This window comes from Agathobaculum sp. LCP25S3_E8, from assembly GCF_052117165.1.
Lineage (GTDB): Bacteria > Bacillota > Clostridia > Oscillospirales > Butyricicoccaceae > Agathobaculum.
Genome location: NZ_JBQKJR010000008.1, coordinates 1 through 57,671 on the forward strand (window position 1 = coordinate 1; position 57,671 = coordinate 57,671).

Below are 57,671 nucleotides of genomic sequence, written 5' to 3' on the forward strand. Positions count from 1 at the left end.
TTTGATTCGATTCCATTCACTTTCTGTGAGTTCATATCGTTTCGTTCCCATATCAATAGTTTACTAAATCATATCCGTTTGTGCAACTTTTGTTTTTCAAACATGGCCTAATCGTCGTTGTTATAGTTTTAATCACAGTTGTGCTTGGTACAAAACAATATAAACAAACCAAAGAAGCTCTGAACGATGGCAGCATCATCAAACGCGATGCAGATTTTATTGAAACAACAGAGAAGTTTACACTGCAAAAGGTGGACTTCCCAGCAGTTATTTGCGCATTGAAAGAAACGGATTTCAGCAAGGCTGGCGTGTCAGTTAAGGGTTCTACGCAGGAGGGCGCAGTCAATTTCAGCGGCAGTAATTGGGCTGCACGGCTGGTTCCACTACAGAGTGAGGCAGATACATATTCTTACTCGTTCAGCTTTACCAAATGGCAGACTTACCGGGGAATGCCACAGAACATTACCGCTATGAACATGACCCTTACCGCTCTGGAGAAAATGTTCCTCAAGCTTGACCCTAACACGAAGGTAGAGAGTTGGAAGAACAAGACGAAAACCAAACCCAGCTTTTTAAGCTGAAACTGATTATAGGGAGGGAAAAGTTATGCCACAATGGATTTTAGTAGTTGCTGGATTTACTATCGTGCTTCTTTTGATCCGCTATGTCATCAAGCGGGTGCTTTACAAGGGCTTCGATGTGGTTGAAAACGCGATTAAGGACAAGAAAAACAGAGCAGAGTCACATGAGCCGGAAAACCTTGCGGATCGATACAAAAAATGAGAAGCGAGGTGGCGAGAGCGATATGAAAAGATGTTTAGCGCATTTACTTGTACTGGTGTTGCTATTAACGGCGCTCGTCGGATGTGGCGGCGTGAATGATGACGATAGACAAAGCGGCGGAGATATTAATACGCAGATAACTGCGAAAAAAGTAACGCCAACGCTATCCAATCATTCCGGACTTGAGCACTATTTGCAGGCCCAATACGGAGACGACTCTCTTTCTAACTATGTCTTTTGTGATTTTGATATTGATAACGAGGAGCGATTAATCCTATCATATAACACGGAACAGGTGAATGATGACGGACAAGAATTTGTCGTACAGATTATGTTTGCTGATCCAAGGTTGTGGTATACGGAGATGTCGACGCCGCAAGTACAGATGCCAGTGATCGTAAATGCAGTCGCGGAAACGGTAGAAGTATTTAATCACTCAAATTATGATAGTGTGATTAAGAAACTGACATTCACTACTTCAAATAGTTCGTATACCCTTTATGTTTCAATTATTGACAATAACATTCTTGGCCCGAGTGAAAATGGTATGGTGCAAGCCATTTTCATGCCATGGGGAGATGATCGGGCGAGAGGAACTGTCTCCCAATATTATTATGTTTTTGCCGACGAAAAAAACGAAGTCATTGTGCCTGGAACGGTAGACTGCTATATGTATGCCACCGTGCAGGACTACAAAGATGCTCTGCTCAACTTCAGCGCAAGCGAACAAGGATCATTGTGTGAATGGTATGAAACGAAGTATGAATACGATGCCAATGGCTATCTCCAAAAAGTGTCGGAATCATGCAGTATGGATGGTAACTCAATTGGGCCAGATGATCTTGAAACCACGTATCAGTATGAATATGAAGATATGCACTGCATACGACTGACGATTGATAGCGTCTATTGGAACAACTGCGAATATCAATACATATATAGTGCCGACGGACTATTGAGTGAAATTGTTTTGACCTCGGATGACAATGGATCTCACGCAATTTCGGTCACTTATAACGCTGATGATTCATTTAGTTATACGAATTAGGCCACAATAATAGAATGGTAAACATTTTGACCCGGATAATTTGAGAATTGGTGCAAAACGTGTCATAATTATGACGGCCTAAAATGAACCTCCACAGTGACGTCTTAACACATGACGAGTGTTCTTATAGCATTTGAAAAGCTGTAAGAACACTCGTTTTTTGTTTTGTTTTTTACCCGATACTTTCGGCTAGAACGTAGTTCTAGCATACACATCCTTTCCGGTATTGACGGTCACACCGAGAATTGGCAGGAACTGCATTTGGGAGCTCGTGATTTCTCCCACACGCTTATACGCTTCCAATTGTAAACCTCGTTCTTCTCAACCAATTCACCCAGCATCCGAGGCGCGCCTTCCGTACACGGGTGTATTGGCGCACCAAAAAGGTAAACATACCGGATTTTCCTGATTAAAAAAAGATTTCATCCTTTCGAAAACTCGTCATCCAGAAAATACCCACTTCCCTTCGCCACTTTGGTCAGCAGTTTTTCCGGTTGCCGATGCTACAATATGTTTTCCCTCAAGAACAACGTTGCATAGAGGATTGGTTCAACGGTTCAACCCCAAGCCACAACGAAGAGGTAATCGGCTCTACAGGGCATTATTTGAGCCACCCTCGCCTATTTGTGCAACAGGAGCGCATAAAAAAGCCAGCAACTTCGGTGCTTCAACCGTCCGAATCCCTTGTCGCTCAGCCAATGTATTCCCAATTCACAGCTTTAGCGCTCAAGTAGATGCGCCGGAAATTGCAAACGAAAGTCTTACATTCTAGATGGATCTAAGGGAGCATTCTGCAGAAGATGAAACACAGCAAATGCCGAAAATCCAAAACCGTCTTTATGAACAGACAACTACCATTGCAATCATGTTGAAAAACGGTATGATTTCGCTTCCGGATCAGATATTTCCCGGTGCCAATAAACCTTTCCAAATAAAGCAGAAACTCAAAGAGCTAGGTTAAATAGGTAGATTTCGCAATTTGTTTTGATAAAAAGTGTGTGGTAGCTTTATCCCTACATACTTTTCTCCGAATCATGTTCAAACACTTCAACAAGCACTTTTTGCTCCTGAATTGTAACTACATGACTACTTCGAACTTAATAATACAACTGCTGCCGGAAAGCGCGTAATGTTAGCAGAATCAATTAAAAACAACAAAAACCGCCCTTTTTAGGACGGTTTTGGATGGTGGACATTGACGGGTTCGAACCGCCGACCTTCCGCACGTCAAGCGGATGCTCTTCCAGCTGAGCTAAATGTCCATAACTCGGACGATGGAAAATCATCGTCCGGATAAATTGTCTTACTTCTTGCAACGCTCCAGATATTCACCGGTACGAGTGTCAATCTTGATGCGCTCACCCTGCTCAATGAACAGCGGAACCTGAACGGTTGCGCCGGTCTCAACGGTCGCAGGCTTAAGCGTGTTAGTCGCAGTATTGCCCTTGAAACCAGGATCGGTCTCGGTAATCTCCAACTCTACGAAGAGCGGTGCCTCAACCGCATAGACATTGCCCTTGTAAGAGCAAACCTTGCAGTTTTCATTTTCCTTCACGAAGCGGAAATCATCACCAAGCGTATCCTTGCTGATCGGAATCTGCTCATAGGTTTCGTTGTCCATGAAGTAGTACAGATCACCTTCGTTGTAAAGGTACTGCATGTCACGGCGCTCTACATAAGCTGCCTCATATTTATCGGTCGGATTGAAGGAACGCTCCGTTACCGCGCCAGTGATGACATTCTTCATCTTTACGCGAACGAACGCCGCACCCTTGCCCGGCTTTACGTGCTGAAACTCAATGACCTGCAGCACCTGACCGTCCATTTCAAAAGTTGTGCCGTTACGAAATTCGCCTGCCAGCATATCGGTATTCCTCCATAGTGATTTATCCTCATTTTGACTGTCTCTCGAACAGTGCTTGTTTATTCTACCGCAAATTTCTTCTTTTTGCAAGAGGTAATTATAATTTTCTTGAAATTTTTTTGCGGGCACGGAAAAAGGCGGCGCAGCCGCAGGCCGCGCCGCCTTCACATCCGCTTTGGGAATATGTGGCTTAATCAGCAGCAGCAATTGTTGCCGCAAGTGCAGCAGCCGTTATCCGAACCGCAGCCACAGCCGTTGCCCTGCTCACAGCAGATCCAGATCAGGATGATAACAACGATGATCCACCACCAGTTATTCTCGCCAAAAATAGAGTTAGAAGAGCACATAAGGAATTTCCTCCTATTAAAGATTTCACTTCATACTATGGAGCAACTCCTCATGTGGTGACAGATGCGCTAAAGGATTTTTCCGCGCAGGCCGTCACGATGCAATTCTTCCAATCGCACCTCGACCGGTTCGTTCTTTTTTACCCGCTCTTCCTCTTCTATATATATAGGAAAACCATATGTGCCGTGCGCCGCCCAAAAACCGTCTGTGCGATGCTCGGGCAGTACGGTCAATTCTCTTCCGACAAAGCCGTGACGATATGCTTCACTCAGCCGCAGCGCCACTGCTTTGGCTCGCTCTGCGCGCGCCGCCTTCTCCTGCTGAGCAAGCTGTCCCGGCAGCTTTGCCGCGCGCGTGCCCTCCCGCACGGAAAACGGGAACACATGCACCGCCGCAAACGCGCAGCGTTCGAGAAACGCCAGCGTTTCTGCGAACTCCTCCTCGGTTTCTCCCGGAAAGCCTACAATTAAATCGGTGGTGATGGAGGCGTCCGGAATCACCGCGCGAATCCGTTCCACCGCCTGATAATATTCCTCTGCCGTATATTTACGCCCCATGCGCTGCAGCACACTGTCGCAGCCGCTTTGCAAGGAAAGATGGAAATGCCGAGCGAGGTTAGGCAAACCTGACAACCGACTGCAAAAATCCGCATCAACCACGCGCGGGTCAAGGGAGCCAAGTCGGAACCGCATCTCCGGGTGTGCCGGCAATAAATCGCACAGCAGGTCTGTCAGCGAAACAACGGGCTGCAAATCCCGCCCATATGACGCAATCTCGATTCCTGTCAGGACAACTTCGTGCACACCCTGCTCTTCCAAACGTGCCGTTTCCTGCTCTGCCAGCACGGGCGGCAACGAGCGCACCCGCCCTCGCGCATATGGAATAATACAATAGGTGCAGAAATTGTTGCACCCATCCTCTATTTTCAGCAGCGCGCGCGTCCGGCCTCTTGGAACCCCGGCCGGCAGCACTTCATATCTTTCCTCCTCCGATGCGCAGCAAGATGCCGTCTCTCCTTGCACCGCAGCTTCGCACAGCGCAATCACCTCCGCACGATTGCCCGTTCCGCAGATGAGGTCGACCTCGCCCGTCGCGCGCACGCGCTCCGGATCGGTCTGCGCAAAACAGCCGCAGGCCGCAATCACCGCCCGTGGATTGTCCTTGCGCAGCCGATGGAGCGCACGGATGTTCTTATGGTCGGACACCGATGTAACCGTGCAGGTGTTGATAATAACCGCATCCGCATCCTTGTCCACAATTTCATGCCCGCGCGCCTGTGCCAGCTGCTCAAGCGCCTGCGTTTCAAACAGATTGACCTTGCATCCCAAGGTGAAAAAAGCAAACTTCATGAAAGCCCCTACCAAATTGTTGTATTTGCTGCCCTATTGTATCACAAAATAGCGGTTTTTCCAACCGATTTTTAATTCGCATTTGACAAACGGCGGCAGCCATGCTATACTGTTTCCATAATGTAACTTTAACTTGTAACCGTTTTGTAACTATAAGGAGTGCACAAAATGCCTACCACCGCCAAGAAGAAAGAACTTCTGGAATATAAAGGACACCCGCTGATGCGCAAGGAAAACATCATTTATTATGGTTCCATGAGTGATTCCCACATTATTATGATGCAGATTCTGGATGCCGGCGAGGTCAAAGGCCTGCCGGTCGCCAAGCGCGTTTCCGTTCAATTGCAGCAGACGAACCCCAATGTGCGAATCAAGGATCGCATCGTAAAAAAGACTGAGAAAAACAGCCTGTGGGCCGCCATGGACATCGCCTCCATCTGGCTCGGCCGAGCACTGAACAACAAGTAAACCACACTTTGCTTTGACAAACGGAGGCTTATCCATGAAATCCACAAAGAAATTATTCCGCATCGCCGTCACCGGCATGCTTGCCGTATCCATGCTTCTTCCTAATTCGCTGGCTATGTATCAGGCGAAAGTAAAAGCGGATGCGCTGTATCTGCGTGAGTCCCCCGGCGGTGAGGTGATCGCCACCCTGTCGCAGAACACCGTTGTTGCTGTCCTGAACAACAGCAGCAGCTGGTATAAGGTCGTTGCCAACGGCAAGGAAGGCTATGTCAGCGGCGAATATCTGACCGGCACCACCGCTACTGATTTTTCGCTTGGCAAGGCAAAAATCGTCTGCGACACCACGGTAAACTTCCGTTCTCAGCCGAGCACCTCTTCCAGTGTGCTTGCGTCTTTGAAAAACGGCACGGTTGTCGACGTGACCGGTGTGCAGAGCAACTGGTATAAGGTTACATATAACGGCAAAACCGGCTATGTACATCCGGACTATATCAGCTTCTCCGGCGTACAGAGCACAAGCGCGAATTCCGGCAGCACTGCTACCAATAATTCCGGCACTTCCGAAACCATCGTGCCTTCCACCAATGTAGTTTCCTATACCGGCACCAGCGAGAAGCGCGCAGAGGTTTTGGATTATGCCGCACAGTTCCTCGGAACCCCGTATGTATACGGCGGCAGCACACCGAGCGGATTTGACTGCTCCGGCTTTACCTCGTATGTCTTTGCCAACACAGTCGGCTCTATTCCGCGTGTTGCCCAGTCCCAGTTTGACGCAACCACGCGCGTAGCGCTCGAGGATCTTGAGCCGGGTGATCTGGTATTCTTCGGCAGCAGCCCCTCTTCCATCAGCCATGTGGGCATCTATGTCGGCGATGATACGTTTATCCACTCCCCGCATACTGGTGAAGTGGTCAAGTATGAGCCGCTTTCCGGCAGCTATCTGACCCGTTTCCAGGGCGGTGGCCGTGTTATTTTTGATTAAAAAGGACAACCCTATGCTTTAAAACGGCATGGCCAATTTGGTCATGCCGTTTTTCGTTCTGTAATTTTCAATCTCCTGCCCAAGGCTTTGCCTCGTTTGCTACGCTGTTAACTGCAATGCGCCGTCTGTCCATTCCAGTTTTTCCGGCTTAAATCCCGCTTTTTCCAAATGCTCATTGATGGACGTCGCTACCTGATCGGTTAACGCCGTAATCAGTTCCGCCGGTACGGCAATTCCACCAATTTCCGCATTTTCACATTGCAGCACAATCTTCCTTTCCGCCACGGAAGCCGTCCATACCCCATACATGCGACATTCATCCGGCAGAAACAACAGCGCAGTGCGCAGTCCTCCCGACACCAACCCACTCTCCTGCAAATCCTGCTTACGCACCAATACCACAACGGAAATCGTTTCATCCGCTCCAATCTGCGCGGTGATTTCCCGCACCGGTATTGGTAGGGCCTGCTTTATCAACTCGCATAAATCCGTTTCACGCAATTCCATTCCCGTCTCCTCCTGCTCCGGTAAAGTCGGAGCGCCCGCTTCCGGCGAAGCACCCTGCTCCGGATGACCCAGCAGCATCCTGCCAATCATCAGCAGGCACAACAGCATGCACACGCCCAGAATAATGGTATAGACAGGGCTTCTTTCTTCCTGCATCCCAGCGCCGCCCCCTTCCTACACGCTCATTCTATGCGTCGGCAGCCACGCTTATGTATCCGTGTACCCTTCGGCTCTGTGCGGTGTGCATGAACCAACACGGCCGTACTTCTCTTCCGTATTCTACAAATAATAGAAAAACAATTGACCTCTCTTTTTTTCCATGCTATGTTATAATTTAGTAGTTTTCTCCTTCTATTCGACATACTCTGCGCTGCTGCACCACGTTGCGGCAGACCGAAGTATCCCTGTTTTCCTCATTTTCCATGGAGGTTACGTATGAAGATTTTTCCTATTACCGAGGAACTCCTCCCCGCTTTTTCCCCCTTGCTGCCCGACCGCTTTTCCATACGCTCAACTGTCTTGCTGGGCGCCAACTGCGACGGTGTAAATTGTGGCGTCATTGCCTTGAACATCATGGGGGAACGCGCCAGCATCTGCTGGTTCTGGGTTGCACCGGCTCACCGTCGGCATGGCGTGGGGGAAGGACTTCTCCATCAGGCATGTGTGCGCATTTTCGAAAAGATACGCCAGCCCATTGCCAGCATCACCGTCAGTTATCCGTTTGACGCCGACTGGACACCGGTGATGGAGCTGATGTTATCCCGAGAAGGTTTTTTGACCAAGGCCCTTGCCTTCCCACACTTTCGCTTGACCCGTGAAGAGCTGGAATCCGCTCCCGTTCTGTCCCCTAACGCCCATGTTGACTGGCACGACAGTGTCCTTCCCCTATCCGACCTTTCAACGGCACAATGGAACGAAATCCGCGCGCACTATGAACGAGAGGGCAACTATCAGGCCAGCCGGGCGGAATACCATCTTGCCGACCCTGCAACCAGTCATGTGCTTCTGATGGAAAACCGCCCCGCTGGTTTGACTTTGGTACAGCAAACCGCCCCCGGCATGTTCCATTTAAATGTATTCAGCATCCGCACAGGCTGTGTGACCGGCGGGCTTGCCATACTGCGCAGCACCGCACAAGCTATGCTGGAGCATGGCCTGACTGAGCTTTCGTTTGACTGCGTGGAGGAATCCGCCAGCCGTTTGGCTTACCGCCTGCTGCAACAGCACGGAAAACGCATCTTTCTCTGTCAGGGGCAACTGATGCGAGGCTTTTACAGAAAGGACGGGATGAACCATGGGTAAGACACTCCATGCGAACCGACAACAGCAGCAACACATCGAAACCACGCACACCGTCCAGCAGGAGATGAAGCAGTTCGATCCTGTTTCTCCGCAAATGGCGGCGCATCTGCGCGCCACCACGGAGGCGGAACTGCAAGAGGCGCAGAAAAATATTAAAAAACTGAGCAAAAACGAGCGTCGGAAATTACAGGATAAGAAAAAGGCTCTCGATGCTGCGCTCTCCCCGCAGGCGACGCAGGCTTTTTATCAGCCCGGCCAACAGATGCAGGATAACATGCTGCAAGCACTCAAATCCGTCGAAGAAAATGCCTCCACACAGGTTTACGCACAGGTGCTGACGCAAACGGTGGGTGACCCCCTGTCGCTGGACCAACTGACCACACAGGAGCAAACGCCTGCATTTACCACACTGTGTCATCTGCTAACCCTGCTGCAGCGCTGCACCCCCTCTACGATGGATGAAACACAGCTGTCCGGTCTGGTGGAAGTCTACCATTCGCTAGAACTGGGCGCCACCGCACCCAGCCACCGCTACCTGAACGAAATGGCAGGGCTTGACACTGAAAGCCGTTTTGTACTGCTGTATCACTGTGTCTCCGTCGCGCTCGAGCATATGGTAGAGCATCTGCCACCCGAACAGGTCAATCAGGCGGTTTTTGCTAAACTGTACGGCGTCGCGTCCGCTTCCGGCATGGCGGCAAGCAAACTATGCTGCAGTCAGGCCTTCCAGCAGCAATGGGCCAAGCATATTGCAGAGCAAAGTCAAGCCGAACAGGAAAAGAGAGAGAGCCCCGAAATCCTGCGCGCCAAGCGGGCTTATCTGCGTACGGGCGTTTCCTCCGATGGAAGCATTCCGCAGAAGTGGCTGCTCGGTCCCTATGCCGAATTGGCGGAACAGGTGCTCGGTCCGGAAAAAATGCAGCAGCCCTGGCGGGAGTTTGCCGTTTCTGTACAACGGTTGCATGAAGCGCTAGAGCGTAATCTGCCCGCTCTGGATCGCGCACTGGACGCCTACCAGACCCGCGAACCAGCGCTGCAGCTGCTGCGTGATTCGGTGGCGCAGACACTGAGGACCAACCTCGGCACACGCCTGCTCACCGATACTCTGGAAGAACAGTCTCAGGAATTGGAGCAGGCCATCACCGCTGCACTGGAAAGCCAGACCGAGCATATCAAACTCTATCACGAGCGGCTGGAGATTCTGCGCAACCATCCCAAGCTCAAGCTGCTGCAAGGCGCAATGGACAGCTGGCTGATACAAAATCTGCTTCTCGAGCAGAGCGATGAAACGCTCTTTCAGCAGCAGCTCGAGCATTTGTCCCAGCAGGCGGAGGAAAATCTCGCTGATGTGCAGAAAATCCTTGAGGATTCTCTGTCCACTGCCAGCCGGGAGATTGTAATGAACAAGCTGATTGAAAAAGAAAGCTATCTGTTTCTAACCGGCTCCCCCGGCGCAATTTCCGCCACAGTATACCACTATCTGCGCAATTTACAGGCAGCTATACCGGAAGCGGCCCATATTGAAGCCACCTTCCGCGTTGCCATGCGCCAAGCCGGATTGCAAAACCGCTGGGGCAAGCTGGCTGACCGCCGGGTCGTACAGGCGAAGGCGGATAATCTGGACAAAATGAAAGCGGCGCTTACAGGACTGAAAAAGCGGATCGACGATAATCTGAACATTCTGGACGCGCAGCAGGCTGATCTCACCATGTCCCCGGCAGCATGGAAAGAGCTGGACGCATGGGCCATGGACCAACTCGACCAAGAGGCTGAAGCTTTTAAAACCGCTCTGGACAACAAGCTGAAAACACTTGAGCGCGGCGCTTCGGAAACCCATGTAGACCACGCGCACGCCCTATATGGCACAAAGGGCGATTTCCTGCAGCCTACCAATCATGCGCAGAAGGGCATCATCCGGCAACAGTTGGAAGGCGAAGCCCTTTGCCGTTGGTCCGGCTTTGGCGGGCTGTTTGACAGCTACTCCGAACCAATCCTGCAAGCACTCGACCAGCTCCTGTCTCAGCAGGTCTTCGGGCCGGTTCGCAGTCTGCACGATTTGGACAACCTCCCCCGCAGCGAAAGTGCCACGCTCATTCGTCAATGGCGCAGCACGTTGGCGCAGGTGGCCGAGCCGTGGAGTTCGCTTTCCTTCCCACAGACACGGCAAATTCTCATCCGTATGCTGCCCGGTATCCTAAAGGGAGACATCACAACCGAGAACTTCCGTCCAATGGCCGAGCAGATACAGCATCGTCTGATACAGGAAACCACTTCTGTAGAACTTCGGTTCCTGACACAGGTCGGCCAGGAAAAGGCCGAGACAGGACAGGTGCAGTACCGCTATCTGGATGCACGCCGCGGCGGACATTTCTTCACCAAGGGCAGCCGTCCAGGACGCCGTGTGGAACGTTTCCAGCAAGCCGAACAGATTTTGAGCGAACTGCAGGAAAAGAATTTGGATGACAGAGCCATCCGCCTGTGCCATGCGCAAGTACAGCAACATGCACTTGTCGAACCTTCCACGAAAGACCCCATCCGCGTCTATTGGGACCGCATCAGCAAGTCGGAGTGCGCACACGAAATGCTGTTATCCGGCTATGAGGATGTTATTTTGTCCGCACCGGATATGGCTCGCGCCCTTACCCATGATGAGCGCGACGCTTATGAGAAAAAGCTGCGCGCTATGGACAGAAGAATTCAAGCGCACCGGAACGAGCTGGAGCAAAAGCTGCAAACGGCTAATCTCCCTGCCGAACAGGCGCAACAACTGACCGATAACTTCCGTCAGATGATTGTCAGACTGGATGAGCAGGAGCGGGAGGAAAACCTCACCCGCTTTGGCGTCGCCAGCTGGGCAGACGCCATGAAGAAGCTGGACGCACTCCTTGCCAAACCGGAGCAGCTGACGCAGGCGCAATCACTTTCTCAAGCAATCGACGCGCGTGTCCATGAACTGCGCACCGCAGGCAACGGCGTACTCCAGCCCATTCTGAACCGTCTTATGCAGCAGCCGAGCGTCTGGACCACCCTGTCCACCGGCAGCAATGTGGATATGGAGCAGCTGACGAAGACGCTGCTGGCTCAATACGAAGCGCCGCTGCGTCATTTGAAGGAAAGATACTTTAACGACCCCTTCCTCATCGGCCAGATGGTGGAGGAGTGCTGGCAAAAGCTCTCCACCCTAAAACCCAACGACTGGCCGTGGGAACAGGAATTTTACACCCTTTACGGACAAATCACCCAGCACAAGGCCGGACAACCGACCATCGATGATAAAATCCATAAAATCGTCAACGCCAAAGAGGGGATTCGCCGCACCATGGCGCCCTATCTTTATGATTTGATTCAGGAGGAAGGTTCTGCTTTCCTGCTTCACTCCAGTAAAACAATCGACCAGTTTCTGACCGACCACTCCGAGCCGCTGCTGACCAATATGGAAGCGCTCAACACCTTCCTGAGCAGCCATCCGCATGAGCAGCGCATGAAAGAGGGTTTTCGTCAGTATCTGCGCACCAAGCTGTTCTATACCCCGGCGGATCAGTTTGCCGGTGATTTGGACCGGCTCTTCCGGCAGTATCAGCAGCTGGACTCAGATGAAATGGACAACGTGCAGCGGAGCAAGCAAATCATGAGCCAGCGCGCATCCGTCATGACGCAGATCGAACAGCGGAAGGCTGCAGGCCGGCAGGCTGATACCGATGCTGCCCGTCTGCAAGAGCTGAGTGGGATTTCGTCGCCCATTCTGGCGATGACAAACATCCAAAACCCGCAGATGCGCACCATTCAGCAAACAACAGAGCGCATCAAGACGCAGTATCCTGACGCTTCCCCCTTTGTGCAGGGCTGTCTAATCGAGCGCGCCATCGCGCAAGATGACGCCGCAGCGCTGGACGCACTCAATACCGAATTGACCGAGCTGATAACTGTACTTTGCGAACAGGGCGTAAATGGCGAAAAGCTCGAGCACTCCGAAGCAGATGCATTCACGACCTACCTGTTGACACACCGGAATGGTGCACTCAATCAGGACCTGCCCGACCGACTGTCCACCTTCCGCAACGCCCGCAGCCTGATTACAGCAGTCACAGCGCTGGAAATCAAAAATCCCGCACTGGACGCAGAACGACAGCAAGTAGCCGACGGTCTGGCTGCGGGGCTGTATACTCTGCCGCCGGAGGAATTCCAGTCGATGGCCGAAAAGCGGCTGTCTTATCTGCGTGCTGTCATTCAGATAGAAAGCGTGTGGACCGCGCTACTTGCGCCCTACAAAGAGGATGAGCGGCAAACGCTGTACATGGGTCTGCGCGACTACTTCCATACCGAATTACTGGAGGGCACCGCCAAGCTGGATATCGAGTCAATTCGTACGCAGACGCAGACGCTGCTGTCTGACGAGCTGTCGCGACAATATCTCATCAACTCCTCCTCTTTGCTGGGGAATATCTCCTATGATGGCCTGACCAGCTCGGAGGTCACCCCCTGCACTATGGTGGACCGTAATGGCTTTGAAGCCTATCTGGCCGAGCATGCTGACAAATCCCTGCTAAATGAATACAACGCACTGGATAAAAACCAGCGGCAAATCTTTGCACTGACGCTGACGGCGCCCGGCAAGTTTGGTCTTGCGCTGCCCAGTAATCAACTGCTGCAAAGCGAACAGGCAAACCGCAGCCGCCAAATCTTCATCCAGAACACACTGCAAACCTACGTGGAAACGGGCGAATTTTCGGCGCCGATCAACTATACTATTGCGCTCAACCGGCTGAAAGACAGTAACGGCACCTTTGGCCCTGCCTCGTTCCGACAGGCGATGGACTTTACCCTACTCTGCATCAGCCGTCGGCAGGAAAACCAGCCCCTTGATCTGGACCGTCTGACAGACAGCTACGAAACTCGCACAGAAGCACGGCGTCTGCGCACCAGCAATGTCCCCGAACCGATTCAGCCCGAAACGCTCACCACCTTCCACGATTTGTCCGATGTGCTTCAAAAGCAAGGCGGCGAGTCCCATACCGCTTTGATGGACAAGCTCGGAGCACTCAGCCCCATGCAGCAAAATCTGCTCATCTGGATATTGCAGGATCGCACCGTGTTGGACTATACCCAGCGGGTCAGCCTGTGGGCAGTCGGCGGCGGCGCCGTCCGCGGCGTTGTCCATGAGGAAAAGCGCCTGGATATGCTCACCGGCTATGCCGACAGCAGCCAGTGCCCACAGTTTACGGCCGAAAGCCTTGCACATGCGCTGGACACGCTGTACAGCTATCAACTGCGTGATGATGTGGACTTGAACCACCGCCTGCGGAAGGAAGACTTTGTCGGCCTCAATCGCAAAAGCCCGGTAGACTGGGATCTGCTCGATCGCGCGATGGACTTCCTACAGGAGATGGAACATGAGCAAACGCGCCTGACCGCTGTGAAAAATGCTAAGGACGCCGTTATGATAAGCAACAATGAAACGGTCAAAGCGCAATATGCAAAGCAAAGCAGTCTGCCCGAAACATTCGACACGCCGGAGCATGTGGATGCATTCCTGCGGGAGCAAGCGGAGCTCGACGGCCAGCAGGCCGTATACGCCGGCTGGCTGAATCTGGATGAATCGCAGCGTACCCTGTTCATCAAGGCGCTGGGGCAGCGCGATATTCTGGACGTATCCAAACAGGACGCACTGTTCAGCCTCTTTGGTATCCAGGGACGGGATTATGTCAACCCGCGCGCCCGTTTCTCGCTCATCGACGAGCATCTGCATCATGCGCAAGGTACACAGGGTTTGCAACTTAAAGCAATGGACTGCCGCAACGCCATCCTGACCGCTCTATCCTTCCAGATCAACGACAGTGTAGATTTTACCGACCGCACCATTCGTGTCGGCGCGAAACACCTGCTTTCCAAACGCGACACCGCGGTCGACTGGAAACTGGTCAGTCGTGCACTGCAATTGGTTTACCGCACCACCAACGAACGCAATATTTTTCTGGAGGACCGAGAGCTTTATGTTTCCGAAGGCGATTTGAGCCAGACTGGCGCATTCCATTTTGACGGCGGTTTTCTGCGCCAGAACCTGCATAATTCCGGCAACCGCTTCACCCGCTTTATGGGACGGCGCGTGCGTGCCCGCATAGAGGAACAGATTCCGGGTCCGGCCAAGCGCTTGGCACTGATGTTGCTGCCGACCAAGGTCTCCAACCGCATCAATCGAGTGCTGGGGGCCGAAGAGAGCGGTGGCCTGTCCTTTGATAAGGTGCGTGCCGGCGCCGAGAGCTTCACCAATACGGTTAAGGATTTCCATGAAAATTATGAGGACAAAATCAGCAGCGTAATCGGAGAAAAAGCCTCCACGGTGCTGGGCGAAAAGCTGGAAAAAGCCAGCTCGCATCTGGGATATCTGAATGCAGGCATCTCGGTCGGAAAAAACCTCTCCAAAATAGGCGATCTGAATGACGCCCAAGAAGAGGCGGAACGCGCCAAACGCCGAGAGCAGGCTGCACCGGCCGAGACCGCGCCCCAGACCGAAGAGCAAAAAGCGCGCAGCGACCGCGCCCGTAACCGCAACCAGCATCTGCAGAAACAAGGCGCAAGCAAAGCCGAAAGCCGCCAAATCGACGAGATAGTCCAAACCATGAGCAGTCTGGTTGGCGGTCTCATTGGCGACGCAGTGGGCGACGAGAGCGGACTGATTGCAAAAGTGGTTGAAGAAGCTGGAGAACTGGTCAATTTCCTGCGCAATTGGTTTCAGGACAAGAAAAGTGTACAGCAGTATTATGCGCATCGCGACGAAGGCGCGCAGCTGCGTGAAACGCTGGAGAAGGCCGGTTTGACACTGTCACCGAAGATGGACGACCTGTCGCTGATTCGTCAGGCAAGAGGCTTTGAAGATACTACAGAGATGGCTTCTTTTGTTGGTTTGAATATTGTCCGTTCGCTTCTGTTCTGTGCTGGTCCCTACAATCCGCAAGGCTCGACGCGGATTTTGGCGCTTGCCACGTTGACCGTATTGGGACAGACGCAAGCCATCGGGCAATATGACAGCGAAACCGCACAAAGCGTATACGACGCTCTGATGGGCGGTCAGTACCGATAAGAATTCCGGCATGCCGTACAATCCATGACACACGAAAAAGGGGCGCTCCTTTCGGAGCGTCCCTTTTTTTGTTTGGTGCTGTCGCCGTTCGACTCAGCCGCCGCACTTGCTGCCGCAGCCGCAGCCACCCGAATTGCTGTTGCCGCTGCCGCAGCCACAGCCGTTCGAGCCGCCGCTCAGCGTGCCGCACAGATTCTCGCCGCATTCCTGCTTGGGCGGGAAGAATTCATCAATCGGGAATTCAAAGTTTGCGAAAATCTCGCAGGGGTCCTGTTCTCCGCCTACGCCGCTGTTCGAGCAGTCGCGACGCGGCAGGCAGATATCATACGCCGGCATGAGCAACTGGATATCGCGCTCCAGGCGGATGATGGCAAACTGGCCGAGCGTAACGAACAGCTGATAGCCGTCGTTATCCAGAACCAAATTGTCACCGCCGAAGCAGGAGCAAATCGGGCGCGGTACCTCGTGCAGTGCGCAGCAGCAGCAGTTGCACGAAGTCTCCGGTGCAACCACGCGCGCATCCAGCACGATGGGGTCAACCACCTCGACCACAGCGGTCGGCTTGTTGCTGTCGGGCGCAAGCTGAACATCCATGCCGTCCTCCACATAACGGGAGGAGAAGATACGGGCGCCGCCTTCGCCGCCGAACAGTACCACGCGCTTGTCAAATACGGCCAAGCCGTCAATGATGCGCGGACGGCCGACTACACAGCTCACCTCGCACTCGATGCGATAGAAGAAGCGGATATCAACCGTATAGCAGCCACGGTTAAACGGCTGCAGAGGTTACCACATTTGTTTTTTCTCTTTTTTCGAGAAGATTCCACGCCAATTCCTGTCACTGCACAACAAAAGCCGCCCGATTGGGCGGCTTTTCTGCTGTGATTGTAACTTGTCAGGCAGCGTAGGACTGCCCCGGCAATTTATTATTCATCGTCCTGCAAGGCATCAAAGCCCTCTGCGCCCGTGCGCACCTTGATGACGTTCTCCACGTCGTAAACGAAGATTTTGCCGTCGCCGATGTGACCAGTGTACAGTACCTTCTTGACCGTTTCAACCACGGTTTCCACCGGAACCTTGGATACAACGACTTCCATCTTGATTTTAGGCAGCAATGTCATATCCACCTCTGCGCCGCGGTAATACTCCGCCGCACCCTTCTGGACGCCGCAACCAATGACATTGGTCACCGTCATGCCGGATACACCGATTGCACCCAGCGCATCCTTAAGCACTTCAAACTTGGACTGCTTGGTAACGATAACAATTTTGGTCAGCTTGTGTTCGCTGCCCTCGGTAGTAATCTTGGTGACCGGAACCGCCTTCTCTACAGCAACCGGAATGGTATCCAGCATGGATGCTGCCTTTTCGGCCGCCTTGGTGCCCAGTACGTTCGGCACCACCGGCATAAAGTCTGCATACGCCGAGGACAGGCCGTGTTCGGGCTTGTCGAGACCCATAATTTCTTCTGCCTCCGAAACACGCAGGCCGATGGTATGCTTGATGATCTGGAATACAATCGTCATCGCAATGGCAACCCACGCAATGACCGCTACCATACCGAGCGCCTGAATAGCAAGCGCATGCACGCCACCGCCATAGAACAGGCCGACCGGTGCAATCTCAGTGCTGCCATACGCATAGTAACCAAACAGGCCAACCATCAGCGTACCGGTCGCACCGCACAGACCATGTACGCCAACCGCGCCGACCGGATCGTCTACCTTGAGCTTCTGGTCGACAAATTCAATACCAAATACCACAACAAAGCCTGCGATGATGCCAATGACCGCCGCGCCAAAAGGCGTAACCGTGTCGCAGCCCGCCGTGATGGCAACCAGACCCGCCAGAGAACCGTTGAGCGTCATAGAAACATCCGGCTTCTTGTAACGAATCCAAGTGATGCACATCACCGTCACGGTCGCAACCGCAGCTGCCATGTTGGTGGTCACAAAAACACGGGCCGCAACCTCTGCGCCCTCACCGGACAGAGCAACCGTGGAGCCGCCATTGAAACCAAACCAGCAGAACCACAGGATGAATACGCCCAGCGCACCCAGCGTCAACGAATGGCCGGGAATTGCGCGTGCCTTGCCATCCTTGGTATACTTGCCGATACGGGATCCGAGGATAGCCGCGCCAATAAACGCCGCCACGCCGCCAACCATGTGCACCGCCGTAGAACCGGCGAAATCATGGAAGCCCAGCTCAGCAAGCCAGCCACCGCCCCAGATCCAGTGACCGGAGATCGGATAAATGATGGCCGAAATAATCATGGAGTAAATGCAGTAGGCCGAGAACTTGGTGCGCTCCGCCATCGAACCGGAAACAATTGTCGCTGCTGTTGCGCAGAACACAGTCTGGAAAATGAGCGTAGTCCAGTTGTATCCTTCGCCTACGACGCCGTCGGCCAGAAAATCAAAGCCACCGAAAAAGCCGTTCATCGAACCGAACATGATGCCAAAGCCCACCAGCCAGAAAATCGGCGTACCAAGACTGAAGTCCATCAAGTTCTTCATGATGATATTACCTGCGTTTTTCGCACGGGTAAAACCGGTTTCGACCATCGCAAAGCCCGCCTGCATGAAAAATACGAGCGCTGCGGCGATCAGTGTCCAGCCGACATCCATCGAGGTCGCAAGTGCATTGAAATCCATTGTTAAAACCCCCTAAAAATTAAAATGGCGTGTATCCCCTGCCGCCTTTAAGGCAAGCAGGAAACACACGCCATTGTGTACGAAGATAAAATATATGCAAGTATGTGAGTATGTAAGTATATGCAAGTATGTAAGAATTTTTCCGCGCGCTACGCGGCATGATTCTGCAAACCGTATCGCGGTATGCATCAAATGTCCCCACTTTGCCGGGGCATTTGTTACGCCGACCCCGCGGCCTTTGACCACGTCGCTCGGATGTCGGTACTCGGTTTGTTTCGGGACTAAGTTCCGTATACAGGGGGCTTATGAAGCCCCCTATACGTTTTTAAACGTAGAAGAGGATATCCGAGTAGGTCGGGAACGGCCAGTACTTCTTGCCCACCAGCATTTCCAGCTGATCGGCCGGTGCACGAACCGCATCCATTGCGGGCAGAATCGTATCGTGATAATAATTAGCGACCGTCTCCGCGTCCGCTGCGGGCGCTTGCTCTACCGCCGTATCCAGTGCGCGGCCCTTGGTGTACAGTTCCTCGGTCAGCGCGGATACGCGGCCCAGCAGATCAGCTTCCATGCCGCCTGCAACACCGGCCTCCTTCTTATTCTTAACCGTCTTGGCCAGATCGCTCTGATACGCAACGCAAGCCGGCAGAATTTCCTCACGCACCATATCGCTCATGGTCAGGGCCTCGATGTGCAGCGTCTTGTAATACTCCTCCAGCAGCGCTTCTTCACGGGATTCCATCTCCACGCGGCTGTATACGCCGTGACGGGTGAACAACTCGACATTGGCCTCATCCGTATAGTGCGGCAGTGCGTCCGCAGTAGACTTGAGGTTATGCAGACCGCGCGCCTCTGCCTCAGCCACCCAAGCATCATCATAGCCGTTGCCGTTGAAGATGATGCGCTTATGCGCCTTGATTTCTCGCTTAATCAGTGCAACCAGTGCAGATTTGAAGTCGTCCGCCTTCTCCAGCTCATCCGCGAACAGACGAAGCTCCTCAGCTACCGCCGTGTTAATCATGATGTTCGGGCAAGCGATATTGATCGCGGAACCCAACATACGGAACTCAAACTTATTGCCGGTAAAGGCAAAAGGCGAGGTACGGTTGCGGTCGGTCGTATCCTTCGGGATGTCCGGCAGAACGGAAACGCCCAGATCCATCTTGGTCTTGGCCATGTCGGTGTAATCCTCACCGGATTCGATCGCATCGAGAATCGCCTGCAGCTCGTCGCCAATGAACATGGAAACGATAGCCGGAGGCGCTTCGTTCGCGCCCAAGCGGTGGTCATTACCTGCAGAGGCAACCGAAATACGCAGCAGATCCTGATATTCGTCCACTGCCTTGATGACCGCAGTCAGGAACAGCAGGAACTGTGCATTCTCGCTCGGGGTCTTGCCCGGCTCGAGCAGGTTTTCACCGTCGTCGGTCGAAATCGACCAGTTATTGTGCTTACCGGAACCGTTGACGCCGTCAAACGGCTTTTCGTGCAGCAGGCAGATGAAGCCGTGCTTCTGCGCTACGCGCTTCATGACCTCCATAGTCAGCTGATTGTGATCGGTTGCAATGTTGGTGGTGGTAAACACCGGCGCCATCTCGTGCTGCGCGGGTGCAACCTCGTTGTGCTTGGTCTTGGCGAAAATGCCGAGCTTCCACAGCTCCTCATCCAGTTCCTGCATAAACGCAGCAACACGCGGACGGATGGAGCCAAAATAGTGGTCCTCCATCTCCTGCCCCTTGGGCGGCTTTGCACCGAACAGAGTGCGGCCGGTGAAAATCAAATCCTTGCGCTGCGCGTAGTCCTTCTTGTCAATCAGGAAATACTCCTGCTCCGGGCCTACCGTGGTCGCCACGCGGCGAACATTCTTGCCGAACAACTTAAGTACACGGCATGCCTGCGTGCTGATGGCTTCCATCGAACGCAGCAGCGGAGTCTTTTTGTCAAGAATTTCGCCGGTGTAAGAGCAGAACGCCGTCGGAATGTAGAGCGAACCGTCCTTGACGAACGCATAGCTGGTCGGGTCCCACGCAGTGTAGCCGCGGGCCTCGAAGGTCGCGCGCAGACCGCCGGACGGGAACGAAGAGGCATCCGGCTCGCCCTTAATCAGTTCCTTGCCGGAAAACTCCATCATTACGCTGCCGTCATCCGTGGGGGAAATAAAGGAATCATGCTTTTCCGCCGTCACGCCGGTCATCGGCTGGAACCAGTGGGTGTAGTGCGTTGCGCCCTTAGACACCGCCCAGTCCTTCATCGCCGTTGCCACTACCGCAGCAACGTCAGCGTCAATGGCCGTACCTTCCCGCATGGTTTTCTTCAGCTTTCTGTAAACGTCCTTGGGCAGACGTTCCTTCATCACGGTCTCATTAAAGACCATGCTGCCGAACAACTCTGGAACATTCTTTGCTGTGTTCATGAATGGTTCGCTCCTTTATATGTGAATTTGTTACCCAACGAATGGAATATAACAAAACAGGCGCTGCGGGTCGTGTTCCCACAGCGCCTTTGCTGTTAACACTTTGCATTATAGCGGGCAAACCCGCCTTTGTCAAGGGATTCAAACACTCTTTTTCGTCGGAAGAACCGATTTGATGCAACCTTCTGAAAACCAACTGAAAATGCATCGGTCATTCTATGCAAATTGCGAAAAAATGATGTTTTCCACTGTTTTCCCGCTTGACGCTGTCCCCTGTTGTGCTATACAATAGAAAAAGGACAAAGGCGTCCACGATAACCGGAGATCAAAAAAAGCGGTCTCCGGTTATCGTGGACGCCTTTTTTATATTGTATCCTAATTCTCCGCCCCGGCAGCGGTTTCCCGATGAAAGCGCGCCGGCGGCCGGCCTCCCCGCAGCGGGACGCCCTGCAACGCGCATATCGCGCATATATAAAGGAGGAAGCACCATGTTGCAAAAAGAAGGCAAAATCCGTATTCCCGCCGGCTGTGCGATCTCCGGCATCTTCCACAAGGACGGCACACGGGAGAACGGCACGCGCATCATCGACTCCATCCGCACCATGCACGACCGTTCCAATGGTCTGGGCGGCGGTTTCGCCGGCTATGGCATTTATCCCGAGTACGCAGACTTCTATGCGTTCCATGTATTTTATGATACGCAGAACGCCAAGGATGAATGTGAAAAAGAGCTGGAGCGGCACTTCGACATTGTCAATCTTTCCAAGATTCCAACGCGCCGCCATCCCCGTATCACTGACGAGCCGATGATTTGGCGCTATTTCGTCACCCCCCTGCATACCAAGCTGGCAGCCAGTCAGCTCGATGAGCGCGAATTCGTCGCCCGCTTCGTCATCCGCATCAACCACACGCTGGACGGCGCTTACATTTTCTCTTCTGGTAAGAACATGGGTGTATTCAAGGCATCCGGCTTCCCGGAGGATGTGGGCGAGTTCTACCGGTTAGAGGAATACGAAGCCTACTCGTGGACCTGCCACGGCCGCTATCCGACCAACACGCCCGGCTGGTGGGGCGGCGCGCATCCGTTTGCACTGCTGGACACCACGGTCGTACATAACGGCGAAATTTCCTCTTATGATGCAAACCGCCGTTTTATTGAAATGTTCGGCTATTCGTGCGACCTGCTGACCGACACCGAGGTTATCACCTACATCGTCGATTATCTCGGCCGCAAGCTCGGGCTGACGCTCGAGGAGATCAGCCGCGTCATCGCCGCGCCGTTCTGGTCTACCATTGAAAAGCAGGAGCCGGCCGAGCGTGAGCGCCTCACTTATCTGCGCAACGCGTTCGCCTCTCTGATGGTCACCGGGCCCTTCTCCATTCTGGTTGGCTACGAAGGCGGGCTGATGGCACTCAACGACCGCCTCAAGCTACGCAGCATGGTAGTCGGCGAAAAGGACGAAACCGTATATATTGCCTCGGAAGAATGTGCCATTCGCGTGATTGCGCCCGAACTTGATCGGGTATGGGCACCGCGCGGCGGCGAGGCTGTCATTGTGAGCTTAAACGACGGAGGGAAGCAGTAATGGCTATTGATTTTCTGTATCCGCAGTACGAGGTCGTACGCAATTACGACCGCTGCATCGCCTGCCGTGCCTGTGAGCGGCAGTGCGCCAACGAAGTGCATTTTTACGATCCCGAATTTGAAAAGATGATGGTGGACGAGAGCAAATGTGTCAACTGCCACCGCTGCGTCTCGCTCTGCCCGACGCGCGCGTTGAAAATCGTCAAGACCGACCACACCTTTAAGGAAAACGCCAACTGGACGGGCAAGGCCATTTCTGAGGTTTACCGTCAGGCGGGTTCGGGCGGCGTACTGCTGTCCTCGATGGGTAACCCGGAACCGTATCCTATTTACTGGGACAAAATCCTCATCAATGCATCGCAGGTCACCAACCCCTCGATTGACCCGCTGCGTGAGCCGATGGAGACAAAAACCTTCCTCGGCAAAAAGCCGGGCAAGATTGCGCGCGACGAAAACGGCCGCCTGATTCCCAATATGTCCCCGCAGCTCGAGCTGAATGTGCCGATCATGTTCTCCGCAATGAGCTACGGCTCGATTTCCTACAACGCGCATGAATCGCTTGCACGCGCGGCCTGCGCACTCGGCACCTATTACAACACCGGCGAGGGCGGCCTGCATCAGGACTTCTATCAATACGGCCCGCACACCATCGTGCAGGTTGCGTCCGGCCGCTTCGGCGTACACAAGGACTATCTGGAAGCAGGCGCAGCCATCGAAATCAAGATGGGACAGGGCGCAAAGCCCGGCATTGGCGGTCATCTGCCCGGCCACAAGGTCGGTCCGGATATTTCCAAGACCCGTATGATCCCGGAGGGCACGGACGCCATCTCCCCTGCCCCGCATCACGATATCTACTCGATTGAGGATCTGCGGCAGCTCGTGTTCTCGCTCAAGGAAGCGACCGAATACAAAAAGCCGGTTATGGTCAAGATTGCAGCCGTACATAATGTGGCCGCCATCGCCTCGGGCGTTGCCCGCTCGGGCGCAGACGTCATCTGCATTGACGGCTACCGCGGCGGTACAGGCGCAGCTCCGACCCGCATCCGTGACAATGTCGGCATTCCGATCGAGCTGGCGCTCGCAGCGGTCGATCAGCGGCTGCGCGACGAGGGCATCCGCGATCAGGTTTCCGTGGTTGTCGGCGGCTCGATTCGCAACTCGGCCGACCTCTTGAAAGCCATCGCGCTCGGTGCGGACGCCTGCTACATCGCCACCTCCGCTCTGCTCGCGCTCGGCTGCCATCTGTGCCGCTCCTGCCAGACCGGCAAGTGCAACTGGGGCATTGCGACCCAGCGCCCCGAACTGGTGAAGCGTCTCAACCCCGATATCGGCTCCCAGCGCCTGATCAATCTGGTCACCGCATGGGATCATGAGCTGAAAGAAATGATGGGCGGCATGGGTATCAACTCGATTGAAGCGCTGCGCGGCAACCGACTGATGCTGCGCGGTCTGGGCCTGACCCAGAAGGAGCTTGACATCCTCGGCATCAAGCACGCGGGCGAATAAGGAGGAAAGCGACGATGAAACGGGTTTATGTTAATGAAAAATGGTGCCTTGGCTGCCATTTGTGCGAATATTATTGTGCCTTTGCCAACTCCGGCAAGTCCTCGATGGTTAAGGCGCTCAAAGACCATAAAATTGCGCCGCGTATCCGCATTGAGGAGCGCAACAACATTTCCTTTGCAGTTTCCTGCCGCCACTGCACCGACCCGCTGTGCGTCAAGGGCTGCATTTCGGGCGCACTGACCATCGTGGATGGCGCGGTGCATATTGACTCGGACAAGTGCGTCGGCTGCTACACCTGCATCCTGTCCTGTCCGTACGGCGCGCTGTCGACCTCCAACGAGGGCGCAATCCAGAAATGCGAGCTGTGCGCCAAGAACGAGTTTGGCCAGCCCATGTGCGTACAGGGCTGTCCGAACAAGGCCATTGTGTACGAGGAGAGGTGAAACGCATGAATTACGTGATTATTGGCAATGGCACCGCCGCGGTCGGCGCGATTGAAGGCATCCGCGCCGTCGATTCCACCGGTCCCATCACGGTCATTTCGGATGAGATTTATCCGGTGTACGGTCGTCCGCTCATCTCCTATCTGCTGCTCGGCAAAACAACCGAGGACAAAATGCTGCACTACCGTCCGGCTGATTTTTATGAGAAAAACGGTGTCAAAACCATGCTCGGCTGCACCGTCACCAAAATTGACGCTCCGGCAAAGACCGTTCTGCTCGAGGGCGGAGAAACCGTGCCGTATGACAAGCTGTGCATCTGCACCGGCTCACGGCCGTTCGTCCCGCCTATGGAGGGCTTGGACACTGTGCAGAACAGGACCAGCTTTATGACGCTGGATGACGCCAAGCGGCTGAACACCATGCTGGGCGAGGACAACGACAAGCGCGTACTCATCATCGGCGCGGGCTTGATTGGTCTGAAATGTGCCGAGGGCATCTACCAGCGCGTCAAAGAATTGACCGTCATCGACCTTGCGCCCCGCATCCTGCCCAACGTGCTGACCGAAGTACCTGCCGCTATCATCCAGAAGCATATCGAAAGCAAGGGTGTGCGCTTCATCCTCGGGGACAGCGTCGCCCGCTTTGACGGCAGCACCGCCACCCTGCAAAGCGGCGGCACAATTGACTTTGATGTGCTGGTCATTGCGGTTGGCGTGCGGCCAAATACCGAACTGGCAGCGGACGCAGGCTGCGAAGTAAACCGCGGCATTCTGACCGATGACCGCTCCGCCACCACTGTGCCGGACATTTACGCGGCGGGCGACTGCACGGTATCGCATGACATCACTGCGGACACCGACCGTATTCTCGCCATCCTGCCTAATGCCTATATGCAAGGTGAGACCGCAGGACGCAACATGGCGGGTGGCAACACGTCCTTTGACAAGGCCGTTCCCATGAACGCATCCGGCTTTATGGGTCTGCATATGATTACTGCCGGCTCTTACGACGGCGAAACCTATCTCGAACAGGACGACGAGCACTACAAGCTGCTGGTGACGCGCGACAACCATCTGGTCGGCTTCATTATGATTGGGGACGTGGATCGCGCGGGCATCTATACCTCTCTTATCCGAGAGCGCACCCCACTCGACACCATCGACTTCGACCTCATTCGTGAAAAGCCGCAGCTGATGGCATTCTCCCGCGCCGAACGCGCGAAAAAGTTAGGAGGCGCACACTGATGACCACCGTACAGGCAAACCTTACTTATTATCAGCAGCTCAATGAGCAGATTCGCGCGATTGACGACACTGACATTACGGTCGAAAACGTAATCGGCCAGCGATACATCGGCTGCGGCTCGGCAGACCACACCATCACCATCCACGGCACGCCCGGCAACGGCCTCGGTCAGTACCTGAGCGGCTCGACCATCGAGGTGTTTGGCAACGCACAGGAAGCGGTTGGCGACACCATGAACAAAGGCGATATTATCATCCACGGCAACGTGGGCGACGCCTGCGGCTACGGCATGCGCGGCGGCCGCATCTTCATCGAGGGCGACTGCGGCTATCGCGGCGGCATTCATATGAAGGCCTATGAGCAGCACTTTCCTGTCATCGTTATCGGCGGCAAAGCCGGCTCGTTCCTCGGCGAATATCAGGCCGGCGGCCTGATTCTAGTACTGGGCCAAGGACAGAACGGCGCATACCCTGCGGGAAATTTCTGCGGCACCGGTATGCACGGCGGCAAAATTGTGTTAAGATGTGATAAAGCCCCGGCCGGTCTGCCGCGTCAGGTGCTGGTCAGCCCGGCGTCGCAGGCGGACCTCGATGGCATCGCGCCGTATGTTGAAGAATACTGCCGTCATTTTGGCGGCGACGCTGCCGCTTTGCTCGGACAGCAATACTATGTGCTGTCTCCCAATCCGGAAGCCGGTTACCATCAGCTTTATACCTATGAATCCTGATTTTGTGCCTCATCGGCATATCATACTTTTCAGAGAGGAGCGCGGCTCTTATGGATACCACCATGCACGAAGTCATACAATTTATCGAGGAGAATGACGTTAAATTCATCCGTCTGGCCTTTTGCGATATCTTTGGCAACCAGAAAAATATTGCCATCATGCCCACCGAGCTGACCCGTGCGTTTGAACACGGCATCCACTTCAATGCATCCTCGCTGCGCGGCTTCCTCAACGTAGACGCATCCGACCTGCTGCTGTTCCCCGACCCGGCAACGCTGTCCGTGCTGCCGTGGCGGCCTGCACAGGGACGTGTGGTGCGTTTCTACTGCGATATCCGTTATCCGGATGGCACACCCTTCGAGGGCGACGGCCGTCGTCTGCTCCGTGAAGCAGGCCGCCGCGCCCGTCAGTCGGGCTATTCCATCACAATGGGCACGGCAAGCGAATTCTATCTGTTCGAGCTGGATGAAAACGGGCACCCCACCATCATTCCGCACGACCACGGCGAATATTTCGACGTGGCGCCGCTGGACAAAGCAGAAAACGTGCGTCGCCAAATCTGCCTGACACTCGAGGAAATGAATATCCAGCCGGAATCTTCGCATCATGAGCAAGGCCCCGGACAGCACGAAATCGACTTCCGCTATGCAGAAGCGCTTGAGGCAGCGGATAATTTTGTCACCTTTAAGTGGGTTGTCAAGTCCATGGCCGCGTCGAGCGGCCTGTACGCCTCATTCCTGCCCAAGCCCCTGCCCAGCATTCCCGGCAGCGGTTTGCACCTGTCCATTTCCATCATGCGAAACGGAGAAAATCTGTTCCATCCGGGCTTTGACCAGAGTGAAGCCGGCCGCAGTTTTGTCGCAGGCATTTTACAGCATGCGGCGGAAATGACCATATTTGGTAATCCGCTGACCAATTCGTTCCAACGGCTGGGTGAGTTTGAAGCCCCCAAGTATATCACCTGGTCGCATCAGAACCGCTCTCCGCTAATTGCCGTGCCGCTGGCCAACGGCAAACTGGCCAACCGCATGAAAGTGCGCTCATTCGACGGCTGCATCAATCCCTATATTGTTTTTGCCCTGCTTATTCACGCGGGTCTGGATGGCATCGAACAACAGCTCCCCCTTGCTCCCGCGTGCAACGACAATCTGTTCACCGCCTCGGACGCGGTGCGCGCCCAGTATCAGGCACTGCCTGGTTCACTGTGCGAAGCCATCCGCTGCGCACAAGACAGCCCCTTTATCGCCCGTCATCTGCCGGCCAAGACGCGCGAAGCGTTTTTCGCCGCCAAACAGGTCGAGCATGACCGCATCGCGCTGGCGGACGACCGCTTTTCCGCCGAACGTGCGCTGTACTTCGAGCGCTACTGATTTCACTCCCATCCTTACCCGAAAGGAGGGAAACGCTGCTTGGAACGCATTATGATCGTTTCCGCCACGCAAAAATCCCATGTCATGCTGACACAATTTCTCACCTCCTGCGGCGTGCAGGCCAAAACCGTTGCAGTCTCCTCCGGTTCGGAGGCCCGCCGTGCACTGGTGGACGGCGACTTTGACTTGGTTCTAATCAATACGCCGCTGCCGGATGAATTCGGTCACGAGCTGGCACAAACCGCTGCGTGCGATACGCTTGCAGGCGTTATCCTGCTGGCGAAAGCCGAGGTGGCTGACAGCGTTGCCGAAAAAGTAGAGGATGACGGCGTGTTTGTCGTACCGAAACCGCTCTCGCGCACGCTGTTTTTACAGGCGCTGCGTATGACGCGCGCCGCACGCTCGCGTCTGACTGGCTTGCGCAAGGAAAACCGCCGTTTGCAACAGCGCATCGAGGATATCCGTCTGGTCGACCGCGCCAAGTGCCTGCTGATTGAATGCTGCTCGATGAGCGAACCCGAAGCGCACGCCTATATTGAGCAGCAGGCCATGAATCAGCGGCGCACCAAGCGGGAAATTGCGGAACATATTATCTCCGGCGGCACGCCGGAATGACCCGCTTTTGTGCGATACCGCCCAAACTATCTATCTCGCTGCGACAAATTTTTTCCCCTTTTTTTGAAATGGATAGAGAAATTCCCGGCGGATTATGATATACTAAATGGTATATGAGCAACTGCCTGCTGATTGGCCTGCTCATATACCATTTTTTGTTATACCAAGGAGGGAGCCCGCTTGAAGCTGTCCTTCACCAAGATGCACGGCTGCGGCAACAACTACATTTATTTCAACTGTTTTGACCAGACGGTACCCGATCCTTCGTCGCTCTCCGTCCGGCTGAGTGAGCCGCACTTCGGCATCGGCGGCGACGGCATCATCCTGATCTCCCCTTCGGACAAGGCAGATGCGCAGATGCGCATTTTTAACGCCGACGGCTCGGAGGGCAAGATGTGCGGCAACGGCATTCGCTGCGTCGGCAAATATCTGTACGACAACGGTATGACCGCCGGACGCACCACCATCACGGTCGACACGCTTTCGGGCGTAAAAACACTTGAGTTGACCGTCCAAGACGGCAAAATGGTATCTGCCCGCGTGGATATGGGCGCGGCCATCTTGAATCCAGCCGACATTCCGGTTGACATGGAAGGCGAGAAGGTCATCGGCGCGCCAATCGTCGTAGACGAAAAGGTGTATCACATGACTTGCGTCTCCATGGGAAATCCGCATTGCGTCCTCTTCCTCGATGAGGACATCGACGGGCTGGACCTCGAGCGGATCGGCCCCAAATTTGAGCACCATGTGCTGTTCCCGGAACGCGTCAACACGGAATTCGTAAACGTCCTGCCGGACGGCACGCTCAAGATGCGCGTGTGGGAGCGCGGCTCGGGTGAAACCTGGGCCTGCGGCACAGGTGCATGCGCGGTAGGCGTGGCCGCTGTGCTGACCGGACGCGCAACAAAAGGCGAGGATATCACCGTACATCTGCGCGGCGGCGACCTGACCGTGCGCTACACCGACCAGACCGTGTTCATGACGGGCGCGGCAACGACCGTATTTAAGGGGGAAATCGAGTTATGACAAAATATATCTTTGTGACCGGCGGCGTTGTCTCCGGTCTGGGCAAGGGCATCACGGCCGCGTCGCTCGGCCGCCTGCTTAAGAGCCGTGGCCTCAAGGTTGCCGCACAAAAGCTGGACCCATATATCAATGTTGACCCCGGCACGATGAGCCCGTTTCAGCACGGCGAGGTATACGTCACCGACGACGGCGCAGAAACCGACCTCGACCTCGGCCACTACGAGCGCTTCATCGACGAGGATTTGAACAAATTCTCCAACCTGACCACCGGCAAGGTGTACTGGAACGTCCTGAACAAGGAGCGCGCGGGCGAGTATCTGGGCGAAACCGTGCAGGTCATCCCGCATATCACGAACGAAATCAAGTCGTTTATCTACTCGGTTGGCAAAAAGACCTCGGCAGACGTGGTCATCACCGAAATCGGCGGCACGACCGGCGATATCGAATCCCAGCCGTTCCTCGAGGCCATTCGTCAGGTGGCAACCGAGGTCGGCCGCCGCAACTGCCTGTTTATTCACGTTACACTTGTGCCGTTCATCTCCGGGTCGAACGAGCCTAAGAGCAAGCCCACCCAGCACTCGGTCAAGGAACTGCGCGGTCTGGGTATTTCCCCGGACATCATTGTTGCCCGCGTTGATCAACCGCTCGATGATGACATCAAGCGCAAGATTTCGCTGTTCTGCACCGTGCAGGAGGACTGCGTCATCGAAAACCGCACGTTGCCCGTGCTGTATCAGGCACCTATGATGCTCGAGGAGAGCCATCTGTCTGACATCGTTTGCCGCGAACTTGCCATCGGCGCGCCCAAGGGTGATATGAGCGAATGGGTAGAGATGCTTGAGCGCATCGCCTCCCGTAAAGAACACGTCAAAATCGCCCTGGTTGGCAAGTATGTCAAGCTGCACGATGCATACCTCTCCGTTGCGGAGGCATTGCAGCACGGTGGCTATGAAACCGGCTGCTTTGTCGATATCGACTGGGTCGATTCCGAGGAAATCAACGATTCAACCGTGGACAAGCTGCTCGGCGAGGTTGACGGCATCATCCTGCCGGGCGGCTTTGGTCCGCGCGGTATTGAGGGCATGATCTGCGCGGCGAACTATGCGCGCACGCAAGGCATCCCCTACTTTGGCATCTGCCTCGGCATGCAGATTGCGGTCATGAGCTATGCGCGTAACGTGCTCGGCTTTGAGGACGCCAACTCATCTGAGTTTGACCCGGATTCCACCCATCCGGTCATCGACCTGATGGAAAGCCAGCAGGGCATTTCTAAAAAGGGCGGTACGATGCGTCTGGGCGCATATCCGTGCAAAATCCGTCCGGATACCATCATGGCTTCCGCCTACGGCGCAGAGATGATCTCCGAACGCCACCGCCACCGCTATGAATTCAACAACAATTTCCGTGAGCAAATCGAAGGCTACGGCATGCATATCACCGGCACTTCCCCCACGGGCGAGCTGGTGGAAACTGTCGAAATCCCGAACCATCCGTTCTATATCGGCGTGCAGTTCCACCCCGAGTTCAAGTCCCGTCCCAATCGCGCGCATCCGCTGTTCAAGGCGTTTGTCGCAGCATCGCTGAAAAGGAGCAAAGAACATGCAGATCAATAAGCACTATGACAATCTGGAGCAGAGCTATCTGTTTTCCACGATCGCACGCAAGGTAAACGAATATTCCGCCGCTCACCCGGAAGCGGACATCATCCGTCTGGGCATCGGCGACGTCACCCGTCCGCTCGTGCCTGCCGTCATCGACGCGCTGCACGCGGCGGTCGAGGATCAGACAAAGCAGGAAACCTTCCACGGTTACGGCGACGAGCAGGGCTATGGCTTCCTGCACGAAGCGCTCGTCGGCTACTACAAGACCCACGGCGTCACGCTCGACACCAACGAAATCTTCATTTCCGACGGCGCAAAGAGCGACCTCGGCAACATCCTCGACATCTTTGGCGCAGACAACACCGTGCTCATCCCCGATCCGGTTTATCCGGTATATGTGGATACCAACGTTATGGCGGGCCGCAAGGTTGTGTTCATGGATGCGACCGCGGAAAACGGTTTCCTGCCGCTGCCGGACGCTTCCGTCAATGCGGATATCATCTATATCTGCTCGCCCAATAACCCGACCGGTGCGGCATACGACCGCGTGGGCCTCAAGGCCTGGGTAGATTATGCCAATGCGCAGAATGCCGTTATCCTGTATGACGCGGCCTATGAGTGCTTCATCGAAGACGAAAACCTGCCACGCTCCATTTATGAAATCGAGGGCGCAAAGACCTGTGCCATTGAGTTCTGCTCGTTCTCCAAGATGGCAGGCTTCACCGGCACGCGCTGCGGCTGGACGGTTGTCCCGCAGGCACTCATGGATGGCAAGCTGAACAAGATGTGGCTGCGTCGCCAGACCACCAAGTTCAACGGCGTGCCCTACATCGTGCAAAAGGGTGCGGCCGCCTGCTTCACCGAGGAAGGGATGAAGCAGATCAAGGAAACTCTCGGCTACTACAAGCAGAACGCCAAGGTGCTCTCCGAAACGCTCGATTCGCTCGGTATCTGGTACACCGGCGGCAAGTCCAGCCCGTATCTGTGGCTCAAGTGCCCGAACGGTATGGGTTCGTGGGAGTTCTTCGACTATCTGCTCGAAAACGCCAACGTAGTTGGTACGCCGGGTGCAGGCTTCGGCAAGAACGGTGACGGTTTCTTCCGTCTTACTGCCTTCGGCGACCAGAAGCGTACGCTCGAAGCGGCAGAACGCCTGAAAAAGCTGCTTTCCAAGTAAATCAAAGGGCTGTCCGTCGGACAGCCCTTTTGTCATGCAGGAGGAATACACATGGGAGTTTTATTTACCAAACGGTGTGTATTGTGCGGCGAAATGCTGCCCGCCGCCGGGACAGGCAGGGCCATGTTGTGTCCTACCTGCGCATCTGAGATACGGCAAATCTACCGCTGCACCGAAGCCATCCATATTCCAGGTGCAACGGACACCGTAGCTGCGCTGTACTACACCGGAAAAGTCAAGTATGCAATGCAGCGGTTTAAGTTTCAGCATAAGCAGCACTATGCGGACTGGTTTGCCGCACAGATGCTGCCGCTGCTGGCCGATCGGCTGGATGCATGGCAGCCCGACCTCGTCACTTTCATGCCGATTGGCTGGCTGCGGAGACGCGAGCGCGGCTACAATCAGGCCGAACTGCTGGCAAAAGCCATTGCGGAACCGCTTAGCCTGCCCTGTCGGGCGACGCTGCGCAAGCGCGCGTTTACGCCCAAGCAATCTACACAGAAGAATGCCGCCGCACGGCAGAAAAACGCGGAACGGGCGCTGCTGCCGCGGGAAAACACCGAGGTGCGCGGCAAGTCGATCGTACTGGTGGATGACATCATCACCACGGGCGCAACGGCTGCGGCAGCGGTCAATCTGCTGCGCGAAATGGGCGCAACGAGGGTATATGTGCTGGCTGCGGCGCGCACGTCTGGTAAATAGAAAAGTCTTGCTAAAAGTTAAAGGTTATTTCTGTTTCTCCACCATCTTTTGCATCCTGTACGAGCTGATACACGCGGCCATAATTATCGGTATATTCCATCATCAGCTGCAATTGCTCCGGCGGGATGTCCACCGTCCAGTCGACCGAACATTCCGTATGGTAACGCTCCAAATCCGCATCCCACTCAGGTGCCGAAAACGCTGCGCTTTGCAACTCGGTACCCCCTTGCCGCAATACTATCCGTGCACTGACCGGATGGCACCGCATTGGTATAGCATATATCCCATACCAAAACGCCGAAATTGTGCCGGACACACCGGTGACGTCATTTTGTACCCGCACCACATTGTCATCCGGGTTGCTTGCATTCTCACTGCCATGCCATGTGTATCCGCAAGAGATATCAAATTCATTTTCCACACCGCTGACGGTTTCGAGCAGCAGATTGCGCACTCCCCCACTCTCACGGTCCGATAGCGTCAGGTATACGGTAAATGCGTCCCGCATCGGGATTTCTGTTCTGCCCACATAGGAATTATCCTGTTCCAGAATCGCCGCACACGTCCAACTTTCGCCCGCACTCTGAATTGTAAACTTTGGGATATCGGTATCCGGGTTCAGCTCTTTGGGCCGCGCAGACAGCGACAGTTCAAGCGTGGTCGTTACTGTCTTGTTCGGGTTATATTTCAGATCATAAGCAATATCATAGTCCGACAAGGCATCTTCTTCGGGTTGCCCCTCTGCCGGAGCGTATTCCTCACCCGTCTGCTGCATCTGTGCAGACATGTCTTCTACACGCAACCGCAGATTTTCTACTTGTGTTTGCAGCATTTGTACATATCCGATCGAAAATACATTCCCGATAACGCTCACAAACAGCAATAGCGCGACTGCGATGATAAACCATTTGGTCTTTTGTGTCAGCACCGGTGAATACGTGATCTTAAAGCCATCCGGTGCGATGTTTACCCCATCCGGCGGCTTCTGCTCTTTATTCGGCAGCGGCTCGTCTGGCCGCAGCAGCGTATCCACCGGCACACCGAACAGTCGGCTCAGTTCAACCAGATTATCCATTGTCGGCATGGCCTGATCAGCTTCCCACTTGCTTACTGCCTGCCGGGACAGCCCCAGCTTTTCGCCCAGTGCTTCCTGACTCAAGCCCTTCTCACGCCGGAGCGCTGCAATTTTCTCCCCTGTTGTCATATGGGGGCACCTCCTCTCTGTGCTTTCAGTGTGCCTGATATACCGAAAAATCGCCACCAACTCAGCGTTTCTTTTTGTCAACCAGCGGTTGCCTCTGCCATTTTCGATAAAGAAAGCCCCGAAAGACGTCTCCTTCGGGGCTTCTTGCCAATAAGTACACGGGGTTATTCGACTCCCTCACCATCACCATCATGACGGTTGTTAAACGCATATTCCGGGCACTTGGCCTTTGCTTCTTCCTCGGTCTCATAAGGACAAGCACGAACACGGCCCTCTGTCTCAGAAAATGCAACGCACATTTTATCATTTCCGGTAGCAAACCGGCGCCGGAACAAGCACCAGAGTTTCTTCATAACATAACATCCTTTCCTGCTGATTGATAATATTATGACAATAATATTATAACGAACCTGACTAAACTTGTCAATCAGGTTCGTTATTTTTTTATCAAATTCTCAGTAAGGTCTTATTCGCTGAAGAATTCCTCATGGATGGCCTTGACCGCCTTTTCGCTGTCCTCCTCGTTAATCAGGACGGAAATCTTGATTTCCGAAGTGGAGATCATGCGGATATTGATGCCGGCCATGGCCAATGCCTCAAACATCTTGGACGCAACGCCCGCAGAGGATGCCATACCCGCACCAACGATGGACACCTTAGCAACCTTAGTGTTAATCGAAACATCCTCATAGCCGAGCATTTCGGCGTTTTCCTCCAGAATTTTGCCAACGCGCTCCGCATCATCCTCACGAATGGTAAAGGAAATGGACTTTTTATTGTCACGGCCGACCGACTGGAGGATAATGTCGATATTGACATTGTGCTTGGCCATGAGCGAAAACACCTTGAACGCCGTGCCCGGGGTATCCGCTACATTGATAATAGCCACACGCGCACAATTATTATCACGGGCCACGCCCGATACATTCATTTTTTCCATGTGAGAACCCTCCTTGACTTTCGTACCCGGATTGCGGGTAAAGCTCGAAACGACCTCCAGGTCGACGTTGTATTTTTTCGCCATCTCTACCGAACGGTTATGCAGAACCTGCGCACCAAGCGACGCCAGCTCCAGCATTTCATCATACGTAATCGCATCCAGCTTGCGCGCATTGGAAACGATACGCGGGTCTGCGGTGTATACGCCGTCGACATCGGTATAAATCTGGCACAGATCGGCACCCAGCGTCGCCGCAATCGCAACAGCGGTGGTATCCGATCCGCCGCGGCCGAGCGTCGTCACATCTCCGAGCTTGTTGATGCCCTGGAAGCCTGCCACGATGCAGATTTTTCCGTTATCCAGCTCCGCCTGCAGGCGGTCCCCCACGATGCGCTTGATGCGCGCATCCGAATAATTGCTGTTGGTTTCCAGCCCAATCTGCCATCCGGTCAGTGACACAACCGAAAAGCCAAGCTTCTGAATCGCCATCGCCAGCAGCGACATTGAAATCATCTCACCCGTGTTGAGCAGCACATCCATCTCACGCTTGGACGGATGGTCATTCAACTCCGCTGCTTTGGCAATCAGATCATCGGTGGTATCCCCCTGCGCGGAGACCACAACAACTACCTTGTTGCCAGCCTGCGCAGTCTTGGTGACAATATCCGCAACATTTCTCAGCCGTTCGGTGTCCGCCACCGAAGTGCCGCCGAACTTTTGCACAATAAGACTCATACTGATTTCGCTTCCTCCTTATATAGCCTGCCGCAAAAGCGGCCTCGCTCACATGCGTTTCACGGTCGCACCAACCTCGTCGCAGCGCAGCTGCACGGCCTTCCAATGCGGATATTTTTCCGCACAGACCGCCTGCGCACGCGACAGATAGTCGCGGTCCCCCTTATAAACCATCGCAACGATGGACGGGCCGGCGCCCGAAATGAATGCGCCCAGCGCCCCCAGCTGCTTCGCCTCGCGGACAATGTCCTCGCCGTTTTCAATCAGGCCGAAGCGGTATGGCTGGTGCAGGCAGTCCCCCGTCGCCACATCCAGATTTTCCAGCTTGCCGGTTGTCAGACTGCCAGCCAGCAGCGCCGCGCGCACCAGATTATACACCGCATCATGATGTGCGATGGTTTTGGGCAGCGCCGCGCGCGCCTTCTCGGTCGAGAGCTTAAAATCCGGGATAAATACGATAAAGTCAATCGCACCATGCACCGGCACACGCACGTGATGTACATGACCATTCTCCAGCAGCGCCACGCAGAAGCCGCCTAGAATAGCGGGCGTGGAGTTATCCGGATGGCCTTCAATCGTCGCTGCAAGGTCAATGATGGCCTGCCGGTCGAGCGGCTCACCCAGCAGTGCATTCGCGCCCATAATGCCCGCAACCGTGCAGGCCGAGGATGACCCCAGGCCACGCGTCTGCGGGATGGCGCAGTCCTCAATAATTTTCAGGCCTGCAAGCGGCTTACCACATTCATCGTATACCCGTTTTGCACACTGGTAAATCAGATTGCGCGCGTCCTTTGGCACAAACTGACCGTTTTTATCCGAAATATCGATGCGTTCGCTTTCTTCCATATCAATTATGTTATACAATTCGAGCGCAATGCCGATGCTGTCGTAGCCCGAACCCATATTGGCGCTCGTGGCCGGAACAGTAACACGAACCATTTTCCTGTTATCCTCCTCTTACAGCATACGCATGGCAGCACGCACTTCGCCACAAGCGTTCAGCTTTTCCATCTTTTCTTGCATCTCCGCCGTGGACAGTTTGCGTGTCTTGACCACCGTGACACCGTTAACCGGCTCGGTCAGACTTTCCACTGGCAGCAGTGCTTCCAAATCACGCGATGCACCCTTGAAACGAACATACCATGCGCTTTGCAGTGTGTCAAGCGGACGCAGCAAATTTTTCGACCCATCGCCCCAGAAAATCCGACGGCGGTGGTCCGCATGCTCAATGCAGTCAAGCATATCCGCCACAACAGCCGAAGCAGTGGCGAGTTTGCCCGCGCCCTTGCCATAGAACATCACGTCGCCCGTCGCATTGCCATTGACCATAATGGCGTTGAACACATCTTCCACCGCGGCCAGCGGGCTTTCCTTATGAATCAGATGCGGCGCAACATAGGCATAGGCCGTGCCGTCCTCACACCGCACCGTGCGGCCGAGCAGCTTGATCACACAACCCAACTTGTCGGCGTTGGCAACGTCCTCCAGCGTAATCTTGGTGATGCCCTCGCAAGACACCTGCTCAGGGTTAAACTTGTCACCAAAAGCCAAATCTGCCAAAATACAGATTTTGCGGCAGGCGTCATGGCCCTCAATATCAGCTGTCGGGTCCTTTTCCGCGTAGCCATTCAGCTGCGCCTGCTTGAGCGCATCCTCAAAGGTAACGCCGTTATGAATCATCTGTGTCAAGATATAGTTGGTCGTGCCATTGAGAATACCGCAAATCTCGTTGAACTCATTGGCGGCAAGGCATTGCAGCATCGGCCTGATAATCGGGATACCACCGCCGACCGAAGCCTCAAACATATAGTTTACGCCCTTTTCCTCAGCGATTCTGAGCAGCTCTTCACCGCGCGTGGCAACCAGCTCCTTATTGGAGGTGCATACGCTTTTGCCGGCGAGCAGGCAGCGGCGCGTAAACTCGTAGGCAGCCCCCACCCCGCCCATGACCTCGGCTACAACCGTAACCTCAGGGTCGTTTTCAATAACAGAAAAGTCTGTCACAAATTTGTGTCCATACGGCAGCGCAGAAAAATCGCGCAAATCCAGCACATATTTCACCTCGACCGGCTGACCGACCACACGCGCGATTTTTTCGGCATTCATTTCAAACACCTCATATACGCCGGATCCAACCGTACCGTGTCCCATGATTGCTGCTTTTATCATAATCCCGTTTCCTTTCCTTCGGTTCTATTTTTATTCGAATGTCAGTTTTATTCGGATGCCAGAATTTCCACCTTGCTTACGCCCTCCATCTGTTCCGCACGGCGCAGCAGATCCTCAACCGAATACTTCATCTCTCCGGTACGAGCGGCAATGGTCACAGATGCCTGCCCACGCATCGGAATTGACTGATTAACCGTCAACAAATTTGCACCCGAACGAGCCATCAGCCCAAGAATGCTCGATAGCACACCCGGCTGGTCGTGCAACATAAAGTGGAAGGTCACGATCCGATCAGTCGTTGCCTCGAAAAACGGGCGCACACCATCCTTATATTTGTAATACGCACTTCGCGACAGCCCGGCGATTTTCGCCGCCTCACTTGCCGTCGCCGCCCTGCCTGAGGCAATTGCCTCATTCGCTTCGATCACACGCTGGAACACTTCCGGCAGCAGTGTGCGTTCGACCAGATAGTATTTTGGTTTTACCATGCGCTGTTTGTCCTCCCTAAAAAGACATGTGTCTTTCTCACGCTTTCCTATCATACCATAAGCGGACGATAAGTGCAAGGGAATAACTGATAAATTTCCCGAATTTCCGCACGGGCTTTTGTCGGATATGACAAAGAGCTCGTCCTTTTCTGGTCAAATCGCGTATGGTTTTCTTTTGGACGGTATGATATACTATATAGACTTTTGAAAGAAACCGGAGATTAAAAAGATGCATCAAAAAAGTGTGAATGGTACCTTTACTTCTAAAATTGGTTTTGTACTGGCGGCAGTCGGCTCTGCTGTCGGCATGGGCAACATCTGGATGTTTCCTTATCGTACCGGCCAATACGGCGGCGCAGCCTTCCTCATCCCCTATCTGCTGTTTATCGCGCTGTTCGGCTATGTCGGTCTGTCGGGTGAATTTGCCTTTGGCCGATTGACCGGCACTGGTCCGATTGGCTCCTATGAATATGCAATGAAAACGCGCGGCACAAAAGGCGGCGCGATTCTGGGTGCCATTCCGCTGTTCGGCTCGCTGGGCATCGCCATCGGCTATTCGATTATCGTAGGCTGGGTTTTGCGGTGCGCGTTCGGCGCATTGACCGGCACACTTATGTCCACCGAGCCGGAAACCTTTTTTGCTCAGATGAGCGCTACACACCTGTCAAGTGTGCCGTGGCATGCAATCGTCGTGGTAATAACGGTTGCCATCCTGATTTTTGGTGTTTCAGGCGGTATTGAAAAGATTAACAAAGTGATGATGCCCGCATTTTTTATTTTGTTCCTGATTATTGCGGTGCGCGTGCTCTTTCTGCCGGGTGCGCTGGAGGGATATAAGTACCTGCTTGTCCCTCAGTGGGAGTATCTGCTCAACCCTCGCACATGGATTATGGCGATGGGGCAGGCGTTCTTCTCGCTTTCCGTAACCGGATCGGGTATGATCATTTACGGCTCCTACCTCTCCAAAAAGGAGGATGTTGTCCACTCTTCCTGTATGACCGCTGTTCTGGATACCTGTGCGGCCATGCTTGCGGGCTTTGCGGTCATCCCATCGGTATTTGCCTTTGGACTGGACCCCGCCTCCGGTCCCAAACTGCTGTTCATCACACTGCCGCGTGTGTTCCAGCAGATGCCACTCGGCCGTCTGTTTGCATTCCTGTTTTTCATTTCCGTGCTGTTTGCCGGTATCACTTCGCTGGCCAACATGCTGGAAGCGGTGTCTGAGGCCGCCCAGACACGCCTCAAGCTCAGCCGCAAGGTTGCCGTTGTGGTGGCCGGCGCGGCAACACTCGCGGTCGGCCTGCTGATTGAACAGGAAGCCCTGATGGGCCGCTGGATGGATATCATCACGATTTATATCGTGCCGATCGGCGCAATCCTTGGCGCTGTGATGATCTACTGGGTGCTCGGCGTCAAGACCATCAAGAAAGAGCTGATGGAAGGCCGCGAAAAGCCTCTCAGCCCGGCATATGATTTTCTTGCCAAGTATGTCTATGTTTTTCTCGCTGCACTGGTTGTGGTATGCAGCTTTGTGATTCCTGGCGGCATCGGCTGAAACAACGAACAAGGGAGCGGAAAACCGCTCCCTTTTCTTGTGCCGGTCAAACAAAATCCCACGGTTTCCCGTGGGATTTTTTATTATTGCAGGAATCAGTCCTGATTGTCCGAATGAGTAGGCGCATCCTTTTCTTCCTCGCCAGACTCGTCTGCGTCAGCGGCATTGGCAGCGCTTTCCGGTGCCTTGCCAACCTTGGCATCGAGTTCTTCCTTCAGCTCGGTCATCAAATCCTCTCCGACCACCTTATCCGGTACGACTTCGCCGTTATACACCTTCACGAAGGTCTCGCCGTCCATGGTTTCATTTCGGATCAGATATTCCGCTACGCGGGTCATCTGCTCCAGATGCTCACTCAGCAGCTTTTTGCAGGCGCGATACGCCTCTTCAATGATGCGATGAACCTCGTCATCAATCTCCGCCGCCTTGACCTCGGAATAGCCCTTGCCCGCTGCAAAATCGCGGCCCAGAAAAATCTCTCCGCTGTCCGAACCGTAATCGATGGGGCCGATTTTTTCGCTCATACCATAACTGGTGACCATCGCACGGGCCATCTGCGTGGCCTGCTTGATATCGCCGTATGCGCCGGTCGAAATATCCTCCATCGTCAGCTGCTCAGCTACACGGCCGCCCAGGCAGACAATGATATATTCCTCCATATACTTACGGGTGCGATAAGCCTGATCCTCTTCCGGCAACGGCATAGTGAAGCCGCCCGCACCGGAAGAACGCGGAATAATCGTGACATGATGCACGGGATCCTGCGTCGGCAGCACGTGGAAGCAGATTGCATGACCGGCTTCATGATACGCCGTCAGGCGCTTATCCTTATCGGTGATGATGTGGCTCTTCTTTTCCACACCCATAACCACCTTAAGCAAGGATTCCTCAATCTCCTCCTGAGAAATCAGCTTCTTATTACGGCGCGCCGCCAGCAGCGCCGCCTCGTTGAGCAGATTTTCCAAATCCGCGCCGGTGAAGCCCGCCGTGGTCTTGGCAATATCCGCGAACTTTACGTCCGGGTCAAACTGCTTGTTGCGTGCGTGCACCTTGAGAATCTCCTCACGACCCTTAACATCCGGCGCGCCGACATAGACCTGACGGTCAAAACGGCCCGGACGCAACAGCGCATTATCCAAAATATCCTTACGGTTGGTGGCTGCAATGACAATAACGCCTTCGTTTGCGCCAAAGCCGTCCATCTCAACCAGCAGTTGGTTAAGAGTCTGCTCGCGCTCGTCGTGCCCACCGCCGAGGCCTGCACCGCGCTGACGGCCGACCGCATCAATCTCGTCGATAAATACGATTGCCGGCGCGTTTTTCTTGGCCTGCTCGAACAGGTCGCGCACACGCGATGCGCCGACGCCGACATACAGCTCAACGAAGTCCGAACCGGAGATGGACAGGAACGGCACGCCTGCTTCGCCTGCAACTGCACGTGCAATCAAGGTTTTACCGGTACCCGGAGGGCCAACCAGCAGCACACCCTTGGGGATACGCGCGCCGATTTGCACGAATTTCTGTGGGTTTTTCAAAAATTCCACAATTTCCTGCAGTTCCGCCTTTTCTTCGTCCGCACCGGCCACGTCGTTGAACGTCACCTTACGCTTATCGTCCTGCGCCAGACGCGCGCGCGCCTTGCCGAACTGCATCGGGCCTGCGCCGCCGCCGGACTGTTTGTTCATCATAAAATACCAGAATGCGCCAAGAAGCACAAACAGGATGACATACGGCAGGAACTGCGCCCACCACGGAATGGTGGTGGTCACATAATCGACCTCTTTGAGCGTACCGTTCCGCATCTGCTCATCAATGGTTGCACCAAGCTGCGCCCACCAGATATCACGCGAACCGCCCAAATCATAGCTGACTATGCGGTTTTCATCGCGCAGATGCATGGTCAGCACCGAATCGTCTACCTTATATTGGTCCACCTTGCCTTCGGTGAAATAGGTGTACACATCAAAATAGGTAACCGGCTCGGTTTGCTGGGTCTGGCTGATAACATAGCTGACGCCCGCCAGAAGAAACACCAGAATGATGAGATAAAGGCCAAAGCCCTTCATTTTGCCTTTCAAGTTGGTTTGACACCTCTTCCTTGTTTATATTTACTCGCCGCCGTAAACACTCGGCTTCAAAATACCGATATACGGCAGATTGCGGTATTTTTCAGCATAGTCCAGACCGTAGCCGACCACAAATTCATCCGGAATCTCAAAGCCCAGATAATCGACCGGTACATTCACTCTGTGCCGCGCAGGCTTGGACAAGAGCGTGCACAGACGAATAGAACGCGCGCCGTGCGCAGTCAGCACCTGCATCAGATAGCTGAGCGTCACGCCGGAGTCCAGAATGTCCTCCACAATCAGCAGGTCCCGCCCGTCGATCGGCTGCTCGATATCCTTAATGATCTGCACCTCGCCCGAGGTCTTGGTACCTTTACCGTAGCTCGACACGACCATGAAATCCACGTTGCAGGGTGTGTCAATCTTGCGCGTCAAATCAGCCATGAACACATAGGAACCCTTGAGCACGCTGACGATCAGCGGATTCTTATCCCGGTAATCCTCAGTGATGCGTGCGCCCAGCTCCGCGACCTTGTCCGCCAGCTGCTGCTCAGTAAAATAGATTTCCTTGATATCGTCCCGCATATCATATGCCATTTTTCAATACCCCTCTATTTTTATTTGCATCCGCGCGCCCCCCTGCGGGGAACGCGAACAATCCATACCTATATCCTGCACGGCAATCACGCCGGTTTTATCTGCTATGACCGCCAGCCCATCCCGCTTGCAGCGTGGAACTTTACGGTCGATGAGCAGTTTTTTCAGCGTCCGACTGCCGCCCTTTTCCGTCAGTCGAATACGGTCACCCGCCTTGCGTGTGCGAACGCACAACGATACGAAATCTATTGTACCACAATCCACGCAAAAAGTATTGAATGATTTGTAAAAAACTTCGTTTTTTTCTAGGACATGCACCGAAACCCGCACGCTGCCATCCCACAGCATCTGCTCGGACGGCACAGATAGCGGTACCGCAGGCCGCTCCGGTTGGTTTTCCCCGTGTATCAGCCGTAGCACATTGTATTCACGCTGCGCGATGAATCCGTGCGGCAACGCGCAACAGGCGGACGGATTTGCGCTTCCCAGCAGTCGTTCCAGCGCAGAAATATGCTGCGCGGTTACATCCCGCAACGGCATACCGTTCTGCACAAGCAAGCGCCGCAGCGCACGCGCGCGCACCGCGGGATGCACCTGCCGCAGCGGGGCAATCCCCCATGTGCCGTCCGGCCGCTCCGCCTGCGCCAGACATTCCTGCGCCAAACCGCCCAAACAGTCCTCATCCTGCCGAAGCAGATTTCCCAGCCGCGCCACAGCCTGCGCCGCGGACGGCTGAATCGCCCGCAGTACGGGCACGACCGTGTGCCGGATACGATTACGAGTGTAGGTTTCGTCCGCGTTTGTGCTGTCGGTGACATAATCCTGCCCAAGTGCCGCAAGATACGCCTCCACCTGCGCGCGCTCCACCCGCAGCAACGGGCGGATAATCTGCCCTCGCACCGGCGGAATCCCCGCCAATCCCTTCGGGCCGGTACCGCGCACCAGATGGAACAGCACGGTTTCCAGATTGTCATCTGCGGTGTGGGCGGTGGCAATCTTTGTGCCCTGCGCAGCCTCTTGCAGCCGCGCATAGCGAATGTGTCGGGCAGTTTCCTCGACCCCGCTGCCCTGCTGTACCGCCGCGGATACATCCACGCGCTCGACCGTCAGTTCCACGCCCAGCCGGGCGCACAATGTCCGGCAAAACGCCTCATCCCGCTCGGACTCCGCGCCGCGCAGACAGTGATTGAGATGGAAGGCCCGCACCGGATAACCCAGTTCGTACAGCGCGCGCAGCAGCGCCACGGAATCCGCGCCGCCCGACAGCGCCACCAGCACCGACTCATCCTGCTGCAACATTTTATATGCCTCAATGGACTGCTTGACTGTTTCCAGCATAAATTTAGTCTCCATGGATACGGTCGGGGTTGGAGAAGGTCGTGTACTGACCAACCCACTGCAATTCAATCGTACCCGTTGCGCCATGACGGTTTTTTGAAATGATGATTTCCGCGATGTTCTTGTTCTCGCTTTCATCATCATAATAGTCATCACGATAAATAAACATGACAATGTCCGCATCCTGCTCGATGGCGCCGGATTCACGCAGGTCGGACAACATCGGCCGCTTATCCGAGCGCTGCTCGGACGCACGCGACAGCTGCGACAGACATACTACCGGCACATTGAGTTCCTTCGCCATAATCTTAAGCGAACGCGAAATCTCCGCGACCTCCTGCACACGGTTGTCCATGTGCCGTCCGCCGACATGCATCAGCTGCAAATAGTCGATAACAATAAGGCCCAGCTCCTCGCCCAGGCGGCGGCACTTCGCCTTGATTTCGGCAACCGTGATAGCCGGATTGTCATCCACATAGATGTTCAGCCCGGCCAGCACGCCCGACGCGCGGGCAATCTTGACCCAGTCTTCTTCATCCAGATTGCCGGTTTTGAGTTTCTGTGACTCGATGAGCGCTTCACTGGACAAAAAGCGGCTGGCGAGCTGTTCCTTGCCCATCTCGAGCTGGAACACACACACGCCCGTCCCCTTTTTATAGCCGCGCGGCTTATCCTTCACGCTCGCCTTAGCAGCGTTCAACGCGACATTGAGTGCAAACGCTGTCTTACCCATGCCAGGACGCGCCGCAATCAGAATGAGGTCGGATTTATTCAGGCCGGTCAGTGCAGTATCGAGCGCATGGAATCCGGTCGACATGCCCGGAATGTCGCTGTCCGACTTGGCGCGCTCATCCAGCTCGGTATATAGGTCGGCAATGACCTCGCTCAGCTTGGACAGGCCCTTGATTTCGCGTCCCTGCCGGATGCCGTAAATCCGTTGCTCAGCCAGTTCCGCAATGCTGGACGCTTCGCCGCGCGCCTCGAGCGCATTCTGTTGAATCTCGCTGCCCGCATCCGCGAGCTGGCGCAGCAGACTCTTGTCACGCACGATACGCACATATTCATTGACGTTGCGCGCGCCGGGCGTAACCTCCATCAACTGGAACAGGTACGCGCGGCCGCCCGCCTCGTCATAATAGCCCATGCGCGTGAGCATATCTAGTACCGTGACCGGGTCGATACGCTGCGCGCCGTTGAACATGGAATAGATGGTTTCAAAGATGCGCTTGTTCTCGTCGGCATAGAAGTCGTCCGCGCGCACCTGCTCAATCACCTCAGGGATGCAGTTCGGGTCGACCAGCATTGCGCCTAAAAGCGACTGCTCTGCCGTCAGGTCCTGCGGCACCTGCCGCATCAAAAGCTCATCCAAAACCGCACCGCCTTTCTTCGAAAATTCGCTTTGCCGCGCCCCACGCGACCATTATTCCGCAAACCGCTATACGGTTTGCATCCAAACGCCCAGCTTTGCCGGGTGTTTGAATACCCCGACTCAGCCGCCTTTGGCGGCGGCGTTCGGGTATCGAAGAGCGGTTTCTTCGGAACCGCTCTTCGTATATAGGGGGCTTATGAAGCCCCCTATAAGCGTTTTACGCTTCTACTACCTGCACCAGAATCTCGCCTGCGATATCCTGGTACAGCTTTGCCTTGACGCGATGCACACCGAAGGTCTTAATCGGCTCTTCCAGCACGATTTTCTGCTTGGGTACGTTCAAACCGTACTGCTTATTCAGCTCCTCCGCGATTTCCTTGGAGGTCACCGCACCGAACAGACGGCCGCCTGAGCCACCCTTGGCCGGTACTTTAACCGGGCTGACCTTGAGTTTTTCCGCCGCTTCGCGCGCGGCCTGCTGCTCAAGCGCAACCTTGCGTGCATGTGCCTCGTCCTGCGCCTTCTTGACGTTCAGATTATCCGCCGTAGCCGGCTCGGCCAGTCCGCGCGGCATGAGAAAATTGCGGCCGTAGCCCTCACTGACCTCGATAAGGTCGCCCTTCTTGCCCTTGCCCTTGACATCGGCTTTGAGAATGACTTTCATAATTGTGTTAACTCCTTTTCTGACTTTCTGTATCTGATAGAAGCCGAGCGGCTCACTGCTCCGCCGGTTTATCGGTTTGCTGATCGGCAAAATAGCCTTGTATCGCCTCGGTTATCATGCGGTCCGCCTCTTCCGGTGTGGTATTTTTTAGCTGTGCTCCCGCTGCCGTGTGATTGCCGCCGCCGCCCAGCCGCTCCATGAGCAGCTGCACGTTGACCTGTCCGGATGCACGCGCAGACACCGCCATATCATTACCGCTGCGGAATGCCACCACGCTTGCTCGTGTGCCGATAATACTCAGCAGCTCGTCTGCCGCCTGTGCCGCCGCAACACGGTCCACTTCCTCATCCGTGATGGCAAAAATAACACCCTGTCCGCAGTCCCGCGCAGAAGAAATAATCTTCTGCCGCTCCATATACTGCGTGAAGCTGGACTGGAACAGATGCTTGACATCACTCGCCTCCGCACCCGCACGACGCAGATAGGCGGCCGCCTCAAAGGTGCGCACGCCGGTGCGCATTGAGAAGCCCTTGGTATCCAGATAGATGCCCGCAAGCATCGCTTCAGCCTCGCCTGTCAAAATACCGCTGGTCGGCACCAGATATTGCAGCAGCTCGCTGACCAGCTCGGATGCGGACGACGCATACGGCTCATGCAACGAAACAACCGCATTTTCAATATAATCCGCTGCACGGCGATGGTGGTCGATAACCGCCACCTTGTTGATGGATTGCAGCAGTGCTTCATTTTCAACATAACCCGGACGGTTGACGTCCACCACGATTAAAAGCGTATTGAAATCGCACAGAATCATCGCGTCCTCCGCGCTGATGAATACATCCTTGTACTCTGGCAACGTCTCCAGCCGTTCGATCAGATCACCCGCCATGGTATGTTCACGGTCGACCACAACATGAACCGGCTTGCCCTTGACACGAGCAGCACACACCATACCGGCTGCGGCGCCGATGGCATCCATATCACTGTTCCGGTGGCCCATAATCAGCACCTGCGAGGAATCACGGATGAGCTGAGAAAGCGCGTTTGCCACCACGCGGCTTTTGACCTTGGTGCGCTTTTCGACCTCCTCGGTCAGACCGCCGTAAAACTCAAAGGTATAGCGGTTTTTGATAACCGCCTGATCACCGCCGCGCGACAACGCCATATCAATTGCAAGTCCAGCGTATTGATAGCACTCTGCCAGCGTTTCGCCGTCCTTACCGATACCGATGGACAGCGTTGCAATGACGCCTTCGTGGTTCTGAATATCGCGCACATCCTGCAAAACCGCAAACTTGCGCGCGCTGAGCTTGTCAAGCTCGGCATTTTCGATGATGAAAATGTATTTATCGCGGTCATATTTGCGCAGCACTGCATTACAGTCCTTGATCCACGAAAACAACCGTTTATCGATGCCCGCCAGAATGGTCGATTTCTCGGAATCGGTTGCATTCTTGGTCAGCTCCTCATAGTTGTCGATTGCAATGACCGCAATTGCAGGACGGCGGGTTTCCGCCGCGTCGCGCAGCTGCACATATTCCGTGCAGTCCAGAAAATGCAGCATCATCATCTGTCCCGCGTCACTTTGCACCAGACTGCCGAACACATGATACGCATTCCGTCCCATTCGCAGCTCACCGGGAAACTCGGTTTTCCCTTCAATCAGCCAACGGGTTTCAAAGGTCGGCGCAAGTTCGGTCAGCCGCATATGCCGCGCACCGGCAAACTGCCCGGTGATGTCCGCAAACGCACTGTTTGCCCAGACAATTTCACCCGTCGTTGCCAGCGCCACCACGGTCGGCAGCGGAGAATGCGTCACCGCGGGGTGGATTTCCCCGCCGTCAATCACAATGTTGTCCATCAACACCTGCATCTGACGGCTGCGCTCTTCCTGCCCATGCAGCGCAATCATGCGCAGAATCACACCGATGACAAGTCCAATCAATCCATATATGACGGAAAAATACATACTGCCCAAGGCAAACAGGAGAAACAGCACAAAAAACACTCGGCTGCCCGCCCGAAGTGTTTTTCGAGATGGCTTATTCAACTTCTCGTCCCCCTTTCGGACGCAAAAATTCACGTTAATTATACCATCGCTCCGCTATAATGTAAACAAAAATCGTATAAAGCGTCTCTGCGCTGTGCAGATTGCATCCCGTCCTCGACATATTGACAGCGGCATCCCCTCAGGGTATGATAATTTTACGAAAGCGAGGCGACAAATTATGGCACAATACATCCTGGCTCTGGATCAGGGCACCACCAGCTCGCGTGCCATTCTGTTTGACCGTGAGCAAAATATTCTGGCCATTCGCCAGCATGAACTGACGCAGCACTATCCGCATGAAGGCTGGGTCGAGCAGGATCCGATGGATATCTGGTCGACCCAATACGCCGCGATGCTTGAAGTTCTGGCCGCCTCCGGCGTCTCGCCGCGAGAAATTAGCGGCATCGGCATCACCAACCAGCGTGAAACCACCATCCTCTGGGATCGGCAGACCGGCCGGCCGATTTATAATGCTATCGTTTGGCAATGCCGCCGCACAGCCGATATCGTTGACGGACTTGTAGCACAGGGTCTTTCCGATCACATTCGACAAACCACCGGTTTGATACCGGATGCCTACTTTTCCGGCACAAAAATCAAGTGGATTCTTGACCATGTAGAGGGTGCGCGAGAAAAAGCCGCGCGCGGCGAGATTCTGTTCGGCACAGTGGATTCCTGGCTGGTCTGGAAACTGACCGGCGGCAAGGTGCACATCACGGACGCGACCAATGCTGCTCGAACCATGATTTTCAACATCCATACGCTGGACTGGGACGACACCCTGCTGGATGCGCTCGACATTCCGCGCGCCATGCTGCCGCGCGTGTGTTCTTCGAGCGAAGTGTATGGTTCAGTCGCCATACCGGGCGGCGATATTCCCATTGCCGGCATTGCAGGCGACCAGCAGGCCGCTCTATTCGGACAGACCTGTTTTGCGCCGGGCGATGCAAAAAACACCTATGGCACCGGCTGCTTCCTGCTGATGAACACCGGCACACAGGCGTGTGAAAGCAAAAACGGACTGCTCACCACCATTGGCATCCGTATCGGGGACGAAACCCAGTATGCGCTCGAGGGCAGCGTCTTTGTCGGCGGTGCAGTCATTCAGTGGCTACGGGATGAAATGCGCTTTTTCGCAGAAAGCCGCGACGCGGAATACTATGCAAAAAAAGTGCCGGATACAGGCGGCGTATATCTTGTGCCCGCATTCACCGGCCTTGGAGCCCCGCACTGGGACATGTATGCGCGCGGCTGTCTCATCGGCCTGACGCGCGGCACCTCCCGTGAGCACATCATCCGCGCCGCCCAAGAATCCATCGTCTATCAGGTCAACGACCTGCTGGACGCAATGGCACGCGATACCGGCGTGCCGCTGTCCTCGCTCTCAGTGGACGGCGGCGCAAGTCGTGACAGCTTCTTAATGCAGTTTCAGGCAGACATCTCGCACTGTACCATCCGCCGCCCTGTCATGCGTGAAACGACAGCGCTGGGCGCATGCTATCTGGCAGGACTTGCCACCGGCGTATGGCACAGCCGAAAAGAGCTGACACAGCTATGGCGCTGTGATACATTCTATGAGCCGGCCATGGAAGAGGATACCCGCCGGCGGCTGCTGGCAGGCTGGACAAAGGCGGTCGGCCGGAGTCTGGACTGGGAGGAGCACAGCTAAAAAGGAAAGAACGGCCTTAGGAAGGCCGTTCTTTTTTCTTGCGTAAAATTGCGTAATCGTCCACCGCAAACGGAAAGGAAAAATGCACCCGCATCTGCGGTACGTTAAACAGATCCAGCGCCTCGCCCTCGTCGTTAACCACACCATCCGCGTGGAAACGATATGGCGGCTTGCCCGGCTGGATAAGTTCCAGCTCCTCGCCTTTGAAAATGCGGTTTTTCAAAGCAAACACCGCATGTCCGTCCGCACCGCAGTCGACTGGCATGCCTACCACTTCGTATTCACGAATATACTGGCTGTCTCCATAGTGCTGTCCGTTTTCCTCCGAACCGAAATAGAATCCGGTGTAGTATTCACGGTGGCTGACCTTGTTCACTTCCTCGCGGCAGAACTGCGGCAGCACAAATCCCGCCGGATCGGCAGCATAAGCGTCAATCGCTGCGCGGTATGCGCCGGTCACACAAGCGGTATAGTACGCCGTCTTGTTGCGTCCCTCGATTTTAAAGGAATTCACCCCGGCGCGCACCAATTCCGGAACATGCTCAATCATGCACATATCCTTGGAATTATACAGATAGGTGCCGCGGGCATCCTCCTCAACCGGGAAAAACTCACCCGGCCGCTTTTCCTCCATCAACGTGTAATTCCAGCGGCAAGGCTGGGCACACGCGCCGTGATTGGCATCCCGTCCGGTCATATACTGCGAAATCAGGCAGCGGCCGGAATAGGAAATGCACATCGCACCATGCACAAACGCTTCAATTTCCAGTTCTTTCGGGGTTTTCGCGCGAATCTCTGCGATTTCCTCCAGCGACAGCTCTCGCGCGAGCACAACGCGCTCCGCACCTAAATCCGCCCAGAAGTTCGCTGCCTCGTGATTGAGGATGCTGGTCTGTGTCGAAATGTGCAGCGGCACCTTGGGTGCATAGCGCTGCGCCAGCCGAATCACCCCCACATCCGCCACAATCAAGGCATCGGCCCCCGCGTCCGCGAGCAGCTCCAAATACGCGGGCAGCGCGGGCAAATCGCACTCAGAAGGCATGATGTTGACCGTAATATAGCATTTTACGCCGTGCGCATGCGCATAGGCAATGCCTGCGCGGAGCTCATCATCAGCAAAGTTTGCGGCAGCGGCCCGCATTCCGAACCGCTGTCCCGCAAGATACACTGCGTCCGCGCCATACGCGATGGCAAAACGCATCTTTTCCATATCGCCCGCAGGCGAAAGCAACTCCGGCATCTTATTGTTCACCGCTGCCCTCCGTATTAGAGGCTTGGGCCGCCGCTGCGGCCTGCGCCGCATTGGACTTCGCAATATTCGCCTCATGCTCTGCATAGCTGTTGGCAAACAGATGCGTGCCGTCCGGCATAGCTACATAATAGTAGTAATTATGCTGTTCCGGATGAGAAGCCGCATACAGGGATGCATAACCCGGATTACAAATCGGTCCGGGCGGCAAGCCTTGCTTGGTATACAGGTTATACGGCGTATCAGACGCCAAATCCTCATTGCTGAGCGTGCCGCCCGTCCGACCAAGGCCGTACAGCACGGAAGCATCCACCTGCAGATACGGGAATTCGCTGGCATTATTCAAACGGTTGTAGATAACGCCCGCAATCGTCGCGCGCTCGCTGTCCACCTGAGCCTCGCGCTCAACCAGCGATGCAATCGTTACAATATCATGCATCGACCGGCCAAGGCTTTCCGCACCGGCCTGGATGTCCGCATCATATTTGTTCTCAAAGTTGTTGAGCATTTTGTTGATGGTGTCGACCACCGTTGCATTACCCTTGTAAATTTCGTAGGTATCCGGGAACAGATACCCCTCCAGCCAGCCTTCGGTTGCCGGCAGCTCATTCTGCAGGAAGGTGTGCTTGAACGGATATTCGTTCAGTGCTTCGTTAAGCGCATCCTCGGTACAGACATGCTCATCGAGCAGCAGCTGCTTGATTTGCGCAACCGAATAGCCCTCCGGAATGGTAATTTTCATTGTTTCCTTGCTCGAAGCATTGACCAGCGTATCAATAATCTGACCATAGTCCATATTGGGGTTGAGCGAATACGATCCAGCCAGTACACCATTATTGTCGCCCTTGATACGGACATAAAGCTTGAAAATAGTGCCGTAATTGATGACGCCTTCGTCATCAAGCTGCTTTGCCAGCGAAATCAGGTCGGTATTTTCCGAAACCGTGATTTCCTTCACTGCATTTTCCTTGACAAACGCAAAAACGTCATTGGCAATAAAAATTGCCGCCAGCGACAGAATAATCGAAACACCCAGCACGGCAATGACATAAACCACCGTACCTGCACATCCGCCGTTGATTTGGCGACGGCTGCGGCGGCGGTGCTGCTGCGGCTGCGGAATCCTCTGTGTCTCCTGATTGATATTATTGTCCATTGTCTCACCTCAATATTTTTCTGTTTTCCGTTATAATACGCGGTTCATGATAATCTTGGCAATAAACGCAAGCACAAAAGCCAGCATACCCGGATTGCGCACGAGCAACCACAGGTCATACAAACCAGCGCTTTTTTCAAAATGAGGAATGCAGCCTCTGGTCAGCAGATTTTCCAGCTGGCGCAGCGTCAAATAGAGAAACAGCAACAGCACCAGTGCATTAATTGCCGCAAAATAGCTCCATATGCCGAAAGCTGCATAAGTATCTGTAATCCAAAGCACAAACATATAGTGCAGATTATTGACGCCGTGCGCCAAAACCGCAGGCCATACGCTGCCGGATACAAAAGTCAGATACGCATAAGCGATACCGGCCAGAAACGGCCCTGCAAAGTTCATCATACTGCCGTGCAGCATGGCAAACACTAAGCCGCTGAACAGCAGGCACGCCGAAGTGCCGACGATTTCCTCATGAACAGTAAGCAACGCACCGCGCAGATATACTTCTTCCACCACTGCCGAAAGCACAACAATGACGGCAAACCGAACAGCCATACTCAGCCCCGACTGCGGCGCGTCCAATGCAATGGCTGTCAAATCCGCGCCGACCAAACCCGCCAAATGATAAATCAACAAATTCAGGAACAGCGAAAGCACCGCTACCGTAACGCCGAGCCGAACCGTCAGCCCCAGCACACCCTTGCGCAGACGCCGCGGCTGCAATCGCTTGCGCAGCTTTTTCTGATCCCGCATGGAGAAAACCAGCATAACCAGCGGCAGCGCAAACGAAATAAATTCCGCCAGTGCAAGCAACGGTGCACCGCCGCCAAAGCGGGACGCCAGCTTTCCGGTACCCGTCAGCAGGCAGAAGCACAAAAACAGCGAAAGGCCGGGCAGCAGCGCAATTTTGTTATTCTTCATCCGTGCGCAGCACCTGCCTTTCCGTAATAATCCAGCGGCATCGTTGGTCTAACGCTGTGTGCGGTAAACGTTCCACCAACCGCTGTTCAGCGCAAAGCGCCATGCGGACGGCCCGCGTCCGGCAAAGAAAGCGGTCATAGTATCCGCCGCCATATCCCAGACGATACCCCTGCCGGTCACAGGCAAGCGCCGGAACCAGCACCAGTTCTATCTCCTCCGGCGGTATTTCCCGCGCGGAGGCATCTGGTTCATCGATACCATATGCACCCGGTTGCAGATCATCAAGCGAAGTAATCTGCCGCGCGGTCATTTCGCCCGCCGATCCGCAAAGCGGAACACAGACAATTTTCCCTGCGGCCAGCGCCGCGCGCAGCAGCGCACGGGTGTCAATCTCCTGCGGAGTAGACACATAGGCAAAAACGCAGCCTGCGCGACGATAGCTTTCATGCTCCAACACATGACTGGCGATTTGTCTGTTCATGGACTGTTTCTCCGCCGCATTTTGCGCGGCACGTTCGGAAAGAAATTGATGACGCAGTGTTTTCTTATCGCTCAACATGGTGCACAACTTCAGTGGCAATCCGGCGTGCCTGCTCTTCACCGCGCAGCGCAGATACCAGCGCACAGCCGAAATCCAGTGCGCCGCCCACACCGCAGGCGGTGATAATGCGGCCATCCACCACGCAGGTGCGCTTGAGCGGAGTTGCGCCCGTCATGCCATCCTCCATGCCTGGATAGCAGGTCGCCTTGCGACCCTTGAGCAACCCCATGCCGCCCAAAATGATAGAAGGCGCAGCGCAGATGGCAGCCACATACTTGCCTTCGTCATAGCACTTGCGCACCGCACTGGTGACACGCTCGTCCGCGTATAGATTTTTCGTGCCCGGCATACCGCCCGGCAGCACCACCATATCCGCTTTGTCCCAGTCCACCTGATCCATAGGCAGCTCGGTCTGAATACCGATGCCATGCGAGCCGTGCACCAACTCGCCCGTCACGCCAACCAGTTTGACCTCCACGCCTGCACGACGCAGCAAATCAATCGGCGTAATCGCTTCCGTCTCCTCAAATCCCTCTGCTAACAGTACATATACCATGTTTTGTCACACCTTTCAGTTCAGCATTAAATTCATATATCCGCGGGTATCCTCCCGCTCCTCATACCATTTGATACAGCCGAGCGCTGTCTGCGCGCCGCGGCCGGTCACCGTGCATTGTTCCAGTCCCAGCGCTGCAAGCAGTCCCTGCTCACGCGCAGGTGTTAAACCAAATGCCTCCTGCACGGTATCCGCCCAGCAAAAGGCATACGCCGCAAGCGTGTCGCCTGAAAACCAGCCAAGTACGCCTGCGCCCAGCGCATCAAACATGGCAAGCTGCGCCTGCCAATACGTCTCATCGCGCACAATACGGCAATCCGGCGCCAGACAATCATACAGCGCCGCTATCTGCGGCACATCGGCCTGCGTCAGCCGCCGCGGTACTTCGCCGTCCGCTGTTCGCGCAATGCTTCGCTTTTCCACATCAAAAAACGGCATATACCCGAATGGACGATAAAAATCAAACAGCCACGGCTCAGCCGGAATCAGCATGGAAGCCGCCCTGCCCTGTTCGCGGTCCATCGCAAAGGATGCTTCGAGCAGGCGCGCCATATGGCCTTTGCGGCGATGCGTCGGGTCGGTGCATGCGCCGTAAATATAGGTGATTTCTTTCTCCTCACCACCGGTCAGCAGCCGGTACGGCAGCATCTGTACCATTGCGCACAGTGTCCCCTGCTCTTCGCTGAGCAGTACCGTGCCACAATCAAAGAAATGTGCAAAAAAATAATCGTTAAAGCCGCCCTCGTCCGGAAAGCAGGTTTCCCACAATTGCCGGATGCGCGGCACATCCTGCGGTTGCGCCCGCCGGATCATGCCTGCGACTCCTTCGGCACTGCGGTGTATTTTACACCGCGCATAACCGGATAATACGACTTTTTCGCCTTGCGCAAACCTTCCAGGCCGAGGTCTTCCTCTCTGTTGACGTACTGTACATCGCCGCAGTTCCGCAAAACGAACTGTTGATTAATCATCTGATAGGCACCGGGGATGGTGTGATCGGCTTTTTCAATCTGAACCACATACATGTCCGGCTCGGCTTTGCAGCCAAAGGTAAAGGCGATCACCTCGCCGTCCAGCCGCAGGAGGCCGCCCCGCAGGTCGAGCGCGTCAAAATTATGCAGCGCCTGCACAATTGCGCATGTCTCTCCTTGAAAATCGCGGCTCTGCGCGCAGCCATTCTGGTTGCACCAGCGGATGTGATAGCCGAATGCATCCTTGATGTTGTCGCGCGTCATATCCTCATAGCTCCAGCGGCCTTCATATGCCGCCCGGAACCGATTGACCAGATTGCGTTTGCTTTGCAGCTTCTTGCCCGACAGTGTGCGCAGCTTTTCCGACAGATAAATATAGTCGTCGCCGTCCTCGTTGTCATGTGAAAAGACAAATTTGCCCGGCCGCGCCGCCTCAATCCGATCGATCATCGGCTCTGCCACCGATACCACTACAAACGGAATACCACGCTCAGCGGCATCCTGCTCCAGCGCATCCAGTGCATCGCCCAGATCGCCCTCGCCCACCGGAGCGAGATAGCAGTCGTGTCCGCCGTCCAGCGGCGTCATCTTGACCAGCAGGAAGCCGTCCCGAAAGCAAATCTGTGTGTTATAGTGACTGCGCCACATGAATAAATCGACGAAACAGCGCTCACACAAATGATAATAATAGTGAGAACCGCATGCTTCTACCGCCTGCTTGTCCTCCAATGTGATTTCTCGAAATGGTAACATAAACAATCCTTTTCCTTCAATTTTCGCGGCAATCCCCCATTGCCCGCATCTGGTTTTCCGCATCGCTTGGATTTTCTTTCCGTCCTACAGTCCCATTTTCTCCATGTTTTCCGGGTTTTATCGCAAAACGCCGGGTTATCCCATCCTCTGTTTTATTTGCGTTTGCCGCCGAACAGCCGTTCACGGATAACGATCAGCAGGAATTTGGGCAGCTTCATCATGCGTCCGATGCGGCCCGGCTGACAAAGCAGACGATAAAACCATTCAAGGCCCAGCTTGATGAAAATTTTCGGCGCACGCTTGGACACGCCTGCAAACACATCCAGCGATCCGCCCAAGCCGCAAAACAAAGTTGCATGGATTTCATCCATATAATTCGACATGAACCGTTCCTGCTTGGGCGCGCCAAGGCAGACAAACACCACGTCCGCACCGCCGCAGGCGTTAATGGCATCTACCGCCGCCTGAGGCTCCTTGAAGTAACCGTCATGCGTACCAGCCAGCACCAGCCCAGGATATTTTTTACACAGATTCTCTCCGGCTTTTTCCGCAATTCCCAGCTTTGCTCCCAGCAGGAACAACCGCATGCCCTCCTTGGCCATTGCGGCAATCAGCTGCTCGGCAAACTCAACGCCGGGCACTCTGCCGCACAGCTCCTCACCGAGAATTTTCGCCGCATAAATGATGCCGATCCCATCCGGCAGCACCAGTGCCGCACGGTTGACAATGCCCATATATTCCCTGTCTCTGCGGCAAAGATCGACGATCTCCGGGTTTGGCGTTACTACATAGCCTTTCTGCCTTGCGCGGATACGGCTCATTGCCACATCAACAGCCTGCTGCATTGTCACAGCATGGAAATGCACGCCCAAAATTGAAGCGGTTTTCATTTTCTATCTCCTGCATTCTTTATTTTCATAATAAAACAGTGGGTATTCAAAATCTATCTTATTATACAGCAGTCTCTGCAAAATCTCAAGTCTCAGTACAGCAAATCTCTTTTTGGCACAAATAAAGGTAAGAACTCCTATATTTCGCCCGACTTTTTGCCCATTTATTCCTTTTCATCCGCATCTTTACGACAAGCGCACCATCTGCCCGCACTCCATGAAAAAGAAAGAAAAAGGACACAGCCGTTTGCCGTGTCCTTTTTTTCAATATTAAATCTGTGCGCGGATAAGTTCACCCATTTCGCTGGTGGAAAGCACTTTTTCTCCCTTGGCAGCGATGTCCGCAGTGCGATGACCCGCATCGAGCACATTTTCGACCGCGTTCTCAATTGCATCCGCCTCATCCTTTAAGCCAAAGGAATAGCGCAGCATCATTGCACAGGACAGGATGGTTGCAATCGGGTTGGCGATACCCTTGCCGGCGATATCGGGTGCGGAGCCGTGAATCGGCTCATACATCCCCTTACCGGTCTCATTCATCGAAGCCGAGGGCAGCATGCCAATCGACCCGGTAATCATGGAAGCCTCGTCCGACAGGATATCACCGAACAGGTTGCCGGTCACAATCACGTCGAACTGGCCCGGGTTGCGTACGAGCTGCATCGCGCAGTTGTCCACATACATATCCGAGTATTCGACTTCGGGATATTCGTCCTTAATGCGGTGCATGGTTTCGCGCCAGACGCGGCTGGTTTCCAGCACATTCGCCTTATCGACCGAGCAGACCTTCTTATTCCGCTTCATCGCCATCTCAAAAGCGCGGCGGCTGATGCGCTCAATTTCATAAACCGAATAGTTCATGTCGTCCGCGCCGACCTCGCCCCAGCCCTTTTCGCTTTCACGGCGGTAATGCTTACCGAAGTACACGTCGCCGGTCAACTCGCGGCAAACGAGAATATCAAAGCCGTCCCCGATGATTTCGGGCTTAATCGGG

At 54.6% G+C, this 57,671-nt stretch carries 48 protein-coding genes and 1 tRNA gene (1 of these 49 running past the window's edge); 20 read left to right on the forward strand and 29 right to left on the reverse strand.

What is annotated here, in order from left to right; translation table 11 throughout:
- The first annotated feature begins 80 nt into the window (after positions 1 to 80).
- The 3 genes from ACTQ34_RS04740 to ACTQ34_RS04750 are packed head-to-tail and all read left to right on the forward strand — an operon-like array spanning position 81 to position 1,831.
- Positions 81 to 581 (forward strand): hypothetical protein, encoded by a 501-nt coding sequence (locus ACTQ34_RS04740; RefSeq protein WP_441362741.1) that lies wholly within the window; start codon positions 81 to 83, stop codon positions 579 to 581.
- A gap of 25 nt (positions 582 to 606) precedes the next feature.
- Positions 607 to 783, forward strand: coding sequence for a hypothetical protein (locus ACTQ34_RS04745; RefSeq protein ID WP_441362742.1), 177 nt, complete (start codon positions 607 to 609; stop codon positions 781 to 783).
- Positions 746 to 1,831, forward strand: coding sequence for a hypothetical protein (locus tag ACTQ34_RS04750; protein WP_441362743.1), 1,086 nt, complete (start codon positions 746 to 748; stop codon positions 1,829 to 1,831). The genes ACTQ34_RS04745 and ACTQ34_RS04750 overlap by 38 nt, the downstream gene beginning before the upstream one ends.
- Before the next feature lie 1,186 nt (positions 1,832 to 3,017).
- Here ACTQ34_RS04750 and ACTQ34_RS04755 read toward each other — a convergent pair.
- The 4 genes from ACTQ34_RS04755 to mtaB all read right to left on the reverse strand — a co-directional run bounded on the left by ACTQ34_RS04755 (position 3,018) and on the right by mtaB (position 5,392).
- Positions 3,018 to 3,093, reverse strand: a tRNA-Val gene (locus ACTQ34_RS04755).
- Between the two features lie 41 nt (positions 3,094 to 3,134).
- Entirely contained in the window at positions 3,135 to 3,695 is a 561-nt protein-coding gene (efp, locus tag ACTQ34_RS04760) for an elongation factor P (RefSeq protein WP_297284238.1), read from the reverse strand.
- A 194-nt stretch (positions 3,696 to 3,889) separates the two neighbouring features.
- Positions 3,890 to 4,042, reverse strand: a complete 153-nt coding sequence (locus tag ACTQ34_RS04765; RefSeq protein ID WP_373163361.1) for a hypothetical protein — start codon at positions 4,040 to 4,042, stop codon at positions 3,890 to 3,892.
- Between the two features lie 69 nt (positions 4,043 to 4,111).
- Complete coding sequence (gene mtaB / locus ACTQ34_RS04770) at positions 4,112 to 5,392, reverse strand: tRNA (N(6)-L-threonylcarbamoyladenosine(37)-C(2))-methylthiotransferase MtaB (protein ID WP_441362744.1); 1,281 nt, start codon at positions 5,390 to 5,392, stop codon at positions 4,112 to 4,114.
- A gap of 168 nt (positions 5,393 to 5,560) precedes the next feature.
- Between mtaB and ACTQ34_RS04775 the strand changes: the two genes are divergently transcribed.
- Complete coding sequence (locus ACTQ34_RS04775; protein WP_441362745.1) at positions 5,561 to 5,860, forward strand: hypothetical protein; 300 nt, start codon at positions 5,561 to 5,563, stop codon at positions 5,858 to 5,860.
- Positions 5,861 to 5,894: 34 nt separating this feature from the next.
- Positions 5,895 to 6,842, forward strand: a complete 948-nt coding sequence (locus tag ACTQ34_RS04780; protein ID WP_441362746.1) for a C40 family peptidase — start codon at positions 5,895 to 5,897, stop codon at positions 6,840 to 6,842.
- Between the two features lie 99 nt (positions 6,843 to 6,941).
- Here the strand turns inward: ACTQ34_RS04780 and ACTQ34_RS04785 are convergent, their stop codons facing one another.
- Positions 6,942 to 7,505 carry a hypothetical protein gene (locus tag ACTQ34_RS04785; protein ID WP_441362747.1) on the reverse strand — a complete coding sequence of 188 codons (564 nt, stop codon included), beginning with the start codon at positions 7,503 to 7,505 and terminating at the stop codon, positions 6,942 to 6,944.
- A gap of 279 nt (positions 7,506 to 7,784) precedes the next feature.
- On the opposite strand from ACTQ34_RS04785, the gene ACTQ34_RS04790 reads away from it, so the two are divergent.
- The gene (locus ACTQ34_RS04790; RefSeq protein WP_441362748.1) at positions 7,785 to 8,651 is read left to right on the forward strand and encodes a GNAT family N-acetyltransferase; all 867 of its coding nucleotides are present in this window, start codon (positions 7,785 to 7,787) and stop codon (positions 8,649 to 8,651) included.
- A complete protein-coding gene (locus tag ACTQ34_RS04795; RefSeq protein ID WP_441362749.1) occupies positions 8,644 to 15,729 on the forward strand; it encodes a hypothetical protein in 7,086 nt (2,361 codons plus the stop codon). Before ACTQ34_RS04790 ends, ACTQ34_RS04795 begins: the two co-directional genes overlap by 8 nt.
- Before the next feature lie 93 nt (positions 15,730 to 15,822).
- Here the strand turns inward: ACTQ34_RS04795 and ACTQ34_RS04800 are convergent, their stop codons facing one another.
- The 3 genes from ACTQ34_RS04800 to ACTQ34_RS04810 form a co-directional block, all read right to left on the reverse strand.
- On the reverse strand, positions 15,823 to 16,446 hold the full coding sequence (locus ACTQ34_RS04800; RefSeq protein WP_441362750.1) for a hypothetical protein: 624 nt from the start codon (positions 16,444 to 16,446) through the stop codon (positions 15,823 to 15,825).
- Positions 16,447 to 16,655: 209 nt separating this feature from the next.
- Entirely contained in the window at positions 16,656 to 18,386 is a 1,731-nt protein-coding gene (locus ACTQ34_RS04805) for an ammonium transporter (RefSeq protein WP_441362751.1), read from the reverse strand.
- Between the two features lie 325 nt (positions 18,387 to 18,711).
- Positions 18,712 to 20,799 (reverse strand): glutamine synthetase III family protein, encoded by a 2,088-nt coding sequence (locus tag ACTQ34_RS04810; protein ID WP_441362752.1) that lies wholly within the window; start codon positions 20,797 to 20,799, stop codon positions 18,712 to 18,714.
- Between the two features lie 488 nt (positions 20,800 to 21,287).
- Between ACTQ34_RS04810 and ACTQ34_RS04815 the strand changes: the two genes are divergently transcribed.
- The 11 genes from ACTQ34_RS04815 to ACTQ34_RS04865 all read left to right on the forward strand — a co-directional run bounded on the left by ACTQ34_RS04815 (position 21,288) and on the right by ACTQ34_RS04865 (position 32,796).
- Complete coding sequence (locus ACTQ34_RS04815) at positions 21,288 to 22,385, forward strand: class II glutamine amidotransferase (protein ID WP_441362753.1); 1,098 nt, start codon at positions 21,288 to 21,290, stop codon at positions 22,383 to 22,385.
- Positions 22,385 to 23,890: a glutamate synthase-related protein gene (locus ACTQ34_RS04820; RefSeq protein WP_441362754.1), complete on the forward strand. Its 1,506-nt coding sequence runs from the start codon at positions 22,385 to 22,387 to the stop codon at positions 23,888 to 23,890. The genes ACTQ34_RS04815 and ACTQ34_RS04820 overlap by 1 nt, the downstream gene beginning before the upstream one ends.
- Positions 23,891 to 23,904: 14 nt before the next feature.
- Positions 23,905 to 24,333, forward strand: a complete 429-nt coding sequence (locus tag ACTQ34_RS04825) for a 4Fe-4S dicluster domain-containing protein (protein ID WP_441362755.1) — start codon at positions 23,905 to 23,907, stop codon at positions 24,331 to 24,333.
- A 5-nt stretch (positions 24,334 to 24,338) separates the two neighbouring features.
- Complete coding sequence (locus ACTQ34_RS04830; RefSeq protein WP_441362756.1) at positions 24,339 to 25,577, forward strand: NAD(P)/FAD-dependent oxidoreductase; 1,239 nt, start codon at positions 24,339 to 24,341, stop codon at positions 25,575 to 25,577.
- Entirely contained in the window at positions 25,577 to 26,305 is a 729-nt protein-coding gene (locus ACTQ34_RS04835) for a glutamate synthase (RefSeq protein ID WP_441362757.1), read from the forward strand. The genes ACTQ34_RS04830 and ACTQ34_RS04835 overlap by 1 nt, the downstream gene beginning before the upstream one ends.
- A 50-nt stretch (positions 26,306 to 26,355) precedes the next feature.
- Complete coding sequence (locus tag ACTQ34_RS04840) at positions 26,356 to 27,675, forward strand: glutamine synthetase family protein (protein ID WP_441362758.1); 1,320 nt, start codon at positions 26,356 to 26,358, stop codon at positions 27,673 to 27,675.
- A 39-nt stretch (positions 27,676 to 27,714) separates the two neighbouring features.
- A complete protein-coding gene (locus ACTQ34_RS04845) occupies positions 27,715 to 28,290 on the forward strand; it encodes an ANTAR domain-containing response regulator (protein WP_441362759.1) in 576 nt (191 codons plus the stop codon).
- A gap of 180 nt (positions 28,291 to 28,470) precedes the next feature.
- The gene (dapF, locus tag ACTQ34_RS04850) at positions 28,471 to 29,316 is read left to right on the forward strand and encodes a diaminopimelate epimerase (RefSeq protein WP_441362760.1); all 846 of its coding nucleotides are present in this window, start codon (positions 28,471 to 28,473) and stop codon (positions 29,314 to 29,316) included.
- Positions 29,313 to 30,929: a CTP synthase gene (locus tag ACTQ34_RS04855; protein WP_441362761.1), complete on the forward strand. Its 1,617-nt coding sequence runs from the start codon at positions 29,313 to 29,315 to the stop codon at positions 30,927 to 30,929. Before dapF ends, ACTQ34_RS04855 begins: the two co-directional genes overlap by 4 nt.
- On the forward strand, positions 30,916 to 32,094 hold the full coding sequence (locus tag ACTQ34_RS04860; protein ID WP_441362762.1) for an LL-diaminopimelate aminotransferase: 1,179 nt from the start codon (positions 30,916 to 30,918) through the stop codon (positions 32,092 to 32,094). The genes ACTQ34_RS04855 and ACTQ34_RS04860 overlap by 14 nt, the downstream gene beginning before the upstream one ends.
- Before the next feature lie 51 nt (positions 32,095 to 32,145).
- Complete coding sequence (locus ACTQ34_RS04865) at positions 32,146 to 32,796, forward strand: ComF family protein (protein ID WP_441362763.1); 651 nt, start codon at positions 32,146 to 32,148, stop codon at positions 32,794 to 32,796.
- A gap of 10 nt (positions 32,797 to 32,806) precedes the next feature.
- Here the strand turns inward: ACTQ34_RS04865 and ACTQ34_RS04870 are convergent, their stop codons facing one another.
- The 6 genes from ACTQ34_RS04870 to ACTQ34_RS04895 form a co-directional block, all read right to left on the reverse strand.
- On the reverse strand, positions 32,807 to 34,000 hold the full coding sequence (locus tag ACTQ34_RS04870) for a helix-turn-helix domain-containing protein (protein ID WP_441362764.1): 1,194 nt from the start codon (positions 33,998 to 34,000) through the stop codon (positions 32,807 to 32,809).
- Positions 34,001 to 34,164: 164 nt separating this feature from the next.
- Entirely contained in the window at positions 34,165 to 34,353 is a 189-nt protein-coding gene (locus tag ACTQ34_RS04875) for a hypothetical protein (RefSeq protein ID WP_373163381.1), read from the reverse strand.
- A 113-nt stretch (positions 34,354 to 34,466) separates the two neighbouring features.
- Positions 34,467 to 35,675 carry an aspartate kinase gene (locus ACTQ34_RS04880; protein ID WP_441362765.1) on the reverse strand — a complete coding sequence of 403 codons (1,209 nt, stop codon included), beginning with the start codon at positions 35,673 to 35,675 and terminating at the stop codon, positions 34,467 to 34,469.
- Positions 35,676 to 35,723: 48 nt separating this feature from the next.
- The gene (thrB, locus tag ACTQ34_RS04885; RefSeq protein ID WP_441362766.1) at positions 35,724 to 36,614 is read right to left on the reverse strand and encodes a homoserine kinase; all 891 of its coding nucleotides are present in this window, start codon (positions 36,612 to 36,614) and stop codon (positions 35,724 to 35,726) included.
- A gap of 18 nt (positions 36,615 to 36,632) precedes the next feature.
- Positions 36,633 to 37,844 carry a homoserine dehydrogenase gene (locus ACTQ34_RS04890; protein ID WP_441362767.1) on the reverse strand — a complete coding sequence of 404 codons (1,212 nt, stop codon included), beginning with the start codon at positions 37,842 to 37,844 and terminating at the stop codon, positions 36,633 to 36,635.
- Between the two features lie 47 nt (positions 37,845 to 37,891).
- The gene (locus ACTQ34_RS04895; RefSeq protein WP_441362768.1) at positions 37,892 to 38,332 is read right to left on the reverse strand and encodes an ACT domain-containing protein; all 441 of its coding nucleotides are present in this window, start codon (positions 38,330 to 38,332) and stop codon (positions 37,892 to 37,894) included.
- Positions 38,333 to 38,561: 229 nt separating this feature from the next.
- Here ACTQ34_RS04895 and ACTQ34_RS04900 point away from each other — a divergent pair, with 229 nt between their 5' ends.
- Positions 38,562 to 39,887, forward strand: a complete 1,326-nt coding sequence (locus ACTQ34_RS04900; RefSeq protein WP_441362769.1) for a sodium-dependent transporter — start codon at positions 38,562 to 38,564, stop codon at positions 39,885 to 39,887.
- A 95-nt stretch (positions 39,888 to 39,982) separates the two neighbouring features.
- Here the strand turns inward: ACTQ34_RS04900 and ftsH are convergent, their stop codons facing one another.
- The 6 genes from ftsH to ACTQ34_RS04930 all read right to left on the reverse strand — a co-directional run bounded on the left by ftsH (position 39,983) and on the right by ACTQ34_RS04930 (position 47,971).
- Complete coding sequence (gene ftsH, locus ACTQ34_RS04905; protein WP_441362804.1) at positions 39,983 to 41,953, reverse strand: ATP-dependent zinc metalloprotease FtsH; 1,971 nt, start codon at positions 41,951 to 41,953, stop codon at positions 39,983 to 39,985.
- Positions 41,954 to 41,995: 42 nt separating this feature from the next.
- Complete coding sequence (gene hpt, locus ACTQ34_RS04910) at positions 41,996 to 42,550, reverse strand: hypoxanthine phosphoribosyltransferase (protein WP_441362770.1); 555 nt, start codon at positions 42,548 to 42,550, stop codon at positions 41,996 to 41,998.
- A gap of 3 nt (positions 42,551 to 42,553) precedes the next feature.
- Positions 42,554 to 43,888 (reverse strand): tRNA lysidine(34) synthetase TilS, encoded by a 1,335-nt coding sequence (tilS, locus tag ACTQ34_RS04915; RefSeq protein ID WP_441362771.1) that lies wholly within the window; start codon positions 43,886 to 43,888, stop codon positions 42,554 to 42,556.
- Between the two features lie 4 nt (positions 43,889 to 43,892).
- Positions 43,893 to 45,257: a replicative DNA helicase gene (gene dnaB / locus ACTQ34_RS04920; protein WP_441362772.1), complete on the reverse strand. Its 1,365-nt coding sequence runs from the start codon at positions 45,255 to 45,257 to the stop codon at positions 43,893 to 43,895.
- A 217-nt stretch (positions 45,258 to 45,474) separates the two neighbouring features.
- Positions 45,475 to 45,921, reverse strand: a complete 447-nt coding sequence (gene rplI, locus ACTQ34_RS04925; RefSeq protein ID WP_295945583.1) for a 50S ribosomal protein L9 — start codon at positions 45,919 to 45,921, stop codon at positions 45,475 to 45,477.
- A gap of 52 nt (positions 45,922 to 45,973) precedes the next feature.
- Complete coding sequence (locus ACTQ34_RS04930) at positions 45,974 to 47,971, reverse strand: DHH family phosphoesterase (protein WP_441362773.1); 1,998 nt, start codon at positions 47,969 to 47,971, stop codon at positions 45,974 to 45,976.
- Between the two features lie 178 nt (positions 47,972 to 48,149).
- Between ACTQ34_RS04930 and glpK the strand changes: the two genes are divergently transcribed.
- Positions 48,150 to 49,640: a glycerol kinase GlpK gene (glpK, locus tag ACTQ34_RS04935; protein ID WP_441362774.1), complete on the forward strand. Its 1,491-nt coding sequence runs from the start codon at positions 48,150 to 48,152 to the stop codon at positions 49,638 to 49,640.
- A gap of 16 nt (positions 49,641 to 49,656) precedes the next feature.
- On the opposite strand, the gene ACTQ34_RS04940 is transcribed toward glpK, so the two are convergent.
- The 9 genes from ACTQ34_RS04940 to leuB form a co-directional block, all read right to left on the reverse strand.
- Positions 49,657 to 50,892, reverse strand: a complete 1,236-nt coding sequence (locus ACTQ34_RS04940) for a peptidase U32 family protein (protein ID WP_441362775.1) — start codon at positions 50,890 to 50,892, stop codon at positions 49,657 to 49,659.
- Positions 50,882 to 52,045 (reverse strand): endolytic transglycosylase MltG, encoded by a 1,164-nt coding sequence (mltG, locus tag ACTQ34_RS04945; protein ID WP_441362776.1) that lies wholly within the window; start codon positions 52,043 to 52,045, stop codon positions 50,882 to 50,884. Before mltG ends, ACTQ34_RS04940 begins: the two co-directional genes overlap by 11 nt.
- Before the next feature lie 30 nt (positions 52,046 to 52,075).
- The gene (locus ACTQ34_RS04950) at positions 52,076 to 52,966 is read right to left on the reverse strand and encodes a CPBP family intramembrane glutamic endopeptidase (protein WP_441362777.1); all 891 of its coding nucleotides are present in this window, start codon (positions 52,964 to 52,966) and stop codon (positions 52,076 to 52,078) included.
- Complete coding sequence (locus ACTQ34_RS04955) at positions 52,956 to 53,525, reverse strand: 5-formyltetrahydrofolate cyclo-ligase (RefSeq protein WP_441362805.1); 570 nt, start codon at positions 53,523 to 53,525, stop codon at positions 52,956 to 52,958. The genes ACTQ34_RS04950 and ACTQ34_RS04955 overlap by 11 nt, the downstream gene beginning before the upstream one ends.
- Positions 53,512 to 54,063, reverse strand: coding sequence for a DJ-1 family glyoxalase III (locus ACTQ34_RS04960; protein ID WP_441362778.1), 552 nt, complete (start codon positions 54,061 to 54,063; stop codon positions 53,512 to 53,514). The genes ACTQ34_RS04955 and ACTQ34_RS04960 overlap by 14 nt, the downstream gene beginning before the upstream one ends.
- 15 nt (positions 54,064 to 54,078) lie before the next feature.
- On the reverse strand, positions 54,079 to 54,876 hold the full coding sequence (locus ACTQ34_RS04965) for a GNAT family N-acetyltransferase (protein WP_441362779.1): 798 nt from the start codon (positions 54,874 to 54,876) through the stop codon (positions 54,079 to 54,081).
- Positions 54,873 to 55,787 (reverse strand): DUF2156 domain-containing protein, encoded by a 915-nt coding sequence (locus ACTQ34_RS04970; RefSeq protein WP_441362780.1) that lies wholly within the window; start codon positions 55,785 to 55,787, stop codon positions 54,873 to 54,875. The genes ACTQ34_RS04965 and ACTQ34_RS04970 overlap by 4 nt, the downstream gene beginning before the upstream one ends.
- Before the next feature lie 152 nt (positions 55,788 to 55,939).
- Complete coding sequence (locus tag ACTQ34_RS04975) at positions 55,940 to 56,677, reverse strand: WecB/TagA/CpsF family glycosyltransferase (RefSeq protein ID WP_441362781.1); 738 nt, start codon at positions 56,675 to 56,677, stop codon at positions 55,940 to 55,942.
- A 270-nt stretch (positions 56,678 to 56,947) separates the two neighbouring features.
- A protein-coding gene (gene leuB / locus ACTQ34_RS04980) for a 3-isopropylmalate dehydrogenase (RefSeq protein WP_441362782.1) crosses the window boundary here: on the reverse strand, positions 56,948 to 57,671 show its 3' portion. It continues 353 nt past the right edge of the window; the window shows 724 of its 1,077 coding nt (coding positions 354-1,077); the start codon falls outside the window, past its right edge; it ends in the stop codon at positions 56,948 to 56,950.

Excerpts from the sequence above, each read along its gene's own strand:
- ACTQ34_RS04840 (WP_441362758.1), top strand. The coding sequence starts at position 26,356 with ATGGATACCACCATGCACGAAGTCATACAATTTATCGAGGAGAATGAC.
- ACTQ34_RS04780 (WP_441362746.1), top strand. The coding sequence starts at position 5,895 with ATGAAATCCACAAAGAAATTATTCCGCATCGCCGTCACCGGCATGCTT.
- ACTQ34_RS04785 (WP_441362747.1), bottom strand. The coding sequence starts at position 7,505 with ATGCAGGAAGAAAGAAGCCCTGTCTATACCATTATTCTGGGCGTGTGC.
- ACTQ34_RS04775 (WP_441362745.1), top strand. The coding sequence starts at position 5,561 with ATGCCTACCACCGCCAAGAAGAAAGAACTTCTGGAATATAAAGGACAC.
- hpt (WP_441362770.1), bottom strand. The coding sequence starts at position 42,550 with ATGGCATATGATATGCGGGACGATATCAAGGAAATCTATTTTACTGAG.
- ACTQ34_RS04835 (WP_441362757.1), top strand. The coding sequence starts at position 25,577 with ATGACCACCGTACAGGCAAACCTTACTTATTATCAGCAGCTCAATGAG.
- ACTQ34_RS04810 (WP_441362752.1), bottom strand. The coding sequence starts at position 20,799 with ATGAACACAGCAAAGAATGTTCCAGAGTTGTTCGGCAGCATGGTCTTT.
- ACTQ34_RS04765 (WP_373163361.1), bottom strand. The coding sequence starts at position 4,042 with ATGTGCTCTTCTAACTCTATTTTTGGCGAGAATAACTGGTGGTGGATC.
- ACTQ34_RS04855 (WP_441362761.1), top strand. The coding sequence starts at position 29,313 with ATGACAAAATATATCTTTGTGACCGGCGGCGTTGTCTCCGGTCTGGGC.
- ACTQ34_RS04795 (WP_441362749.1), top strand. The coding sequence starts at position 8,644 with ATGGGTAAGACACTCCATGCGAACCGACAACAGCAGCAACACATCGAA.
- ftsH (WP_441362804.1), bottom strand. The coding sequence starts at position 41,953 with ATGAAGGGCTTTGGCCTTTATCTCATCATTCTGGTGTTTCTTCTGGCG.
- ACTQ34_RS04745 (WP_441362742.1), top strand. The coding sequence starts at position 607 with ATGCCACAATGGATTTTAGTAGTTGCTGGATTTACTATCGTGCTTCTT.
- ACTQ34_RS04875 (WP_373163381.1), bottom strand. The coding sequence starts at position 34,353 with ATGAAGAAACTCTGGTGCTTGTTCCGGCGCCGGTTTGCTACCGGAAAT.
- ACTQ34_RS04895 (WP_441362768.1), bottom strand. The coding sequence starts at position 38,332 with ATGGTAAAACCAAAATACTATCTGGTCGAACGCACACTGCTGCCGGAA.
- ACTQ34_RS04815 (WP_441362753.1), top strand. The coding sequence starts at position 21,288 with ATGTTGCAAAAAGAAGGCAAAATCCGTATTCCCGCCGGCTGTGCGATC.
- ACTQ34_RS04790 (WP_441362748.1), top strand. The coding sequence starts at position 7,785 with ATGAAGATTTTTCCTATTACCGAGGAACTCCTCCCCGCTTTTTCCCCC.
- ACTQ34_RS04890 (WP_441362767.1), bottom strand. The coding sequence starts at position 37,844 with ATGATAAAAGCAGCAATCATGGGACACGGTACGGTTGGATCCGGCGTA.
- ACTQ34_RS04955 (WP_441362805.1), bottom strand. The coding sequence starts at position 53,525 with ATGTTGAGCGATAAGAAAACACTGCGTCATCAATTTCTTTCCGAACGT.
- ACTQ34_RS04820 (WP_441362754.1), top strand. The coding sequence starts at position 22,385 with ATGGCTATTGATTTTCTGTATCCGCAGTACGAGGTCGTACGCAATTAC.
- ACTQ34_RS04865 (WP_441362763.1), top strand. The coding sequence starts at position 32,146 with ATGGGAGTTTTATTTACCAAACGGTGTGTATTGTGCGGCGAAATGCTG.
- tilS (WP_441362771.1), bottom strand. The coding sequence starts at position 43,888 with ATGCTGGAAACAGTCAAGCAGTCCATTGAGGCATATAAAATGTTGCAG.
- ACTQ34_RS04830 (WP_441362756.1), top strand. The coding sequence starts at position 24,339 with ATGAATTACGTGATTATTGGCAATGGCACCGCCGCGGTCGGCGCGATT.
- mtaB (WP_441362744.1), bottom strand. The coding sequence starts at position 5,392 with ATGAAGTTTGCTTTTTTCACCTTGGGATGCAAGGTCAATCTGTTTGAA.
- ACTQ34_RS04860 (WP_441362762.1), top strand. The coding sequence starts at position 30,916 with ATGCAGATCAATAAGCACTATGACAATCTGGAGCAGAGCTATCTGTTT.
- ACTQ34_RS04950 (WP_441362777.1), bottom strand. The coding sequence starts at position 52,966 with ATGAAGAATAACAAAATTGCGCTGCTGCCCGGCCTTTCGCTGTTTTTG.
- ACTQ34_RS04965 (WP_441362779.1), bottom strand. The coding sequence starts at position 54,876 with ATGATCCGGCGGGCGCAACCGCAGGATGTGCCGCGCATCCGGCAATTG.
- efp (WP_297284238.1), bottom strand. The coding sequence starts at position 3,695 with ATGCTGGCAGGCGAATTTCGTAACGGCACAACTTTTGAAATGGACGGT.
- ACTQ34_RS04805 (WP_441362751.1), bottom strand. The coding sequence starts at position 18,386 with ATGGATTTCAATGCACTTGCGACCTCGATGGATGTCGGCTGGACACTG.
- ACTQ34_RS04900 (WP_441362769.1), top strand. The coding sequence starts at position 38,562 with ATGCATCAAAAAAGTGTGAATGGTACCTTTACTTCTAAAATTGGTTTT.
- ACTQ34_RS04825 (WP_441362755.1), top strand. The coding sequence starts at position 23,905 with ATGAAACGGGTTTATGTTAATGAAAAATGGTGCCTTGGCTGCCATTTG.
- ACTQ34_RS04870 (WP_441362764.1), bottom strand. The coding sequence starts at position 34,000 with ATGACAACAGGGGAGAAAATTGCAGCGCTCCGGCGTGAGAAGGGCTTG.
- thrB (WP_441362766.1), bottom strand. The coding sequence starts at position 36,614 with ATGGTTCGTGTTACTGTTCCGGCCACGAGCGCCAATATGGGTTCGGGC.
- ACTQ34_RS04975 (WP_441362781.1), bottom strand. The coding sequence starts at position 56,677 with ATGAAAACCGCTTCAATTTTGGGCGTGCATTTCCATGCTGTGACAATG.
- mltG (WP_441362776.1), bottom strand. The coding sequence starts at position 52,045 with ATGGACAATAATATCAATCAGGAGACACAGAGGATTCCGCAGCCGCAG.
- ACTQ34_RS04970 (WP_441362780.1), bottom strand. The coding sequence starts at position 55,787 with ATGTTACCATTTCGAGAAATCACATTGGAGGACAAGCAGGCGGTAGAA.
- ACTQ34_RS04750 (WP_441362743.1), top strand. The coding sequence starts at position 746 with ATGAGCCGGAAAACCTTGCGGATCGATACAAAAAATGAGAAGCGAGGT.
- glpK (WP_441362774.1), top strand. The coding sequence starts at position 48,150 with ATGGCACAATACATCCTGGCTCTGGATCAGGGCACCACCAGCTCGCGT.
- rplI (WP_295945583.1), bottom strand. The coding sequence starts at position 45,921 with ATGAAAGTCATTCTCAAAGCCGATGTCAAGGGCAAGGGCAAGAAGGGC.
- ACTQ34_RS04960 (WP_441362778.1), bottom strand. The coding sequence starts at position 54,063 with ATGGTATATGTACTGTTAGCAGAGGGATTTGAGGAGACGGAAGCGATT.
- ACTQ34_RS04880 (WP_441362765.1), bottom strand. The coding sequence starts at position 35,675 with ATGAGTCTTATTGTGCAAAAGTTCGGCGGCACTTCGGTGGCGGACACC.